Origin of the sequence: Bradyrhizobium sp. CCBAU 53415, assembly GCF_028128735.1 — a bacterium.
Classification (GTDB): Bacteria; Pseudomonadota; Alphaproteobacteria; order Rhizobiales; family Xanthobacteraceae; genus Bradyrhizobium.
In genome coordinates this window covers 338,526-394,653 of record NZ_LBJF01000023.1, presented here as the reverse complement: position 1 = coordinate 394,653, position 56,128 = coordinate 338,526, and the positions used below count along the sequence as shown (strand labels likewise).

Below are 56,128 nucleotides of genomic sequence, written 5' to 3'. Positions count from 1 at the left end.
GGATGGACCGACTTCTGATGGACTCTGCGCAAGCTGTTGAAACGAAAGAAAAAGCCCCTGAAACCGAGGGCTTGCCGGCGATCGCATCCAGCCCCGAACGGTTCATCAACCGCGAGCTGTCCTGGCTGCATTTCAACCGCCGCGTCCTGGAGGAATCGGTCAATCCCAGCCACCCCGTGCTGGAGCGGGTGCGGTTCCTGTCGATTTCGGCGAATAACCTTGACGAGTTCTTCATGGTCCGCGTCGCCGGCATCAAGGCCCAAGTGCGCGAGGGCATTGCCGAACGCAGCCCCGATGGCCTGACGCCGTCGGAGCAGCTCGCGCTGATCAACCGGACCGTCTCCCGGCTTGCCTCCGACCAGCAGGCGATCTGGCGCGACCTTCGCGGCACGCTGGCCGAAGTCGACATCGTGCTGGTCGACGGCAAGGACGTCACCAAGGCGGAACGGACCTGGATCGAGGACTACTTCCTCAACAACGTCTTCCCGCTGCTGACGCCGCTCGCGATCGATCCCGCCCACCCCTTCCCGTTCATCCCGAGCCTCGGCTTCACCATCGCGCTCCAGCTCACGCGCGCGGCCGACGGCAAGCAGATGAACGCGCTGATCCGCATGCCCGGCAAGATCGACCGCTTCATCCGCCTGCCGGCCGACGGCAAGGTGGTCCGGCTGATCTCGCTGGAGCAGGCGACCGCCCTGTTCATCAACCGCCTATTCCCCGGCTACAATCTGCACGGCCAGGGCGCGTTCCGGATCATCCGCGACTCCGAGCTCGAAATCGAGGAAGAGGCGGAAGACCTCGTCCGCCTGTTCGAAACGGCGCTCAAGCGCCGCCGCCGCGGGTCGGTGATCCGGCTCGAGATCGACGCCAAGATGCCGGAGGAGCTGCGCAGCTTCGTGCAGCACGCGCTGTCGGCGGCCGACGACGAGGTCTTCCTGGTCGACGGTGTGCAGGCGATGAACGAGCTCTCGCAGCTCACCCGCCTCGACCGCCCCGACCTCGAATTCACCCCTTACGTGCCGCGCCATCCCGAGCGCGTCCGCGAGCACGGCGGCGACATCTTTGCCGCGATCCGGCAGAAGGACCTCGTGGTCCATCACCCCTACGAATCCTTCGACGTGGTGGTGCAGTTCCTGCAGCAGGCGACGCGCGACCCCGACGTCGTCGCGGTCAAGCAGACGCTCTACCGCACCTCCAACAACTCGCCGATCGTGCGCGCGCTCGCCGAAGCCGCCGAAGCCGGCAAATCCGTCACGGCGTTGATCGAGCTGAAGGCGCGGTTCGACGAAGAAGCCAACATCCGCTGGGCGCGCGACCTCGAACGCGCCGGCGTCCAGGTCGTCTACGGCTTCCTCGAATTGAAGACGCACGCGAAGCTCTCGATGGTGGTGCGCCGCGAGGGCGGCAGCCTCACGACTTACGTCCATACCGGCACCGGCAATTATCACCCGGTCACCGCGCGCATCTACACCGACCTCTCCTACTTCACCTCCGATCCGACCATCGGCCGCGATGCCGCTCGCGTGTTCAATTTCATCACCGGCTATGCCGCGCCGAGCGATCTGGAGAAGATGGCGGTGTCGCCGCTGACGCTGCGCCAGCGCATCATCGAGCACATTCAAGGCGAGACCGCGCATGCGCGGCACGGCCGGACCGGCGCGGTCTGGATGAAGATGAACGCGCTGGTCGACCCCGACATCATCGACGCGCTCTACGAGGCCTCCCAGGCCGGCGTCCAGGTCGAGCTCGTGGTGCGCGGCATCTGTTGCCTCAGGCCCGGCATTCCCGGCCTGTCGGAGAACATCCGGGTCAAGTCGATCATCGGACGCTTCCTGGAACACGGCCGAATCTACTGCTTCGGCATGGGCCAGGGACTGCCGAGCGCGAAAGCGGCTGTGTATATCTCGTCCGCCGACATGATGCCGCGCAACCTCGATCGCCGCGTCGAAGTGCTGTGTCCGTTGCAAAATCCGACGGTGCATCAGCAGGTTCTCGAACAGATCATGGTCGCGAACCTGAAGGATAATGAGCAGAGCTGGCAGTTGTTGCCGGATGGGTCCTCAACGCGTATGAAGGCCGCGAAGGGCGAGGAGCCTTTCAACGTCCACAACTACTTCATGACAAATCCGAGTCTGTCTGGCCGTGGAAAGTCGCTCAAGGAATCCTCGCCGCGTCGTCTCACGCGCCGGAACGAACGCCATCAATCCTGATCGGGGGTTTGCGACGTGAAGCGGCCGCGCAAGCGCGGCTCGACCGTCGCGGTTATCGACATCGGCTCCAACTCGGTCCGTCTCGTCGTCTACGAGGGACTGTCGCGGAGCCTGATCCCGATCTTCAACGAGAAGACGCTGTGCGGCCTCGGGCGCGAGGTGCAGAGCACGGGTCTGCTCGCGCCCGACGCCGTCGACAAGGCGCTGACCTCGCTGAAGCGCTTCCGCGCATTGTGCCGCGTGATGCAGGTCGGGCGCGTGTTCGCGATCGCGACCGCGGCCTGCCGCGACGCTTCCAACGGCGCCGACTTCATCGCCAAGGCCGAGCGGATCTGCGCGGTGAAGATCGAGATCCTGTCGGGTCCGCGCGAGGCCCGGCTGTCGGCACTCGGCGTGATCTCCGGCATCCACCTTCCCGACGGCATCGTCGGTGACCTCGGCGGCGGCTCGCTCGAGCTGATCGACGTGCGCAAGAACGCCGTACGCAGCGGCGTGACGCTGCCGCTCGGCGGCCTCGCGCTCCAGGATCTCGCGCACAAATCGCTCAAGCGGGCCGATCGCATCGTGCGCGAGGAGCTCGACGAGGTGCCGCAGCTCACCGCAGGCCGTGGCCGCGCCTTCTATGCCGTCGGCGGCACCTGGCGCGCGCTCGCGCGCATCCACATCATCCAGAGCGGCTACCCGCTCCAGGTGATGCACGGCTATTCGATTTCGGCCGCCGAGGCGCTCGACTTCTCGCGCCGTCTCCGGCGCCTCGCTGCCGCCGACATGCTCGCCGACATCGAGATCGTCGCCGACGCGCGCCGCCCTCTCCTCACCTATGCAGCGCTGGTGCTCGAGCACATCATCCGCGTTGCAAAACCGAGGAACATCGTGTTCTCGACCTTCGGCGTGCGCGAGGGCCTCCTGCACGAGAAGCTGGCGGAGACCGAACGCAACAAGGACGGGCTGATCTGCGCGGCCGAGGAGCTGAACCAGCTGCTGTCACGCTCGGCGAAACACGCCCGCGAGCTGATCGCATGGACCGACCGCCTCGCGCGCGTCGTGAAGCTGCGCGAAAGCGACGAGGACCGCCGCTTGCGCCACACCGCATGCCTGCTGTCCGACATCGGCTGGCGCGTGCATCCCGACCATCGCGGCGAGCAGACGCTGAGCCTCGTCGTCAACGGCAATTTCGGCGCGATCACCCACACCGAGCGCGCCTTCGTCGGCCTGTCCGTGTTCTATCGCTATGCCGGCCTGAGCGAGGAAAACCAGCCGCCGGCCACCATGCAGGAGCTGCTGACGCCGGCGCAACTCGAACGCGCCCGCCTCCTGGGGGCAGCGTTCCGCGTCGCCCATCTGATCTCGGCAGCGCGACCGGGCGTCTTACCCGCCACGCATTTCCGCAGCCAGGGACGCAAATTGATGCTGGTGTTCGAACACCGGCTCGGCGACCTCGTCGCCGACCGAGTCGGCAGCCGCTTCCGTCAGCTCGCCCGCCTGATTGGCCGCGCCGGCTCGATCGTGCGGCGCTGACAGACAGCGACAGGGCCGGTTGGGTCTTCAACCAGCAGCAGCGATCCGATCGCGGCTGTCCTTTGGCGCGACGATGGCTTTCAGTCCGCCGAGTTCGGAGCCGGTGAGAACGAGCTGCCACCCATAGGCACTGAGCACGTCCTGAACGATCGCGAGGCCAAGGCCGGCACCTTCACCGCGCTCATCCAGCCTTACCCCGCGCTCGAGCACGCGGACGCGTTCTGCGGGCGCGATTCCCGCGCCGTCGTCCTCGACGGAGACCGCCGGATTCGCGGTGGCATCGGCGCCGATACGCACCCGGCTCTTGGCGTGACGGGCGGCATTTTCCAGGAGATTGCCCAGCACTTCGGCCAGATCGGTGCGATCGAGCGGCACGCTTGGTTCGCCCGTTATGCAGGTCTCGAATTTCAGCCGCTGCGCAGCGGGCGTGCGCGCCAGCGTAAGCATCAGGGACCGGACAAGCGGTCTGAGGGGCGTGGAAATACCGCCGCGCTGTCGTGCCGTCCCCCGCGCCCGGGCGCGTGCCAGCTCGCGGTCGACGTGACGGCTCATCGTTTCGCCGACGGCTTCGATTGCCTGGGCGACGTCCTGCTCGCCTCGCCGACGCAAGAGCGCGACATCGGCCGAGAGTGCGGCGAGCGGGGTCTTCAGCCCATGCGCCAAATCAGCGGCACGGCTGCGCGAACGCTCGATCTCGCGTTCCTGGGCGTCGATCAGGCTGTTCACCTCTTCCACCAGAGGCTTGACCTCGGCAGGGACATCGACGGGAAGATGCTTGCGTTGTCCGGAGCGGACGTCCGCGACGCCGCGGCGAAGTGCGTCGAGCGGACGCAGGCCCAGTCCGACCTGAATCGAGGTGGCCGCCGCGAGCACCAGCCCCAGCACGCCGAGCGCCAGCGCCAGCTCCCGGGCGAATTGCGAGGCGGCGGCCGACACGCGGGCGAGATCGGCCGCCACAGCCACCCGCACCGGCGCGCGGCGGTCGCCCACGGTGAGCAGCACCCGGCGTTCGCTGACCAGGAGCCGTGCGTTCGCGGGCCCAGGGATGACGTGATGGTGCAATTCGCGAGACGACGGCTCGTCCTGCGGCAGGTCCAGCGCCGTGTCCCACAGCGAACGTGAACGCAGCACCTGACCGCCGTCGTCCGATACCTGCCAGTACAGGCCCGAAAGTGGATCGGCAAAACGCGGATCGGCCGGTGGCCGGCCCACCACCAGCTTGCCCTGCGCATCGGCGTCGATTCCCGCGACGAGTTGCTTCAGATAGACGTCGAGGTCGTCGCCGATGGTGCGCGTGACGTGGCGCTCGAACAGCAGCGTCAACCCGGCGCCGGCAATCGTCAGCGCGATCAGGATTGCTACGAGTCCGCCGGCGACCAGTCGCAGCCGCAGCGAGCCCCAGCTCATGGCGTCGTCTCCGGTACCAGGTAGCCGAAGCCGCGCCTGGTCTCGATCAGATCGGAACCGAGCTTCCTGCGCACCCGGCCGACCAGCACTTCGAGCGCGTTCGATTCGTGCTCCTCGCCGTGGCCGTAGACGTTTTCGTCGAGCTCTTGCTGCGACACCACGCGGCCGCGATGGTGCAGGAGAAAGGCGATCAGGCGGTATTCCAGCGGCGACAGCGCGACGGGCACGCCGCGCAGCGTCACCTTCATCTGACGCTCGTCGAGCTCGACGTCGCCGGCGACAATCCGTGGGGAGGCATGGCCCGCCGAGCGACGCACGATCGAGCGCAGCCGCGCCAGCAACTCCTCCATGCGGAACGGCTTGGGCAGATAGTCGTCGGCGCCCGCGTCGATACCATCGACGCGCTCGGCCCAGCTGCCGCGCGCCGTCAGGATCAGCACCGGCATGGAACGTCCGTTCGCGCGCCAGCGCTTGAGTACCGCCAGACCGTCCATGCCGGGCAAGCCGAGATCGAGGACGACGGCGCCGTAGTCCTCGGTGTCACCGCGGAACCAGGCTTCCTCGCCGTTGCGGACGGTCTCGACCACATAGCCGGCCGCGCGCAGCGCCCGCTCCACATCGGCCGCGATCCGTCGGTCGTCCTCCACCAGCAGCAGGCGCATCACTTCTCCTTGATGCGTTCAATCTCGCCGCTGCGCGCATCCACGTACGCTTCGTAGAGGCGGCCCTTGTCGTCGACGACGCGAAACTCGTAGATCCAGCGGCCACGCTCGCGCTCTATCTCGACGCCGGCAATTTGGCCCGGCAGCTTGCCACGAAGGGACGCGAGGATGTCGGCGAGCGACTTGATCTCGCCCGCCTCGACTGCGCGGCGAACCGCTTCGGGCGCGCCTCTATCGTGGTCGCCTGCGGCCGCAGGCACCGGCGCGAGCAGGACGCCTGCCAGCAGCGGCACCGCGAGGAATTCCAGAAAACCGGGGGATCGCATTGGCAGAGAATGCCCCAATCAACCTGACAAATTGCTGACGTGGATCAACAGGCGCCGGTCAGGGCTCTTTTGCCAATGTCCGCGCATCGCCTCCCCGCATGACGCGGCGGGGGCCACACGCCGGAGCGAACCATGCGCAAGACCACCATCATCACCGCCACCGCCGCCTTGCTTGCAGTTGCCCCAACAGCTCATGCCGGCAGCCTCGGCCGCCCCTGCACCGCAGCGCCACAGACGAACTGGCTGCCGCTCGAACAACTGCGGGCCAGGATCGAAGCCCAAGGCTACAAGGTCCAGAAGGCCAAGCTCAAGAATGCCTGTGGCGAACTCTACACGATCGACAAGTCCGGCAGCCGGGTCGAATTGTTCGTCGATCCGACCAGCGGCCAGATCGTCGGTCAGCTGTAAGGGGCTGCACCATGAGCGCCATTCACGACACGACCGTAGCCGCCAGCGAGAAGCCGCCGGCCGCGGTCAAGGTCTGGGATCCTTTCGTGCGCGTGTTCCATTGGTCGCTGGCCGGGCTGTTTCTGCTCGCTTATGCGACCGGTGACGAGATGCAGAATGTCCATGTCGCCGCCGGCTACACGATTGCCGGGTTGGTTGCGCTACGGATCGTGTGGGGCTTCGTGGGACCGCGCCATGCGCGCTTCAGCGACTTCGTGCGTTCGCCACGCGCCGTGCTCGCCTACATGCGCGACGTGGCGATGCTCAGGGCACCGCGCCATCTCGGTCACAATCCCGCCGGCGGCGCCATGGTCGTGGCGCTGATCGTCACGCTGATCGGCACGTGCACGACCGGCTACATGATGACGACCGGCACCTTCTGGGGGGCGAAATGGGTGGAGGAGGTGCATGAGGCCTTCGCCAATCTCACGATCGGGCTCATCGTCGTCCATGTGCTTGGCGTCCTGGTGGCGAGCTTCGAGCATCGCGAGAGTCTGGTGAAGGCGATGATCACTGGAAGGAAGCGTCGATCGTGAGCGAGGGTGATTGGCCTGACTGCCGCCTTTCCAAAAGGCGCGAAGACAGCTTGGCCTCTACGGCTATGAAGCAATTAACCGAGATCAACCGAAACGCTCCACGAACGGCGAGCAGCCTTCCAGGATGGCTGGCCCGCTTGAGGCAAATCAACCCATCGACGCGCCGGTGGAGTAGTCGAAACCTGCAATCGATCAACGCTTCGCTCTCCTCCGGGTGGGGGTCATTCTTCATGCGAATCCGTCGCAGAACTCTCCCTCTCACCTCTTCCGGGGGCGTGCTCGCTCGTGCGCTCTTCGCCATTGCATTGAGCCTGCCGCCTTCCGTATCGATGGCGCAGGACGAGCTGAAGCTGAGCGATGCGCAGGCGCGGAATCTCGGAGTGCGGGTGACCCACCCAGTCGCGATCCGGACCGACCTGACGCTGCCATATCCCGTCCAGATCGTGATCCCCACGCCGCAAATGTGGGTCGTCAGCGCGCCGGTGGCCGGCATGGTCGCCACTCTCCTCGTCGGGCGCGGTGATCGCGCCTCGGCCGGCCAGCCGCTGGTCACGCTCGAAAGTCCAAGTTTCGTCTCCCAGCAGCGCGACTACCTGCACGCGATCGCCCAGGAGCATCTCGCCAGCCAGCAGCTGAAGCGGAACGTCGATCTGTTCGAGGGCAAGGCCGTGCCGCAGCGCGTGCTGGAGGCCAGCCAGGCCGAAGCGCGCCAGGCCGCTCTCGTGGTCGCCGAGCGGCGTCAGATGCTGCATCTGAGCGGGATGTCCGACGATGCCATCTCCCGGCTGGCCCAGGAAGCGGCGATCAGCGCAGCGCTCACGGTCAACGCGCCGCAAACCGCATCCGTCGTCGAGGTCACGGTATCGCCAGGGCAGCGGCTCGAACAATCCGCGCCCCTCGTCAAGCTGGCGCGGCTTTCGCCGCTATGGGCGGAAATCGCGGTTCCCGCAGCCAATATTCGAGCAATCCACACCGGCGCGAAGGTCGAGATCGAGGGCTATCCCACACCCGGCAAGGTCGTTCTGGTCTCCGAGACCATCGATCCTGCAACCCAGACCATTTTGGTTCGTGCGGAAATCCCCAACGACGGAGAGCTGCATCCCGGTCAGACCGCCGCTGCCCGCATCGGCTTTCTCTCCGCCGGCGAAAGCGCGTGGGAGATTCCCTACAGCGGGCTGGTGCGGCGGGGCGAACGGACCTCGGTGTTCGCCGCCATAGCCGGCGGCTTCCGGCTGGTCCCGGTCAAGCTGGTTGCGGAAGACCAGGACCATGTCGTCGTGTCCGGTCCCATCACGGACCAGGACGAGATCGCGATCGGCGGCATCTCGGCGCTTCGCGGCATTCTCTCGGGACTGGGGCAATAGATGCTCCGGCGCCTCGTCGCGTTCGCGCTTTCGCAGCGACTGTTCGTCCTGCTGAGCGTCTTGCTGCTGGTCGGCGCCGGCGCCATCCTGCTACCCGGCCTGCCGATCGACGCCTTTCCCGACGTCTCTCCGGTTCAGGTCAAGATCATCATGAAAGCGCCGGGCCTGACGCCCGAGGAGGTCGAGCAGCGCATCACGGTTCCCGTCGAGCTCGAACTGCTCGGATTGCCGAACAAGAAGATCCTTCGCTCGACCACGAAATATGCGCTGGCCGACATCACCGTCGATTTCGAGGACGGCACCGACATCTACTGGGCGCGCAACCAGGTTTCGGAGCGGCTATCGAACATCGCGCGTGATTTCCCCGACGGGGTCAGCGGAGGGCTGGCGCCGATCACGAGCCCGCTGGGCGAAATGTTCATGTTCACGATCGACAGTCCCGAGCTTTCGCTCGCCGAGCGCCGGACTTTGCTGGATTGGGTGATCCGCCCCGCCCTGCGGACGGTCCCCGGCGTTGCGGACGTCAATGCGCTCGGCGGTTACGTCCGCGCCTTCGAGATCGTGCCGCGCAACGATGCGCTTGCCGCGCGCGGCATTTCCTACGACGTGTTTCGCCGGGCCATCGAAGCCAACAGCCGGAACGACGGTGCCGGACGGGTGAACCAGGGCGAGGACAGCGCCCTGGTCCGGATCGAGGGGAGCATCCGCTCGGTGGAAGACATCAAGGCCATCGTGGTCGACACCCGCGAGGGCGTGCCGATCCTGGTCAACGACGTCGCGAGCGTCAAAGTCGGGACGCTGACCCGCTATGGCGCAGTCACGTCGGACGGCAGCGGCGAGACGGTCGAGGGGCTCGTCCTCGGCTTGCGCGGCGCCAACGCCGGTCAGCTCGTCCGCGACGTGCGCGCCCGGCTCGCCGAGCTGCAGCCGTCGCTGCCGAAGAGCGTCTCCATCAACGTGTTCTATGACCGCAGCCGCCTGGTCAACCGCGCGGTCGGCACCGTGGTGCGAGCGCTCGGCGAGGCCACCGCCCTCGTCATCGTCCTCCTGCTGCTTTTCCTCGGCAACTGGCGGGCCTCGCTGGTGATCGCTCTCAGCCTGCCGCTGGCCATCGTCATCGCATTGATCGTCATGCGCGTGGTCGGGATGTCGGCCAACCTCATGAGCCTCGGCGGACTTGCGATCGCGATCGGCATGTTGATCGACGCGCTGGTCGTCGTGGTCGAGAACATCGTCGGCAATCTCGGCAAGCACGAACCGGGCAGGACCGCTCCGCTGATCCATCTGGTGTACCGGTCGGTCTGCGAAGTCCTGGAGCCGGTGGCCTCGGGCGTCCTCATCATCATCATCGTGTTCATTCCCCTGCTGACGCTGCAGGGATTGGAGGGGAAGCTGTTCATCCCCGTCGCGCTCGCCATCATCTTCGCGCTCACCGGTTCACTGCTGCTGGCGCTCACCGTGATCCCGGTGATGACCTCCTATGTGCTCAAGTCTGGGTCGCATCGCGATCCCATGCTGGTCCGGGCGGCGCAACGGGTCTACGCGCCCGCGCTGGACTGGGCCCTGAAGAACGAGCGCAAGGTGATGGCTGCGGCGCTGATCGGCCTGGTCGCCGCGGGCTTCGCCTATACCAGGCTCGGCAAGACCTTCATGCCGACGATGGACGAAGGCGACGTCATCGTCAGCGTGGAGACGTTGCCTTCCGTCAATCTCGACGAGTCGCTCGCCATGAATGCGAGGCTCCAGAAGGCACTTCTGGCCGTGCCTGATATTGCCGGCATCGTCGCGCGGACCGGGTCGGACGAGCTCGGCCTCGATCCCATGGGCCCCAACCAGACCGACACGTTCCTCGTGCTCAAGCCCGCCGCCGAGAGGCAGACCGACAATCGCGAGGCCCTGCTGCAGAAGCTCCGCGAGGTCCTGACCGGCTTTCCGGGCATCTCGCTCAGCTTCACCCAACCCATCGACATGCGCGTGCAGGAGATGATCAGCGGCGTGCGTGGCGACGTCGCGGTCAAGATCTTCGGCCCCGACATCGCCAGGCTGAACGAAGCCGCGGCCAAGCTGTCGGCCATCCTCTCCAGCATCGACGGCGCCGAGGACGTCTACACCACGCTGAACGAAGGCGCTCAATACTACACGGTTGCGGTCAATCGCATGGAGGCCGGCCGCCTCGGCCTGACCGTGGATTCCATCGTCAACTCGCTCCGTGCCCAGATCGAGGGCCGAACCATCGGGACGGCGCTCGAGGAGGGACGGCGGACGCCGATTCTCGTCCGCGGCAGCGAGACGACGCGGGAGGCGCCGACGCTGCTGGCGAGCCTGCCGCTGACGCTCGCGTCCGGACAGCATGTCGCGCTGTCGCAGGTCGCGCGAATCCAGCGCGTGGACGGGCCGGTGAAGATCGACCGCGAAGACGGCGCGCGCATGAGCGTCGTTCGTGCCAACGTCCGCGGCCGCGACATGGTCGGCTTCGTCGAAGCGGCCCGCCAGAAGGTTGCAACCGAACTTCCGCTCCCGAACGGCTACCGGCTGACCTGGGGCGGGCAGTTCGAGAACCAGCAGCGCGCCGCCGCACGGCTGTCCATCGTGGTCCCGGTCGCGATCGGTCTCATCTTCCTGCTGCTCTTCACGACGTTCGGCGCCATGCGGCAGGCCTTGCTGGTGCTGGTCAACATTCCCTTCGCGCTGATCGGGGGCGTCTTCGCCCTGGTCCTGACGGGTGAGTACCTCTCGGTGCCCGCCTCGGTCGGATTCATCGCGCTGCTCGGCATCGCCGTGCTCAACGGCGTCGTTCTGGTGTCCTACTTCAACCAGCTCCGCGCCCATGGGCTGAGCGAGCATCGTATCGTCGTCGAAGGTGCCATGCGCAGGCTTCGGCCGGTGCTGATGACCGCGAGCATCACGGCGCTGGGCTTGATCCCGCTGCTGTTCGCATCCGGGCCAGGGTCCGAAGTGCAGCGACCGCTTGCGGTCGTCGTGATCGGAGGGCTGTTGTCCTCCACCCTCCTCACCTTGATTCTCCTGCCGATCCTGTATCGCCGCTATGGCGGAACGTCGAAGGGGGCGAAATGACCGACCAGCCTGTCTGTCTCACGCTGATTGTGCCGCGTCGTCTGCGCGAGGAGGTGTTCGACTATCTCACCGAACAGAACGACCTCGTTTCGGGATTCACGGCCTCGCAAGGATCCGGTCACGGCGCAGAGGTTCGATTGCAGACGGCCGCCGAACACGTGAAGGGCCACGCCGATCAGACCGCCGTGCAGATGATCCTGGCGGGGAAGGACGCAAGCAGCCTGCTCGACCGTTTGCGGGTTTCATTTGCCGGAACCAGGCTCGTCTATTGGACCATGCCCGTGACGGAATTCGGGACGATCGATTGAAACCACCTCAAAAGTCTGTCGACATCGACAGGAGCAAGGTTCGTGGCGCGCCTTGCGCCACCGCCGAGAAACTCGCCACGCCGGCCCAGTAATTGGTGTCGAACACGTTCTGGACCAGGGCCCGGAACGTGACAGGCCGGTTGTTGATCCGCGTATTGTAGCGCGCGCCCAGGTCGAGCCTGGTCCAGGCCGGAACAACCTGTGTGTTTGCCCGATTTAGATATTGGTGCCCGGTATAGATGGTGTTGGCGACCAGCGTCAGCCCGGGAGCGAACGGGGTGTCCCATTCGGCGGACAGATTGGCCTGCACCTCCGGCACTCCGATCGGCGTCTTGCCTAGCTCGAACAACGTGCTCGTCTTGGTCAACTCAGCGTCGATCAACGTCACGCCGCCGAGGACGCGAATGCCCGGCTGCACTTCTCCGAACACGGTGAACTCCACGCCGCGATTGCGCTGCTCGGCGTCGGCCCGGAACAGATTGCCGGCCCCCAGCTGTCCCGACGGCTTGGTGATCTCGAACAGGCTGACCGTGGTTGCGAGCGGGCCGAAGTCGACCTTGACGCCTGCTTCCTTCTGCTTACTGAAATACGGCGCAAGGACCTCGCCTTGATTGGCCGCCGTGTTCGGAGCGGTATCGCCCTTGCTGAGCCCTTCGATGTAGTTGGCGTACAACGAAACGTTGCTCCAGGGCTTGACGACCACGCCGACCATCGGCGTGTATGCCGTCTGGTCGTAGGCGGAGGTCACGGCTCCCGTGGTGGTGTTGTAGTTGTTCGACTTGACGCCCTGTTGCCTGACGCCGAGGGTCAGCTGAAGGCGCTCCTGGAAAACCGACATGGTGTCGGCCAGCGCAAGGCCGGTCAGCTCGGTGTCCGACAGCTTCGGCACGGTCGCGGGAGCCGGAACGAGCTGCTGGGGACGAGCGATCGGCGCATAGATGTTGGACAGCACCGGCGTGCCGTTCACCGAGCCGCGCGAAACCTCGTCCATGTAATAGCTGCCCTGGAAGGTCACGGCGTGACTGATCGCTGCGGTGTCGAACCGGGCGCGAAGGCCGGCGTCGGCCACGTTCCTGTCGATGTCGAATTTGAACCGCCCCGGGGTCGACGTGGTGTTGCCCGCCGCGTTCAGGATCGTCGGCGTCCCGAACAGACGATCGACCTGGGTCCTGCCGCCACCGGCGTCGGCGAACACCGTCACGGAGTCGGTCACGTCGTATTCGGCACGCGCCAGCAGCGAATTGTCGTGAACCTTGGCCCACTCCCAGGCCTGCGTGACGTTGCGCCGCCCGACCGGCGCGGTCGGGACGGCGACGCCCGTTGCGACCAGGAACGGCCTCGTGGGCGCGTCGAACTTTTCTTCCTGATCGATGAAGTCGAGCGAAGCTCTGAATTTCTCGCCACGATAGTCGAACGCTGCGGAGCCGACATGCGCCTCCCGCGTCTGATTATCCAGCGGTGTATCGCCATTGTGATAGCTGCCGTTGACGCGGATGCCGAATTCGCGGTTCTCGCCGAACCGTCGGCTCACATCGACATGGGTGCCGACCTGGGATCTCGTCGCATAGTCGGTCGTGACCCGCGTGAGGTCGACGTCCCCTGCACGCTTCGGCACGATGTTGATGGTGCCGCCGACGCTGCTGTTCGGCGCCATGCCGTAAAGCAGCGCCGTCGGGCCTTTGATGATTTCGATGCGCTCGACGTAGTCGGTGAACACGCGGTAGTTCGGCGCAACCCCATAGACGCCGTTGAAGGCAATCTCTCCGACATTGCCCTCGCCGATCGGAAAGCCGCGGATGAAGAAGGAGTCGAGGATGCCGCCGGTCTGGCCGGTGAAGCGCACCGATGAATCGTTGCTGACGACGTCGGCGACCGTGACGGCCTGTTGATCTTCGATCTTCTTCGCCGTGTAGCTCGTGATGTTGAACGGCGTATCCATGAAATCCTTGTTGCCGAGCAGGCCGACCTGTCCGCCGCGGGCCACCTGCCCGCCTAGGTAGGGCGGCGGGAGCGCTCCGGGCCTCGCAGCATTGGGGGTCGCTTCCGCCTGCATCCTGGCCCGCTCATTCGCGGGCGCGGTTTGACGGCCCGCCCTTCGGCCGGGATTGGATCGTGGACGTCCGCGCGGCTTTGGCGCATCTGCGGTGACGGTTACCGGCGGCAACGTAGCCCCCTGCTCCGTCCCCGTCGCAGCGCTTTGCGCATTGGCGTCGTGCAGGAGGCCGTCGCTGAACAAGGCGATGGAGACCACGGAGGCCACGGAGGCCACGAATGCCGTAGGGCTGGAGAACCTCGGAAGCGCTTTGACGGTGGACGCCAGAATAGCAATGGGACGGCAAATGACTCTCGACGGCATCTCGCAGCAGCTTCCGGTTCGTTAGGATGAATACCGGAGCGACGTGCCGCGGGAACCGTCATTGAGTCAATGAAAGTTCTTTTATTTTCAATGGTTTAGAATAAGACAAGATCTAAATATGGGGAGAAGCGCTACGCCACGACGCTGACCGATGCCGCTTTGCATCGGTCGATTGCAGCGGGTTCGGCGCAGGCACCGGCGGCCGTCGAAGTTACTTCGCCGAGGCCTTGGCGTGGTGCTCGGACGATTCGAGCGCGGCCTGGGTCATGCTGCGCCGGCGCCAGATCGAGCCGACCGCCAGCACGACCGCAACGCCGAGCACGGCGCAGAGATATTCGCCGCCTCCGCCGCCATGGCCGAACTGCGGCGGGATGCGCAGCGCGCCGAGCACGCTGTCCAGCGAGGTGCCGAGCGGACCGTCGAGCAGCGCGTGCAGCCGCGGCGCGACGCCGGGATCAGTTGCGATCACCTCGCCCGCGATCCAGCCGAGCAGCGCCGCGCCGGCCCAGACCAGGACCGGCAGCTTTGCGAGCAGCGCCATGATCAGCGCGGCGCCGGCGACGATCAGCGGAACGCTGATGGCGAGGCCGAGGATCAACAGCGGCGCGCTGCCATTGGCCGCGGCGGCGACCGCAATGACGTTGTCGAGACTCATGACGATGTCGGCGACCACGACGATCTGGATCGCGTGCCACAAATGCACGCCCGACTCGACGTCGTCCTCGCCCTCGTTTTCCGGCACCAGCAGCTTGGCCGCGATGACGATCAGGGCGAGACCTCCGGCCAGCTTGAGGTAGGGCAGCCCCATCAGGCTGGCGACGATGCCGGTGAAGATGATCCGCAGCATCACCGCTGCGCCGGCACCGAAGATCATGCCCCAAAGCCGGTGCCGCGGCGAGAGACCGCGGCAGGCCAGCGCGATCACGAGCGCGTTGTCGCCGGAGAGCAGGATGTTGATCCAGATGATCTTGCCGACCGCGATCCAGAAGGTCGGTTCGGCCATCTCATTGCGAAACTGGGTGAAGAATGCCCCGATCGTAGCGGGATCGAAGATCTGCCAGAGCCAGCTCACAATACGTCCTTTCGCCCCGTCGTGCTAACTTGTCGCCCGACGGATCAGCCGACGATCTCGTTGCCCGAGAAGAACTGCGCGATCTCGATCGCGGCGGTCTCCGGTGCGTCCGAGCCGTGCACGGAGTTCTCGCCGATCGACTTTGCGTAGAGCTTGCGGACGGTGCCCTCGGCCGCCTTGGCCGGATCGGTCGCGCCCATCACCTCGCGGTACTTGGCGATCGCGCCCTCGCCTTCCAGCACCTGCACCACGACCGGACCCGAAGTCATGAAGTCGACCAGCTCGCCGAAGAACGGGCGCGCCTTGTGGACGGCATAGAAGGTCTCGGCCTGCTCCTTGGTCATGCGGATGCGCTTCTGCGCGACGATGCGCAGGCCCGCCTTCTCGATCACGGCGTTGACCGCGCCGGTCAGGTTACGCTCGGTCGCGTCGGGCTTGATGATCGAGAAAGTGCGTTCGATGGCCATAATGTCTTGTCCTTGGGAAGAAAGCGGTGGTTCGGGGTTGCGGGGCTTATATCGGCGCCTTTGCCGGACGGCAAGCGACCGCCGAAGCGGCCCGCACAGGCGCTTCGCCGCAGGGACGGGCTGCCAATTTCAGCATGGATGACAACAATTTCACCCGGATGAACCCAATCTGAAACCGCCGTCAGGGTTCGGTTCAGCTTCGCCGGCGTAAGGTCGGGTCCATCGAAGCTGAAGCCCGATCATCAGGCCGACCGTTTCGGCGGCATTTCCCATCGGCGCGATAGCCCCGCGCCGGCAGTACCGAGGAGATCACCATGTTGAGGAAACTTTCGCTTGCCGCTGTCGCAGCGGTCGCGCTGGGTGCCGCGCTGGCACCGACCTCGGCCTCCGCTCATTGGCATGGCGGCGGCTGGGGCTGGCGCGGCGGCGGCTGGCACCACGGCTACGGCTGGGGTGGCCCGCGCTTCCATGCCCCCGTCTCCTACGGTTATGGCGGCTGCTATGTGCGCCGGCTGGTCCCGACCCCCTGGGGACCCCGCTGGCGGCTGATCAACCGCTGCTACTGAGCCCGTCAGCACCTTCCCAAAGGTACCTAGGCCCCCCAGGTACCTTCCAAGAGAAGCCCCGGCGCTCCCCTCGCCGGGGCTTTGCCTTGAGCGGAAAAAGCGCCGTTCATACAATTTTTGCTAGAATGCCCGGCATGACCTGCCCTAGGCGAAACTATTTGGCCGCCAATGACTTGGTACCGTGTCCTTACTTTCAGAGCACGGAACTCCCGATGGCTAGCCTCTTTGCCGATGACAGCGAACAGATCGACCGGCGCACCAGCCGCTCGATTTGCGACGCGGTAGGCGAGCGGCTGCAGCAGAGCCTCCGGCCGGAACCTCGCCTCCCAACACATCTCGAGCAGCTCCTCGACGAATTGAGGCAGCGCGAGCGCGAGCCGCACTGACCGGCGCGTGATCCGGAAAGGTGCAGCCGTTTTCCTGCGCGACGAACGCGGCAGGCGTTTGCGCGGAGATCATGCTCGAACCATGACCACGGAAAAACGGGTTGCGTTTGATCCCGCCTGCGGTGACAAGGCCGCATGCTTGCTATCACCGACCTCTCCATCCGCCTCGCCGGACGCCTTTTGATCGACCAGAGCTCCGTGCAGATCACGCCCGGATCACGCGTCGGCCTGGTCGGGCGCAACGGCACCGGCAAGTCGACGCTGTTCAAGGTGATCCGCGGCGAGCTCGCGGCCGAGCACGGTTCGGTGACCCTGCCGCCGCGCTGGCGCATCGGCAGCCTCGCGCAGGAAGCGCCGAACGGTCCCGAGAGCCTGATCTCGGTCGTGCTCAAGGCCGATCTCGAACGCGACGCGCTGCTCGCCGAGGCCGAGCACGCGACCGATCCACACCGGATCGCCGAGATCCAGACCCGGCTCGTCGACATCGACGCGCATTCGGCTCCGAGTCGCGCCGCCGCGATTCTCTCCGGCCTCGGCTTCTCCGCCGCCGATCAGCTCCGCCCCTGCGCCGAATTCTCCGGCGGCTGGCGCATGCGCGTCGCGCTCGCCGCCACGCTGTTCGCGGCCCCCGACCTGCTGCTGCTCGACGAGCCCACCAACTATCTCGACCTCGAGGGCACGCTGTGGCTGGAGGATCACCTCGCGCATTATCCGCGCACGGTGATCGTGATCAGCCATGACCGCGACCTCCTGGAAAGCTCGGTCGACCAGATCCTGCATCTGGAGCGCGGCAAGCTCACGCTCTACAAGGGCACCTATGCCTCCTTCGAGGAGCAGCGCGCCGCGCGCGAGCTGCTCGACGCCAAGGCGGTCAAGCGCCAGGAGGCCGAGCGTGCGCGCCTGCAGGCCTTCGTCGATCGCTTCAAGGCCAAGGCTTCCAAGGCGCGCCAGGCGCAATCGCGCGTGAAGATGCTGGAGCGGCTGAAGCCGATCACGGCGCTGGTCACCGAGGACGTGCGCGAGATCAGCTTTCCGGCGCCGGAGAAGATCCTGTCGCCGCCGATCATCGCCGTCGACAACGCCTCGGTCGGCTACGATCCGGCGAGCCCAGTGCTGAACCGCGTCACCCTTCGCATCGACAATGACGACCGCATCGCCCTGCTCGGTGCCAACGGCAACGGCAAGTCGACGCTCGTCAAGCTGCTCGCCGGACGCCTTGCGCCGTTCTCCGGAAAGGTGACGCGCGCGGACAAGCTGTCGATCGCCTATTTCGCGCAGCACCAGCTCGACGAGCTCAACGAGGACGCCTCCGCCTACGACCATGTCCGCAAGCTGATGGGCGATGCGCCGGAGGCGAAAGTGCGGGCGCGCGCCGGCGCGATCGGCTTCTCCGGCAAGGCGGCCGACACCAAGGCCGGCAGATTGTCGGGCGGCGAGAAGGCGCGGCTGCTGCTGGGCCTTGCGACCTTCTTCGGCCCCAACCTGATCATCCTGGACGAGCCGACCAACCATCTCGACATCGACAGCCGCGGCGCTTTGGCCGAAGCGATCAACGAGTTTCCCGGCGCGGTGATCATGGTCTCGCACGACCGCTATCTGATCGAGGCCTGCGCCGACCGGCTCTGGATCGTCGCCGACCGCACCGTCACCAATTACGACGGCGACCTCGACGAATACCGCCGCCTGGTGCTGTCCACACGCAACGCGGAAGCCCCGCGCGAGCGCAGTGCTGCGACTGAGAAGCCGCAGCGCGCAAGATCGGACAATCGCGGCTCGCTGAAGAAGCGCATCGCGGATGCCGAAGCCGAGATCGCCCGCGTCAGCGAGATCATCACCAAGATCGACACTGCCCTCGCTTTGCCCGACATTTTTACGCGCGATCCCAAGCAGGCCGCGCAATTGTCGAAAGCGCGCGCCAATGCCGCCGATGCGCTGGCGCGGGCGGAGGAGCAATGGCTGGAGGCGAGCACGCAGTTCGACGAGGCGACGGGGTAGCTGAGCTCTCGTGTCCCGGACGCGGCGTGGCATGAAATGACGCGACGCCGAGCCGGAACCCACGCGTCAGCGTGCATGCGGCTCCTCGGCCCCGGCTCAGCAGCGCATCGCTCACGCGCTGCGCAGCGTCCGGACATGCGTACCTCGATAGCGGCCGATCCGCCTACGCGTGCTTCTTCTTCGGCTTCACCGCCTTCGGCGCCGGCGGCGGCTCGGGATTGCCCTCGATCGAGGACAGGCGGCCGGAGGTGAAGGTGTAGATGCCCGCGCGCGGACCGGTGGTCCAGGTCACCACGGCGACGCGGCGGCCGATGGCGTCGTTGGACAGGTTGACGCTCGAGGGCGCGCCGATGCCACGCACCACGTCGCACTCGGTGTGGCCGAGCGCGACCGTGCCGCCCATCGGAGCGGGAGCCGTCGTCGAGGCGTTGGCATCGGCCGGTCCGGGAGGCGGCGCCATGCCGGGACAGGCGCCGTCGGCGCTGACGAGGTCCTCAGGCCCCACCGGCTTGTCAGGCGTGAGCGGGGGCGATTCGATCGAGATGTTCTTGATGAAGAGACGGCCGGGTCTCTGGAACCATTCGGCGTCTTTCGACAACAGATCGGTCCCGCCCGAACAGCCCGCGACCAGCGGTGCTACGGCAGCCAACGCAATCATGATCGAGCCGGGAAGCTTTTGATGTCGCACGATAAACTAATTCCCCGCGTGAAGGACCTGCCCTAAACGATTGTCCCAACATCCCTTTGCGGCACGAAGGTGGCCGAAGCCAGCGTCGCCCGAAAAGTGCAAATTATCATTAATTGCGAGCGACCCTAATTCCGCTTCTGCCACCGGCCCCGTTCATCGGCCTGCCAATAGGTGACATCAAACCCCCTTGCCTTGCAATCCGTCCAGGCCGTGCGGGCGAGCGCAAGCGCGTCCGGATCGTCGCCGTTGAACAGCAGCACCATGCGCTCGTAGCCCTGTGAGTCCTCCGGCAACGCGGCATTGTCGATCAGGAAGCGGACATTCGCACCGTTGGGATTGCTTCCTTCGATCGCCAGCACGATCGGCTGATCGGCGGCGTCGTTCACCCGCCATGTCGCGTGCGGCAGGAAGGAATCGTCGCGATAGGTCCACAAATGCGCGTCGAGCGCATCGGCGCGCTCCTCCGAGCTCGACTGCACCACGACGCGCCAGCCGCGCTCGAGCGATTTCTCGAGAAGCGGCGGCAACACATTCTCCACCGTCATGTTCTGCAGATGGTAGAACAGAACTTCAGTCATCTCAGGTCATTTGCGCTCGTAGTGGTCGGAGACCAGGCGATCGAGCAGGCGAACGCCGTAGCCGCTTCCCCAGCTCTGGTTGATGTCGGTCTTCGGCGCGCCCATCGCGGTGCCAGCGATGTCGAGATGCGCCCAAGGCGTGCCGTCGACGAAGCGCTGGAGGAACTGCGCTGCGGTGATCGAGCCGCCATGGCGGCCGCCGGTGTTCTTCATGTCGGCGAACTGGGAATCGATCAGCTTGTCGTATTCGGGGCCGAGCGGCATCCGCCAGACCTTCTCCCCACTCTCGACGCCGGCCACGAGCAGCCGGTCGGCGAGCTCGTCATTGTTGGAGAACATGCCGGCATGCTCGGTGCCGAGCGCCACCATGATCGCGCCGGTCAGCGTCGCCAGATCCACCATGAATTTCGGCTTCACTTTCTTGGCTACGTACCAGAGCACATCGGCCAGCACGAGGCGGCCCTCCGCGTCGGTATTAATGATCTCGATGGTCTGACCGGACATCGAGGTGACGATGTCGCCCGGCCGCTGCGCGTTGCCGTCGGGCATGTTCTCGACGAGGCCGATGGCGCCGACCACGTTGACCTTGGCTTTACGCGCAGCGAGCGCATGCATCAGGCCGACGACGCAGGCCGCGCCTCCCATGTCGCCTTTCATGTCCTCCATGCTGCCGGCCGGCTTGATCGAGATGCCGCCGGTGTCGAAACAGACGCCCTTGCCGACGAAAGCGACCGGTGCCTCGCCCTTCCTGGCCCCGTCCCAGCGCATGATCACGGTGCGGCTCGGCCGCGCCGAGCCCTGGCCGACGCCGAGCAGCGCGCCCATGCCGAGCTTCTGCATCGCCTTGACGTCGAGCACCTCGACCTTGACGCCGAGCTTGCGGAGCTGACCGGCGCGGCGTGCGAATTCCTCGGGGAAAAGCACGTTCGGCGGTTCGTTGACGAGGTCGCGCGCGATGATCACGCCGTCGATGACGTGGCCGGCCGAGGCGAACGCCTTCTTCGCAGCGCCGGCATCGCCGACCGCAAGCGAGACGTCGGCGCGCGAACCGGCCTCCTCGCCCTCCTTCTTCTTGGTCTTGTAGCGGTCGAACTTGTAGGCACGTAAGCGAAGGCCCGAGGCGATCGCCACCGCCTGCTCGCTCGTCATGGCGCCGCCGGGCAGTTCCGCCATGACGGTCATGGCGGTGGTGCCAGCAGGCAGCTTGCTCGCCGCCACACCGCCGAATTTGAGGAAATCGTTCGCCTTCAGGCCGGTCGCCTTGCCGGCGCCGATCACGATCAGCCGGGTCGCCTTCACGCCCTCCGGTGCCAGAATGTCCAGCGCGGCTCCGGTCTTGCCTTTGAAGGCGGCCGCGGCAGCCGCGCGCTTCACAAGGTCGACAGCGCTACCCAGCGCCTTGGCCGTCGCCGGGCCGAGCTTCAGGCCGTCGTCACAGAATACGACCAGGATGCCACGGGGGGCGGCAGACAACGGGACAAAGCCGACCTTGATGGCATCGGACATGGATAACTCCTCCAAAATATGGGGCTTTTCGTCGTTCGGAAGTTCCAGCCACAAACCGGAACTGAACGGCGATTCACAGGACTTTCGCCACTATGGGCCACCCGCCCTCCAGATGCCAAGCACCGCCGTGGCCGTCGGGCCACAAATGGGAAATATTAACCATATGATGAGGGTGCCACGGGGCAGCCATTTTGTTGACGGATCAAAGGGATGGTAGTGAGAGAATGAGCTGGCGGAAGAGCTGCTGGCCAACCTTGGGGATCCCCTGACCGGGATGGGTTGGACAGCCGGAGCTCCGGCCTGCGATGGGGCTTGGTGGGAATTCGTGCAGTAGCGCATGGGGTCGATCGATAGGTATATCTTCCGCACGACGCTGGCGTCGTTCGCGCTGGTCCTGATCAGCCTCACCGGCGTGATCTGGATTACGCAGGCGTTGCGCGGCATCGACCTGATGACGAGCCAGGGCCAGACCATCCTGACCTTCCTCGGCATCACCGGTCTGGTCATCCCGGCCCTGGTCCTGATCATCTCGCCGATCGCGCTGATGATCGCGATCTCGCACACGCTGAACAAGCTCGCGACCGATTCCGAGATCATCGTGATGAATGCCGCCGGCTTCTCGCCGTTTCGGCTGTTCCATCCGTTCTTCTATGCCACCTGCGTGGTGGCGCTGCTGGTCGCCTTCATCGCGGCCTATCTTGCTCCCGACGGCATGCGGCGGATCAAGCAGTGGGACGCCGAGATCACGGCGGACGTGCTCACCAACATCCTCCAGCCCGGCCGCTTCGCCCAGCTCGACAAGAACCTCACGATCCGCATCCGCGAACGCCTGCCCGGCGGCATCCTCGCCGGCATCTTCATCGATGACCGCCGCGATCCGAACGAGCGCGTCTCGATCGTGGCCGAGCATGGCGAGGTCGTGAAGAACGACACCGGCTCGTTCCTGGTGCTGGAGACCGGCAATCTCCAGCGCTTCGAGGCGGGCAAGCGCGATCCGGCGCTGGTGGCCTTCGGCCGCTACGGCTTCGACATGTCGAAGTTCTCGGGCCAGGGCCGCGACGTCACCCTCGGCATCCGCGAGCGCTATCTCTGGGAGCTGTTCTCGCCGTCCGAGGACGATCCCGTCTACAAGCAGATTCCCGGCCAGTTCCGTTCGGCCCTGCACGACAGCATCCTGGCGCCGATCTATCCCTTCGCCTTCGCGGTGCTGACCTTCGCCTTCCTGGGGGCGCCTCGCACCACCCGCCAGAGCCGCAATTTCTCGATCGGCTCCGCGATCCTCGCGGTGTTCGGCCTGCGCATGGCCGGCTTCGCCTGCTCGGTGATGGCGGTGAAATCTCCGGGCGCCGTGCTGGTCCAATATGCGATGGTCACCGGCGCCATCGGCGTCGGGCTGTGGATGATCATCGGCGGCGTCGTGGTCGAGCCGCCCCCTGGCCTGATGGAGGCCATCAACAGGTCGAACGCTCGTATCGCCCGGCTGTTCGGACGCCCGGCCACCGCATGAGCATGCTCACCAACACACTCGGGCGCTATTTCGCCGGCCGCTTCGTGGTGGCGGCGCTCGGCGTGTTCGCCAGCATCTTCCTGCTGCTGGTCCTGGTCGACTACATCGAGATGGTGCGCAAGACCTCGGGCCTCGCATCCGCCTCCGCGATCATGGTGGCCGAGACCTCGCTGTTCCGGGTGCCGCAGCTTTTGGAGAAGCTGACGCCGTTCTGCATGCTGATCGGCGCCATGACCTGCTATCTCGCCCTCTCCCGCCGGCTCGAGCTCGTGGTGGCGCGCGCCGCCGGCATCTCCGCATGGCAGTTCATCTCGCCGGCGCTCGGCAGCGCGCTCCTGATCGGGGTGATCGCCACCGTCGCCTACAATCCGATGTCGGCCAATCTGCGCGAGGCCTCCAAGCGCATGGAAGCCGAGCTGTTCGGCTCGGCGCCCGGCGGCGGCATCCAGGACGCCTCCGGCTTCTGGCTCAACCAGGTGACCAGCGACGGCCAGACGATCATCAATGCGGCGCGGAGCGAGCAGCAGGGCATCCGGCTGACGGGACTTACGCTGTTCCGGTTTGACGCGGACCAGCACTTCAAGGAACGGGTCGAGGCGCGCGAGGCGACGCTCGAGGCCGGCCGTTGGCTGTTCAAGGGCGTCCGCCGCTTCTCGCTGGATGCACCACCGATCGAACAGGCCAGCCTGGAGATTCCGACCACGCTGACCGAGGCTCAGGTCCGCAACAGCTTTTCCACACCCGAAACTGTGTCATTTTGGCAACTACCGAGCTACATCCGCTCCTCCGAGAGCTCTGGCTTCGCGACAGCCGGATACCGACTCCAGTATCAGAAGCTTCTGGCACAGCCGTTTCTGCTCGCGGCCATGGTGATGCTCGCGGCCTCCGTGTCGTTGCGCTTCTTCCGGATGGGCGGCGTGCAGAAGATGGTTTTGAGTGGCGTGGGCGCAGGCTTTCTGCTCTACGTTCTGTCGAAAGTAACTGAGGATTTGAGCAAGGCTGAGTTGATGCATCCGATCGCTGCGGCGTGGTTGCCCGTTGTGGTGGGCGGCCTCACCGGCTTTTTGGCCTTGCTCTATCAGGAGGACGGATAGTGACTGCCGTCCACCGAGGGCTCGTGTCTCGTCTGACGCGGCGCACGTCGGTGCGCGCGAACGGGCGTGGCTGGTCGATCCGCAAATTCCTGATTGCTGTCGTCGCGGCTGCCTCGCTCGGCGGATTGATCGACGCTGCCGCCGTGGCGCCGGCCGGCGCCCAGAGCTTCACCTACAATCCGCTGCCGCCGCGTCCGAAGCCGCCGAAGGTCGTCAACGACAACCAGATGCTGGTTCAGGCGACCGAGGTCGACTACGACTACAACAATTCGCGCGTCTCCGCTGTCGGTAACGTCCAGCTGTTCTATAACGGCACCAGCGTCGAGGCCGACAGGGTCATCTACGACCAGAAGACCAAGCGGCTGCATGCCGAAGGCAACATCCGCATGACGGATGCCGACGGCAAGATCACCTATGCCGAGATCCTGGATCTCTCCGACGATTACCGCGACGGTTTCGTCGATTCGCTGCGCGTGGACACGGCCGACCAGACCCGCATGGCCGCGAGCCGCGCCGACCGCTCCAGCGGCAACTACACGGTGTTCGAGAACGGCGTCTACACGGCCTGCGCGCCGTGCAGGGACGATCCGAAGAAACCGCCATTGTGGCAGGTCAAGGGTGCGCGCATCATCCACGACCAGCAGGAGAAGATGCTGTATTTCGAGACTGCACAGCTCGAATTCTTCGGCGTGCCGCTCGCCTACATGCCCTATTTCTCGACGCCCGACCCGACCGTGAAGCGGAAGAGCGGCTTCCTGATCCCGGGTTATATTTCCGGCACGGACAAGACGGGCTATGGCGTCGAGGTTCCCTATTATTGGGCGATCGCGCCCGACATGGACACAACCTTCACCCCGCGCTTCCTGTCGCGGCAAGGCGTGCTGCTGCAGGGCGAATTCCGACAGCGCCTGATCGACGGCGCCTACCAGATCCGCGCGTACGGCATCGACCAGCTCGATCCCGGAGCGTTTGCCGGGCAGCCCGGCGACCGCCAGTTCCGCGGCGCCATCGACACCAAGGGTCAGTTCGCACTGAACGACAAATGGGTCTGGGGTTGGGACGGCGTCCTGATGTCCGATTACTATTTCTTCTCGGACTACCGGCTCTACCAGTACCGCGATCCGCTCGGCTCGTTCCTGTTGCTGCCGACGGAAGCGCTGTCGCAGCTCTATCTGACCGGCGTCGGCAACCGCAGCTTCTTTGATGCGCGCACGATGTACTGGTTGAGCTATTCGGGCAACCAGAGCCAGGTGCCGATCGTCTACCCGGTGATCGACTACTCCAACGTGCTCAACTATCCGGTGTTCGGCGGCGAGTTCAGCTACAAGACCAATTTCGTGAACCTGTCGCGTGACGAGGCGGTGTTCGATCCGATCACGACGGTCGCCAACACCAGCAGCCTGTGCACCACGGCGTCGGCCGATCCTCTGGCCCGTACGCCGTCGCAGTGCCTGCTGCGCGGCTTCCCCGGCACCTATACCCGCCTCACGGCGGAAGCGCAGTGGCGCAAGTCCTTCACCGATCCGCTCGGCCAGATCTGGACGCCGTTCGCCAGCCTTCGCGCCGACGCGATCAACTCCTCGGTCTCCAACCAGCCCGGCGTGTCGAACTACCTGCCCGTCGGCGACACCCAGGCGTTCCGCCTGATGCCGACCGTAGGCCTCGAATACCGCTATCCCTTCATCAACGTTCAGCCCTGGGGCTCGACCACCGTCGAGCCGATCGCGCAGATCATCATCCGGCCGAACGAGACCTATGCCGGCAAGCTCCCGAACGAGGACGCCCAGAGCATGGTGTTCGACGCCTCGAACCTGTTCAGCGTCGACAAGTTCTCCGGCTACGACCGCGTCGAGGGCGGTGGCCGTGCCAATGTCGGCGTGCAGTCCACCACGCAGTTCGACAAGGGGGGCGCCGTCAAGGTGCTGTTCGGCCAGTCCTACCAGCTGTTCGGCCTGAACTCCTTCGCAGTCCAGGACACCATCAACACCGGCCTGGATTCCGGTCTGGACAAGCCGCGGTCCGACTACGTCGCGAGCGCCAGCTACTCGCCCAACAGCACCTACACGTTCAGCGTCCGCTCCCGCATGGACGAGCAGACCTGGAACGTGCAGCGCTTCGAGGCTGAAGGCCGCGCCAACTTCAATCGCTGGGCGGTCAGCCTGCTGTACGGCAATTACGCGGCGCAGCCGGAGCTGGGCTATCTGACGCGCCGCGAGGGCATCCTGACCACGGGCTCGCTGAAGATCGCGACCAACTGGGTGGTGTCGGGCTCGGCGCGTTGGGACCTCGAGGCCAACAAGATCAACCAGTATGTGGTCGGAGCCGGCTATGTCGACGATTGCTTCGTGCTGGCGGCGAACTATGTAACTTCGTATAGCTATGCCGCGGGCACCGCACCGCCCGTGCTGAGCCACGCGTTCATGTTCCAAATCGGCCTGCGCACGCTGGCAAACTCGTCGACGACCAGCGGTCCCACCGGCCTCCAGTGAACGGTTTGAAGTGCCGGCCGCGTATGCCTCACCACAACGCGACTGACATGCGAGCGACATCATGACGACTCCATTGCCTGTCTTCCGCCTCCTTCTCGCCATCGGTGCCGGGCTGATGCTGAACGCCCTGCCCTCGCCGGCGCGCGCGCAGAACATCGTCGTCATGGTCAACGGCGACCCGATCACCGATTTCGACATCGAGCAGCGCTCCAAGCTCGACCAGCTGACGACGCAGAAGACCCCAAGCCGGCAGGAGGTCATCAACCAGCTGATCGACGACAAGGTGAAGCTCAAGGAAGGCAAGAAGTACGGTGTCGACCCCGGCGTCTCCGACATCAACCAGTCCTATGAAGGCATGGCGCAGCGCATGCGCATCACGCCGGACCAGCTCACCAAATCGCTCGAATCCAAGGGCGTTCGACCCGAGACGCTGAAGGGCCGCATGAAGGCCGAGATGGTCTGGACCAGCCTGGTGCGCGGCCGCTACAAGGAGCGCCTCCAGGTCGGCGAGCGCGACGTCGCGCGGGCCGTGCAGGCGCAGACCGGCGAGAAGCTTCAGGTCGAGGGCACCGAATACAAGATGCAGCCGATCGTGCTGATCGTGCCGCGCGGCTCGTCCCCGGCGTTCCTGGAGACACGGAAGAAGGAAGCCGAGACCTATCGCGCGCGCATCGGCAGCTGCGAAGAGGCCAATTCGCTGTTCCGCTCGACGCCGAACGCGACCATCCGCGACAGCATCACCAAGACTAGCGCGGAACTGCCCGAGGCGCTACGCAAGGTGCTCGACGATACGCCGATCGGGCACCTGACCGCGCCGGAGATGACCAAGGCCGGCATCGAGATGGTGGTGCTGTGCTCGCGCAAGCCGACCATGATCGACACGCCGAAGAAGCGCGAGGTCCGCGAGAAGATGTATCAGGAGAAGTACGAGAAGACCCAGAAGGCCTATCTCGAAGATCTCCGCAAGGCGGCGATGATCGAATATCGCAACCGCTGATGGCCAAGCCCCTCCCAGAGCCTGCCATCAGGTCCACAGCCAAGCCCCTTGCCCTGACCCTGGGAGAGCCCGCCGGCATCGGCCCCGACATCACCATCGCAGCCTGGCTCAGGCGCCGCGAGCTGAACCTGCCCGCCTTCTATCTGCTCGGCGACGAGGCGCTGATCGCGCGGCGCGCCAAAGCGCTCGGCGCCGACATCAGGATCGCCGCGGTGAGCCCCAATGAGGCCGCTTCCGCCTTCACCGATGCCCTGCCCGTGGTCGCGACCGGCGAGCGCGCGAGCGCCGAGCCCGGCAAGCCCGACGCATCCAGCGCGCCGGCCGCGCTCGCCTCGATCCGGCAGGCTGTGATCGACGTGCGCGCGGGTCGCGCTGGCGCCGTCGTCACCAACCCGATCGCCAAGAGTGTGCTCTACCGCGCCGGCTTCCGTCATCCCGGCCACACCGAATTCCTCGCCGAGCTTGCCGCAGAGAACGGCCGCGTTCCGCAGCCGGTGATGATGCTGTGGTCGCCACAGCTCGCTGTGGTGCCGGTGACCATCCATGTCTCGATGCGCGACGCGCTGGCCCAGCTCACCAGCGCCCTGATCGTCTCGACCGTACGCATCGTCGCCGCCGAACTGAAATCCCGCTTCGGCATCGGAAAGCCGCGCATCGCGATCTCCGGCCTCAATCCGCATGCCGGCGAAGACGGATCGCTCGGCCACGAGGAGCAGACCGTCATCGCGCCGGCGCTGAAAGTGCTGCGCAACGACGGCATCGAGGCCGGGGGCCCGCTGCCCGCCGACACCATGTTCCACGAGGCCGCGCGACGGACCTATGACTGCGCGGTCTGCATGTATCACGACCAGGCGCTGATCCCGATCAAGACGGTCGCCTTCGACGACGCCGTCAACGTCACGCTCGGCCTGCCCTTCATCCGCACCTCGCCCGATCACGGCACCGCCTTCGACATCGCCGGCACGGCCAAGGCCAATCCGGCCAGCCTGATCGCGGCGCTCAAGCTTGCGCGCCGCATGGCCGCGTCGCAAAGCTGATGGGCGCGATCGACGACCTCCCGCCGCTGCGCGAGGTCATTCGACGGCATGCGCTATCGGCCAGGAAGTCGCTCGGCCAGAACTTCTTGCTCGACCTCAACCTGACCGCGCGGATCGCGCGCGCGGCCGCGCCGCTGGACGAGGCGACGATCGTCGAGATCGGCCCCGGCCCGGGCGGGCTGACGCGGGCCCTCCTCGCACTCGGCGCCAGACGGGTCGTCGCCATCGAGCATGACGAGCGCGCGATCCCCGCCTTGCAGGACATTTCGGCGCGCTATCCCGGGCGGCTCGAGATCGTGCATGGCGATGCCATGACCTTTGATCCGCGTCCGCTGCTCTCGGGCGACCGCGCAAAAATCGTCGCCAATCTGCCCTACAACATCGCGACCCAGCTTCTCATCAACTGGCTCACCATCGAGCCCTGGCCGCCCTGGTACGAGATGATGGTCCTGATGTTCCAGCGCGAGGTCGGCGAGCGCATCGTGGCGCGCGAGAACGAGGAGGCCTATGGCCGGCTCGGCGTGCTCGCCAACTGGCGCTGCGAGACCAGGATCCTGTTCGACATTGCGCCGTCCGCCTTCGTGCCGCCGCCGAAGGTCACCTCCTCCGTCGTGCGCCTCGTGCCGCGCGCAGAGCCGCTGCCGTGCGAGCGCAAGCTGCTCGAACAGGTCGCAGCCGCCGCCTTCGGCCAGCGCCGCAAGATGCTGCGGCAAAGCCTGAAGTCGCTCGGCGTCGATCCCGCACGGCTGGCGAGCGCCGCCGGCGTCGATGCAACGCGGCGCGCCGAGACCATTCCGATCTCCGGCTTTGTTGCCATGGCGCGCGAATTGGCCGATATACGCGGCGAAACGTGAGCGAAGCATGATCCGGACCCGAAGGGCCGCGTTAGCGCAAAGCGTGAAGCGGTTTTCCGATCAGATCATGCTCAAATGGCGAACCGAAGCGAACGCTTTGGCGCAAATTCCGGAGGAAAGAAAATGGCGTTGATGCGTCGGCAGTCCCTGGTCAAGTTCGATGCGCCGCTGTGCGAGACCATCGTCGACACGCCCAAGCCGCAAGGCCGTGAAGTGCTGGTGCGCATCGAGCGCTGCGGCCTCTGTCATTCCGACCTGCACATCCAGGACGGCTATGCCGATCTCGGCGGCGGCAAGAAGCTGGACACCACGCGCGGTATGACGTTGCCCTTCACGCTCGGCCACGAGATCGCCGGCGTCGTCGACGAAGTCGGCCCGGACGTAGCAGCCGGCCTCGTCGGCGCCAGGAAAGCCGTCTTCCCATGGATCGGCTGCGGCCAGTGCCGCGATTGCCAGAACGGCGACGAGAACCTCTGCGTCAAGCAGCGCTTCCTCGGCGTCTCCATCGACGGCGGCTTCGCCAGCCACGTGCTGGTGCCCGACGCGAAATACCTGCTCGACTACGATCCCCTTCCCGTCAACCAGGCCGCGACCTTGATGTGCTCCGGCGTCACCGCCTACGGCGCGCTCAAGCGCCTGGTCGACCGTCCGCGCCAGCGCAACCTCTTGCTGATCGGCCTTGGCGGCGTCGGCATGATGGGCCTGTCGTTCGCGCAGGCGATGTTCAAGCAGCCGATCACGGTCGCCGACCTCTCGCCGGCCGCCCGGGATACCGCGCTGAAGAACGGCGCCGCAGTCGCCTACGACCCGTCCGAGCCCGACGTCGTCAAGCGTATCCTGAAGGAGACCGAAGGCGGCTTCGACGAGATCGTCGATTTCGCCGGCAACGAGAAGTCGATGGCCTTCGCGGTCGCCGTCGCCGCGCGCGGCGGCAAGATCGTGGTCTCCGGCCTGATGGGCGGCCAGTTCACGCTGCCGATGGTGCAATGGGTCTACAAGCGCATGACCATCGAAGGATTCATGGTCGGCACGCTCAGTGAGGCCCACGAGCTGATGGCGCTTGCACGCGCCGGCAAGATCAAGCCGACGCCGATGCGCGAGGAGCCGATGGGCGACGTGCAGAAATGGATCGACGAGCTTCGCGCCGGCAAGGTCGTCGGCCGCATCGTGCTGAAGAACTGATCCACTCCAGCGGCGGGCGCGACGCAAGTCTCGCCCGCCGCACGGAACGCCTTCGGCCGCGCCGCGTTGGCAGCGCATGTCCATTCGCTGCACCGTCGAAAGCGCATTCTTCATCGCCTGGAGCTGTCTGGAGCGGAGCGGCGAGCTCGGCCCACCGGACGAGAGCGCGAATCTCCTGCTCGACGCCATCGAAGCCCAGCTCCGGACCGGCGAACGCCGGCAGTTGATGCTTGCCAACAAGGCGATCGACGCCTTCCGCGCGCATGCGGCCCAACGCCATCCCGCGGGCGATTGCCGAGCACGCGTCGGGTGATGTTCATCGCCGCCCCTCGGGCCCGCCGTGCAAAGCGTACGGATAAGACGCTTGGCAGCCGGACGGCCCGCCGATCCGCAGGCCGACTATGTTCACTTCTGAACAGACTCGGCGAGATCAACGCTGCCGGACCTGCACGCACGCAACCGCCACTTCCGACGCGGCAATTCTCAACCGTTCACGAAGCCCTTGTGTGCACTTTGGAACCGTCGGTTCCGTCACGGAAACGTAGGCTTCTGATCGGCGCCGATTCCCGGCCAGCCAAGAGAAGAAACTGTGACCGGTCGGCCCCAGAACGATCTGCTCCGGCAGCTCACCTCCCGAGATTTCGAACTCCTCGCACCCCATCTCCAACCGGTCGAAGTCGAGACGGGCCATATCCTGCATCACGCCGGCGACGCCGTTGCGGCCATTCATTTCCCCTGCGGTCCCACGCTCGTGTCGTTCGCCGTGCCGGTCGAGGATGATCGCGAGGTCGAGAGCCTGCTGGTGGGACGCGAGGGGGCGGTGGGCGTTGCCGCCGGCCGCAATCCTTCGCTCGCCTATTCCCGCATCGTCGTGAAGCTGAGCGGCACGCTCGTCCGACTGCCGCTGCGCGCGCTCGAGCAGGCGCAGCAGAGGTCGGCAGCGCTGCAAGAGACCTTTTCGCGCTATGCCGACTGCCAATTCGCGCAATTGCTGCAAACCGCGGCGTGCAACGCCGCGCATTCGATCGAGCAGCGCGCCGCCAAGTGGATCATCTCCACGCAGGATCGGATCGGCGGGGCCGAGATCCCCCTCACCCACGAGCAGCTCGCCGGCATGCTGGGCGTCTCCCGCAGCTATGCCAGCCGTGTCATCCAGATGTTCAAGGCGAGGCGCATCCTCGCCACCCGCCGCGGCGCCATCCTGATCCTCGACGCACCGGCACTCGACGCCAGGGCCTGCTGCTGCAACGATTGGGTCAAGAAGCACTTCGACGAAGTGCTGGGCGCGGCCACCGCCGGCGACTAGCATTTGATCGCATCTGATCGCTCGCAAGAGGACCTCAGGCTTGGCGCAGCGATCGGCGCTTCAGGTGTAGATAGATCGGACTGAAATCTCCGAGCCGCTGCAATTCGCGCCATTTCAGCACAATCAACTCGCCGTCCCGTAGATCCATTGCTCCGCTCCGCCTGAGCTCGGCGAGCGTCCGGTTCACCGTTGCGATTGCCATGCCCAGCGTCTCGCCGAGCTGCGCCAGGCTGATCGGCACGCGGCAGCGATTGCCACGGACGAGTCCTGCCGCGCGGGCGCGGTAGAACAGCTCGCAGAACAAATGCGCCATGCGCACCTGCATCGGCCGGGCGCTGTTGTTGGTGATGGCCTCGCGAAAGATCGCGGCATCGCGCAGCGTCTCGCGCCAGACGGCCTGGCTAAAGGTCGGCCGCCGCCGAAACGCGATGAGCAATTCGCGATGCGGGATGAAGGCGACCGAGGCCGGCCCCAGCGCACTCAATCCATGGTCCATCTGCTCGATGAACAGCCCCTGCGCATCCGGCAGGTCGCCGGTGAGGTGGAATGCAAGATATTGTCGCCCCCCGCTGCCGAGCAGGTGGTAGCGCGCGACCATGCCGGACACGACCAGCGCCGAATGCTCGGGTTGGTCACCCTGACGGATGAAGTCCTCGTTCGGCAGGAAATCGCGCACAGTGAAGGTGAGCGTGCGGATCTCGGCGATATCCTCCGCGGCGAGCGCGGTGTGCCCGCAAAGGTTCCGGATCAGCACGTCGTGGGCTTGTTCCATGGGGCCGTCAAAAATCGCGCCGGGTCTATCAAATGATACGCCTGGCTTGGGTTCAGCGGACTAGAACGCCAGTCGGAAGCACAGGTTGCTAACCGGTTTGCGATCGGCCCGGGTCGCATCCCACCGATCACTCGCAAGCACCGAGCCCGTCCGTCTCATGAGCCCTACGACCATTCTGGAGCGCATCCGCACCCTGTTCGCATCTGAAACGAGCGCGCACCTCGACTTCATCAGCGATGCCTTCGAGAATGGCACGTTGAAGGAGCCGGTCCGACCGATGTCGGATCGGGAACTCGCCCGCGCCATCCGCGAGTTCCGCTCTGAGCCAGTCTCCAACTGGACCCTCGCCAAGCTCTCGCGGCGCTTCGCCGAAGTATCAAGGCCGCCGAACGACTGAAGCAGCACGCACGCATGCCGCATCCAAAGTTCATCGCGCGTCTGCAGGACGCAGCGGCACGTCGCGGATGCCTGCGGACTGTCGATCGTCCACATCAATCGCACCATCCAGGAGCTGAGGCATCGTGGATTGATCGCCTGGGGGGCAGCGAGATCGAGCTGCTGCAACCCGAAGAGTTGTGCCGCCTTAGCGGATTTCGCGCCGGACTATCTTCGCGACGTTCCGCCGCCCGTGGCAAAACCGCAAGATCGGTCGAGCACGTGAAGCCCGCCCGCGCTCTAGCTGGTGCTGCCACGGAGAACGGAACGATGACGGCGGCGCTTCACAACTACCATGCCCGGATGCAGCGGGTGCTCGATCACATCGACCGGCATCTGGACGACGATCTGGACCTGGATGCGCTGAGCAGCGTCGCAGCCTATTCGAAGTTTCACTTCCACCGGCAGTTCACGGCGACCTTCGGGCTGTCGGTGCATCGCTATATCCAGCTCGCCCGCATGAAGCGCGCTTCATACCGGTTGGCCTACGGCGACGCCGAGAGCGTCACCGACATCGCGATGGATGCCGGCTACGACGCACCTGACGCCTTCGCCCGCGCCTTTCGGCAACGGTTCGGCCAATCGCCGTCGTCGTTCAGGAAGTCTCCCGATTGGGAGCCGTGGCTTGCGGCCTTCGGGCCTCTCGACAACGCGAGGAGCAAGTTCATGCAGAAGACCTTTACGACCGACGACGTGACGATCCGCGACGTGCCGACGACGGCAGTCGCGATCATGGAGCATCGGGGCGAGCCGGCGACGCTGCCCACCACCATCCAGCGCTTCATCGCCTGGCGCAAAGCCGCCGGCCTGCATCCCAGGACAAGCCCGACCTTCAATGTCTGGCGTTCCGAGCGGCGGCCTGCCTCGCCTGCCGACTATAGCGTGGACCTCTGTGTCGGAACCGACCAGCCGGTCGAGCCGAACGGCGAAGCGATCAGGTGCGGCGAAATTCCCGGCGGACGCTGCGCCGTGTTGCGCGTCGTCGGCAACACCGGCAATCTGGAGCCCGCCGCGCTCTACCTTTATCGCGACTGGCTTCCGGCCAGCGGCGAGGAAGCACGCGACTTCCCGATCTATTGCCAGCGACTGAGCTTCGTCCCGGAAGTCCCCGATCACGAGGCGACCGCGGATCTATTCCTGCCGCTGAGATAACGGTCTCGGGTGGCGGACTTGCGCTTCCGATTAAAGGGAAGGCGACGTTGCCGTTGGACTGAACTTCCGTCACCACACCTACAATCATTCCGGGATGCGGGCGCAAGCACGCGGGCCCGGAAATCCATCGGGCCGCATGCTTCGACGTGCGATGGATTCCGGGCTCGCCCTTTCAGGGCGCCCCGGAATGACGAGTGGAGACCGGGCCCACCGCTCGCGAGGCGTCGGGCAAAACACCCTGGTCAAGCCCTCGTTGCACAAATATTTCACTTTCCCGAATTTCGGATTTATGGCATACACGCGACATCCCGGCCCTTGCCAAAGGGGCGCTTCGCGATCGTCACGAGATGCGGGCCGGGTGGCGGTGGACGCGGCAGCGCCGGCGCGGATCAGCGGGAAGACAGGGCGGGCAACCGTGAGTCCTCACGCGACGCGGCACGACACGGCGCCGTAACAGCGGTCTCGTTGAGCTCGGGGGTGAGCACGCGCCAGCCCTCGACGCTCCGGCGGGACCGTCCGCGGACGGAGAAGTCGTGTGGTCCTGGCGCCCGGGGTCTGTGCGTCAAGGCTTGCGGTGATGTGGCGGCCAACCGGCGCGCGCATCAGCTATCCGCAAGGCGACGGGGGCAATAGTGCATCGCTCCCCGGGGAGAGCACGAAGGACACCGTTAAAACCAGCCGCGCAGGGAAGGCCGGGCGTTCGGCCAACCCGTGATCCACCCCGTGTGCACTTCTGTCGCGCACGGATCTGCGGGTGCCGCCGGCGCCCGGCCTTCCCTGCGCCCTTTGGCCTTCAAGGGGCGTGAACGAAACCGCAAAGCTCGGGCGAAACGCGCCGCGGGAACGCGGCGTCATGACCCTCGCTCGCAGGCGCAGACTGTCGCGGCGCTTTTCGCCCGCGCGGCGGGCTGTTAGACTGGCACCATTATTTTGAGGATTTTTGATGCGCGCGAGGATTTTCAATCGCGTCCCGGGGCTGGCAGCGCTGATCGCCGCCGTGCTCGCCGTCACGACGCTTCAAGCATCGGCCGAGAAGCGCATCGCGCTCGTGGTCGGCAACTCCGCCTACAAGAACATCACCCCGCTCGACAATCCGTCCAGGGACGCCAGCCTGATGGCGGAGACGCTCGGCGCGCTCGGCTTCACGCTGGTCGGCGGACGCGCCCAGCTCGATCTCGACAAGGGCGCGATGGATATCGCGGTGCAGAGCTTTGGCCGGCAGGTCCAGGGCGCCGACGTCGCGCTGTTCTATTATGCCGGCCACGGCGTGCAGGTCGCAGGCTCCAACTATCTCGTGCCCGTCGGCGCCAATCCGACCCGGGAGGCCGACGTCGATTTCCAGATGACCGACGTCAACCTCGTGCTGCGCCAGATGCAGGGTTCAGGCACGCGCCTCAACCTCGTGATCCTCGATGCCTGCCGTAACAACCCCTTTGGCTCTCGCGGCCTTCGTTCCTCCGACGGCGGCCTCGCGCAGATGCGTGCGCCGGAGGGCACGCTGATCTCCTATGCGACCCAGCCCGGCAACGTCGCCCAGGACGGCAGCGACGGCCATAGCCCCTATACCAAGGCGCTCGCCACGACGATCCGGGTCGCGGGCCTCGACGTGTTTCAGACCTTCAACCAGGTCGGTCTTGCCGTGAAACGCGCCACATCAGGCGCGCAGCAGCCCTGGGTATCGTCCTCGCCGATCGACGGCACCTTCTATTTCGTGCCGCCGAGGCAAAGCCCGCCGCCGCAGGTCGCGGCGATGCCGCCCGATCCGTTGCCCGATCGGCTGCGCGCCGACCCCGACCGCGTGCCGCTGCGCGATGCCGCCCTGCTCAGCGAACTGAGCGAGCGGCTCTACGAGCTCAATTTCGATCCTGACACGCCCGACGGCCTGACGCGCGCGATCACGAAACTCCAGCAGCGGATCTCGATGGCGCCGACAGGTGAAGCGACCGAAGGCCTGCTGCTGAGGATGCGCAAGATGGAGGATCTGAAGCCGTGGGGCTCGATCGTCTACGGGCCCGACAGCAGCAAATGGGGCATGTCGTGGAATCACGCCTCGCGGCGCGCCTCGGTGGCGGACGCACGCGGCAATTGCGGCGACGCCAAATGTCCGATCGAGCTCTCGTTCTACGGCCGAAGCTGCGGCGCCTTCGCCATCTCCGACAAGTCGTGGTCGCTGGTCCAGCGCGACAGCGTGCAGCGCGCGAAAGACGCGGCGCTTGACGAATGCGGCAAGGCTGGCAAAGCTTGCCGCATTATCGGATCCGTCTGCGCCGACGGCTCCGGCCGCTGATACCTTTTTCATTCGGATTTTTTGCTCATGCCCAATGCCATCACCCGTACGACTACCCTTGCCTTTCTCCTCAACCTCGCCATCGCCTCGTCGTGCGCCTTCGCGCAGTCCGGCAGCGCCGGCGGCTCGATCGGCAATGACGAGAAGTCGCTGTCGGGCTCGCGTTCGGACCGCTCGACCGAACCGGCTCCGTCCGCACGCCGGAGCAAGCCGGCCGACGAGTCGCGCTCGTCGTCCCGGCGAAGCGGAGGTGGACGTGGCGGCTTTGACGGCGCCTGGATCGTCACCAGCGTCGGCTGCGGCGGCTCTACGAGCGGCGCGGTCGTGGTCAGCTCGGGCAGAGTCATCGGCGAAGGCGTGACCGGAACCGTTAGCCAGAGCGGCTCGGTCAGCACACGCGGACAAGGCCAGGGCGTAACCTTCACCGGCGCGGGCCGCCTCTCCGGCCGCAGCGGGTCCGGGACGTGGCGTCGCTCCGACGGCTGCGGCGGAACCTGGACCTCAGCCAAGCAGTAAGGCGGAAAAAGGCCTGACATCGCCGCGGAACGAACGCGCCGCAGGCCCAATTCAAGCCACATCCTCTCCGGATTTGCGGCTCATTGCCACCCAACTCTTTGACGAGAAGGGGCTGGTTGAGAGTTGCGTCATGCGTAACCGGGAGACCAGGATGGGCAACCGCGCCGCAAAGTTGATTTCTACCGTCGTCGCCAGCATCGTTGCAGGCGCGCCATTGGCCGCGCTGTCGCAGAACGCGCCAACCGCATCGAGCACGGCCAACGCGGCCACCGAATGCCTTGCCGCGCCGAAGAGCGCCGCGCCGCAGGGGCAGCACTGGTACTATCGCCTCGACCGCACAACGAAGCGGAAATGCTGGTATCTGCGCGCCGCGGGCGACAAGGACAGCGCGAGGACCGCGCAAACCGCGCAGGCCGCCGGCGATACACCGGCGGCGGATGCGCCGGCGCCGCCGCAGCACGCGGTGCAGGACGCGCGCGCTGAATATCTGACGCCGCGGAGCGACGCCGCCCCCAAGACGCCGAACGCCCCTGCGCAAGCCGCCGCGACGCCGGTACAACAATCCGCCGACCAGGCCGCTGACGGCAACGCGCGGCAACCCGCCGACACCGCGCCCTGGCCCGATGTCTCCGCAGCGGCCGCTCCGCCAGCGCCGCCGCCGGCACCAACCGCTGTCGCGGCCGCCGCGCAGCCGGGCGCAAAGCCATCAAGATCCCCGTCCCCCGCTGCGGCAGACGGCACGGCCGACAAGACGACCGGCTCGCTCCAGATGCTGCTGCTCGTGATCGGCGGCGCGCTGGCGCTCGCCGGACTCCTCGCCAGCCTTGTCTACCGCTTCGCCGGCGCGCGCGTCCGCCTCCAGTCCGCCGACCGTCACGGACATTGGGACGATCGGGAGATGCAGAACCATGACGGAAGCCGTGCGCCCTGGCTCGATTCAACGCCGGCCGACGCCAGGCCGTTGCACCCCGTCGACTTCGATGCGGTACGTCCGCAGCCGACAACACAAGTGACCAAACTTGCCGCGATCGGCCGCGAGATCGACCTGATCGACGCGCGCAGGCAACGTGCCGCCGCGGCCGCAGATTCTGCCGAGATCAAGCGTGCCAAGGTCGAGACCAGGATGGTCGACAAGAAAATCGAGACCGTGCCCTCGGCGCCCGAGCTCGCCGCCAACGAGATCGGCGAGGACCGCCATGACGCACCGTCAGCTCGTGAAGCCGATGCCGTCGACGTCGACGTCATCACGACGATGCTGGAACAGCTGGCGAAGGAAGGGCCGCGCCTGTCGCGGCCTAGCCTTGAAGCTGACCTTGCAAACTTCGAACGAAGCCTACGAGGCCGATCCGCCGCTCGCGCTTGAGGCGTTCGGCCTTCAGGATCGACTGCACCTCGGCGAAGGCCTCGTCGACGTCGTGGTTGATCACGATGTAGTCGTACTCGGCCCAGTGGCTCATCTCGTGGCTGGCGCGGCTCATCCGCTTGCGGATCACCTCGTCGGAATCCTGCGCGCGTGAGTGCAGGCGCTTCTCGAGATCTCCGGCCGAGGGCGGCAGGATGAAGACGCTGACGACGTCGGCGCGGGCCTTCTCGCGCAGCTGCTGCGTACCCTGCCAGTCGATGTCGAACAGCACGTCCTGTCCGGACGAAAGCGCCGCTTCGACCGGCGCGCGCGGCGTGCCGTAGCTGTTGTCGAACACGGTTGCCCATTCCAGCAGCTCGTCGCCCCTCACCATGGCCTCGAACCTCGCCTTGTCGACGAACAGATAGTCGCGGCCGTCGACCTCGCCTGGACGCTTGGCGCGCGTGGTGGCGGAGACCGACATCCTGAGGCCCGGCATCCGCTCGATCAGGAGACGCGACAGCGTCGTCTTGCCCGCGCCCGAGGGCGAGGACAGCACGAACATCAATCCGCGCCGCTCGACACCGTCAGTTCCGTGACCGCCCGTCGTCATCGATCACTCCAGATTCTGGACCTGCTCGCGGAACTGCTCGACCACGTTCTTCATGGCGAGCCCCGTGTTGGTGAGCTCGATGTCGTTCGACTTCGAGCAGCAGGTGTTGACCTCGCGGTGAAACTCCTGCGCCAGAAAATCGAGCTTGCGCCCGATCGGGCCGCCCTTGCCGATCAGCTCGCGCGCCTGCGCGATGTGGGAGGCGATGCGGTCGAGTTCCTCGCGGATGTCGGCCTTGGTCGCGATCAGGATCGCTTCCTGCATCAGGCGATCGGAATCGAAACGGTCGGAGGTGTCGAGCAGAGTTGCGATCTGCTCGGTGAGCTTCGCCTTGATCGCCTCGGGCTTGCGGCCGGGCGCCGCTTCCGCCTTTCTCGCAAGCTGCTCGATCTCGTCGACCCGCTGGGTCAGGATCTGCCCGAGCGAGGTCCCCTCGCGCCTGCGCATCTCGACGAGGTCGGCGAGCGCCTTGTCGAAGGCTTCGGCCGCAGCGGCCCGCGCGGCCTTGTCCTCCTCCTCGTCGCCCTCGGGCTCGGCGACCTCGACCACGCCCTTGATGGCGAGCAGGCCGTCGACGCTCGGCGCCACCGCATCGACCTTGCCGGAGATCATTGCGGCGGCCTTCAGCACGGCGTTGAGCACGTCCTCGTTGACGCGGACCGTGGCGGCGGCGTTGGTGCGCTTGACGTTGAGATTGGCATAGACGGTGCCACGCGACAGCAGTTCGCCGGCGCGCTTCTTGGCATGGGTCTCGAGTTCGTCGAACCCCTGCGGCAGCCGCACCCTGAGGTCAAAGCCCTTGGCGTTGACCGACTTCAATTCCCATTCGAACGTGTACGGCCCGCTCGCGCCGTGGCTTCGGGCAAAGCCGGTCATGGACGACAGCGCCATCGGTTGAGATTCTCCAGGAACACGGGATTCGCGAGGCCATCAAGCCACGCGAATCTTAAGACTATTTTGCCGGAAAGTGGAATCCGCAATGTCCGCAGGCAAGGTCCGCGAGCCTAGCGCTGGACCACCGGCGGCGAGGACTGCACCGCGCCCTGCCGGGCCGGCGCGGGATTGGCGGGGCGCGCCGCCGGCGGCCTTTTCTGCTGACTGGGGCGCGCCGGTGTGGTCGCGGTCGGCGGATCGGCGGCAGCCGGCGCGCTGGCCGCCGGCGGCTGCGCATCCTCGACCGGCTCCACCGCGTCGTTCTGAATCTGCTTCTCCATCGCGCGGAGTTTCGCGACGTTCTTCTGGTGCGCGTCGTAGGTCTCGGTGAAGGCGTGCCCGCCGGTGCCGTCCGCGACGAAATAGAGGTCGCGGGTGCGGGCCGGGTTGGCGGCAGCTTCGAGCGAGGCGCGGCCCGGGTTGGAGATCGGCCCCGGCGGCAGGCCCTCGATCACATAGGTGTTGTAGGGCGAGGGCTGCGTGATCTCGCTGCGCTTGATGGGCCGGCCCAGCGTGCCCTTGCCACCGACGAGACCGTAGATGATCGTCGGATCAGACTGCAGCTTGATCCGCTGCTTCAGGCGATTGACGAACACCGCCGCGACGCGGCTGCGCTCGTCGGGCTTGCCGGTCTCCTTCTCGATGATGGAGGCCAGCGTCACGAGCTGCTCCGGCGTCTTCACCGGAATGTCCTGGCTGCGGCGCTCCCAGATCTCGGCCAGCACGCGCTTGTGCGCCTGCTGCATGCGCTGGATCACCTGCTCGCGCGTCGTGCCGCGCGGGAATTTGTAGGTCTCCGGCAGCAACGTGCCCTCGCGCGGCAGTTCGCGCACGCCGCCGGTGAAGATGTCGTTGTCGGACAGCCGCGCCACGATCTGCTCGGAAGTCAGGCCCTCGGGAATCGTGACCGCATGCTGCACCACCTTGCCCTCGACGATGGTGGCGATGACGTCGCGCAAGGAGGCGTGCTTCTGGAACGAATACTCACCCGGCTTGAGATCCGAGCTCGCCTTCAACGCGGCGACGCTGGCGATGAACACCCAGGGATTGACGTCGGTCACGCCTTCCCGGTTCAGGGTCTCGGCAATGTCGCGCTTGCCCGCGCGCTGCGGGATGTTGACGATCTTGTCGTCCTTGAGCGGTCCCGGCGCCTCGAGCGCCTGCCGGCCGTAATAATAGACGCCGCCGGCGCCAATCATGCTGATCAGCAGCAGGGTGATGATGGCGTTGCCGACGATCACCAGAGGACTGCGCGCGCGGTCCGATCGCTTGGGCGGCGGCGGAAGCTGCTCGGGCTCGAGCGCTGCCCGCGGACTCCGGGGTGAAATGGGCGGCCTTTCACTCATCGAAACAACCTGAATCCTGCCGGTTCAATCACGGCCCGACAATCGTTTGCCCTGCCAAAACGCGCGCGCCCACGTCCATGACTATCGCCGAATACGGCAAAACGGTGGATTCGCCTCAAACGCAAACTAATCGGCCAGGCGCCGGAAGATTACCGACGCATTGGTACCGCCAAAACCAAAGGAGTTCGACAATGCGACGTTGACCTCGCGCTTCTTCGCCTTGTGCGGCACGAGATCGATCGCAGTCTCGACCGACGGGTTGTCGAGATTGATCGTCGGCGGCACGACATTATCGCGAATCGCGAGAATCGCGAAGATCGCTTCGATCGCACCGGCCGCGCCGAGGAGATGGCCCGTCGACGACTTGGTCGAGGACATCGCAACCTTGGAGGCGGCATTGCCGAGCAGACGCTCGACCGCGCCGAGCTCGATCTCGTCGCCGAGCGGCGTCGAGGTGCCGTGCGCGTTGATGTAGTCGAGATCGGACGGCGTAAGGCCGGCGCGCTTCAGCGCCGCCAACATGCTGCGGAAACCGCCGTCGCCGTCGGGCGACGGCGAGGTGATGTGATAGGCATCGCCCGAAAGACCGTAGCCGATCACCTCGGCATAGATCCTGGCGCCGCGGCGCCTGGCATGATCGAGTTCTTCCAGGACCAGGACGCCGGCGCCCTCGCCCATCACGAAACCATCGCGGTCCTTGTCGTAGGGACGCGAGGCCTTCTCGGGTGTGTCGTTGAAACCGGTCGAGAGCGCGCGCGCGGCGTTGAAGCCGGCGATGCCGATGCGGCTGATCGGCGACTCGGCGCCGCCCGCGACCATCACGTCGGCGTCGCCGAGCGCGATCAGGCGGGCGGCATCCCCCACCGCGTGCGCGCCGGTCGAGCAGGCCGTGACCACCGCATGGTTCGGCCCCTTCAGCCCGTGCGCGATCGAGACGTAGCCGGAGGCGAGATTGATCAGGCGGCCCGGAATGAAGAACGGCGACACCCGGCGCGGTCCGCGCTCCTTCAAGAGGATCGCGGTGTCGGCGATGCCGTTGAGGCCGCCGATACCGGACCCGATCATGGTGCCGGTCGCGCACTTGTCTTCTTCCGTCTCGGGATGCCAGTTGGCGTCGTCGAGCGCCTGGCCGGCCGCGGCCATGCCGAAGATGATGAAGTCGTCGACCTTGCGCTGGTCCTTCGGCTCCATCCACTTGTCGGGATTGAAGCTGTCGTTCGACCCGTCGCCGCGCACGACCGTGCAGGCGATCTTGGTCTGAAGATCGGAGACATCGAAGCTCTCGATCCTGCGCGCACCGCTTTCGCCGTCAAGGATGCGTTTCCAGGTCGGCTCGACGCCACAGGCGAGTGGCGAGACCATGCCGAGACCCGTGACGACAACCCGCCTCATATCAGAAAACTCCGCATCGAAAGATTCACGGCCAATAACAAGAAACCGGCTGACCGCTGCGAAGCGGCCCGTCCGGTTTCAATGTTGTCCCCGCGAAAATGAAGAGCTTAGCTCTTCGCGTTCTTCTCGAGAAACTTCGTGGCGTCACCGACGGTGAGAATCGTTTCCGCGGCGTCGTCCGGAATCTCGCAACCGAATTCCTCTTCGAACGCCATCACCAGCTCGACGGTGTCCAGACTGTCGGCGCCGAGGTCGTCGATGAAGCTCGCGTTGTCGACAACCTTTTCGGGCTCAACACCAAGGTGTTCGACCACGATCTTCTTAACCCGCTCGCCAATGTCACTCATTGCTTAACCTCGTGTTGTTCCCTGTAGACCCGACCCCCCGGGACGATACGAGCCGTCGTGGTCGTTTGACTGCCTTCGCTTACGAACTTTGATTTGGCCCATCCTAACCGATGCAGGCCCCGGCGAACGACGGCCAAAGGCTCCGCATCGCCAATATACAGGGTTTCAAAAACCTGCAATGGCGTTCTTTGCCCATCCGTTGAAGGTCCGGTTATCATACTTCAATTGCCTTGACTACAAGCCTCATTTCGCTCCGGAAACGGCCGTTTGCCGCATCCCGCGCCGGCTTGACGGGCGGTGCAGCACGAGGCGTCAGATCATGGCCATACCGCCGTTGACGTGGATGGTCTGCCCGGTGACATAGGATGCTTCGGTCGAGCTCAGGTAGACGGCGGCCGCTGCGATGTCCTCGGGCGTCCCCAGTCGGGCGGCCGGAACCTTGCTCAGAATCGTCTCGCGCTGCTTGTCGTTGAGCGCATCCGTCATCGGCGTCTTGATGAAGCCCGGCGCGATGCAGTTCGCGGTGACGCCACGCTTGGCGTATTCGGCGCCCAACGTCTTGATCATGCCGATCAGGCCCGCCTTCGACGCAGTATAATTGCCCTGCCCCGGATTGCCGGTGACACCGACCACCGAGGTGATGGCGATGATGCGGCCGAAGCGCTTGCGCATCATCAGCTTGGTCGCGGCGCGCGCCAGGCGGAAGGTCGCGGTCAGATTGACGTTGATGACCTCGTCCCAGTCCTCGTCACGAAGTTGCACGAAGAGATTGTCGCGGGTGATGCCCGCGTTGGCGACGAGAATGTCGACCTGGCCCATCGCCGCTTCCGCAGCGGGCACCAGCGCCTCGACCTCGTCGGCCTTGGAGAGATTGCAGGGCAGCACATGCGCGCGCTCCCCGAGCTTGCCCGCAAGCTCGTCCAGCACGTCCTTCCGCGTCCCCGATATCGCGACGGTGGCGCCCTGCGCGTGCAGCGCCTGCGCGATCGCGCCGCCGATGCCTCCGGTCGCGCCGGTGACGAGCGCCTTTCGGCCAGTCAGATCGAACATTGATGACTCCTTCAGGCCTGCTTCGCAGCGGCCAATGCATCCCTGGCGGCGGCAATATCGTTCGGACCGCCGACCGCAACGCCGACGGCACCGTCGGCAATGCGCTTGACGAGACCCGTCAGCACCTTGCCGGCGCCGATCTCGAAGAAGCGGGTGACGCCCTGCCCGGCCATATAGGCGACCGACTCGCGCCAGCGCACCGTGCCGGTGACCTGCTCGACCAGGCGGCGGCGGATATCATCGGGATCGGTGATGGCGCTCGCCAGCACGTTCGACACCAGCGGCGCGGCCGGCGCCTTGATCGTGACCCTGGCCAGCGCGTCTGCCATGGCGTCCGCGGCCGGCTGCATCAGCTTGCAATGGAACGGCGCGGACACCGGCAGCAGCATCGCGCGCTTGGCGCCCTTGGCCTTGGCGATCTCGACGGCGCGATCGACCGCGGCCTTGTCGCCCGAGACCACCACCTGCCCGCCGCCGTTGTCGTTGGCGGCCTGGCAGACCTGGCCCTGCGCCGCCTCGCCAGCAACCTCCATGGCAGCTTCGTAGTCGAGACCGAGCAGCGCGGCCATCGCACCGGCGCCGACCGGGACGGCCTTTTGCATTGCGAGACCGCGCGTGCGAAGCAGACGGGCGGTATCCGAAACCGTCAGGCTGCCGGCCGCGGCCAGCGCCGAATATTCACCAAGCGAATGACCGGCGACGAAGGCCGCATCTCGTCCCACGGAAAAACCAGCCTCAGCCTCGAGCACGCGCAGGGTGGCGACAGATACCGCCATCAGCGCCGGCTGGGCGTTCTCGGTGAGCTGGAGGGTTTCGGCCGGGCCTTCCCAGATGACGGCCGTCAGCTTCTCGGAAAGCGCGGCATCGACCTCGTCGAACACGGCGCGCGCTACCGGAAAGGCGTCGGCCAGGGCCTTGCCCATGCCGACCGCCTGGGAACCCTGCCCAGGAAATGTGAATGCAGCCGTCATCGGCACTCCCCGCTTGTCGGGCATGATCCCTTGCGAGAACCGGCAGCCGATGACGCGCGGCCTCGGGCCATGGTTCTCGATCATGCTCCAAAGGGGGCCGTAGACACCGTCCGGGGCGGCACTGTCAAGCCGAGATGGGAGCGTCGACCAGCATTCAGCGGGCAATGCGCCCCCTCAAAACCCGCCGGCGGTCTGGTTGGCATCGACTTCCGCCCCGGCCTGCGCGCGGCGCGCACTGTTGACAAGTTGCCCCGGCCGATCCTCGCGGTTCGGCTTGGCTGTCGCCAGCCGCAGCACCGCCGCGTAGTTCGGCTGCACCTCCAGGCGGCCGGCGTACCGGCTCGCGTTCAGCAGGCGATGCACCTTCGGCAGATTGTAGCAGGGCACGTAGAACAAGAGATGATGCTCGAGGTGATAGTTCACGTAGTACGGCGCAATGAACAGGCGCTCGAGAAAATTGGCTTGCGTGGTGCGGGTGTTGCGCAGGGGATCGCTGCTATCGGGGACGACGGCATGCTCTGCAATGTTGCGAATGCGGGTGATGACCATCATCCAGGTCAACAGAGGCACCAGCCATAGCAACGGATAGGCCCACCACACGCCGGCCGCAGCGAGCGCCGCAAACATGATCGCGTTCACGACACATTGCGGGCCAAGCTTCTCCCGGAAATGCGCCGCACGCTGCCGCCACGGCCAGTCCCTTGGCCCAAGCGCGTTGAGCAATTGCGCCTTGCGCTGCTGGTAGCCGGTCTGTCCGGTGATGTCGCGAATGAACTTGCGGCGATAGCTCAGCCTGGTGATTGGAAACGGGGCCGACAGCACGAGATCGGGATCGTCCTCCTGCTGCGTACGCGCATGATGCTGCAGGTGATAGCGCCGGTAGCTGCGCGTCTCCGCAAACAGCGGATAGGCGCAGAACCACTGGCTCAGCGCCAGATTGGTCTTCTCGTCGGCGGACAGGCAGCCATGCGCACCGTCATGCATCAGAATCGCAAGGCCGAGTTGGCGCGAGCCGATGATGGCGACAGCGAGAACGTAGGTGACCGGATTGGGCCACCACGCGACCAGAGCGACGGCGGCAATGATCAGCGTCCAGGCATGCGCGATCAGCGCGACGCCTTTCCAGGTCACGCGCTGGCGCACGTCGGCAAGCTGGTCGTCGGTCAGGAAATCGCGGGCACGCAGGCGAAGCGCGGTCATGGCCTAACCCTCTCCATTCGAATTGCTGGACGCGCCGGCCTCCTCGACGAGACGCAGGCGTCCCGTGTCGCCGGTGGATTTCGCCTGCTCGCCCAGCACGCGCAGCATCTCGGCGCAGAGCTCCTCGGGCGAACGGCCCATGGCGTAGCCTTCGAGAATGACGCCGATGGCGACGGCCCAGAAGCGCCGCGAGCTTTCGTCGGGCGCGCGCAGGGAACGCCAACCGTGTCGCTCGACCTGGCTCGCATAGGCACGCGCGCCTTCGCCGTGCAGGCGCTCGATGGTACGCTCGACCAGCGGTGCGAGATCCTGGCGACGGCGCGTCAATGTCAGCGCTTCCGCGAAGAAGGCGACCGAATCGCTCGCCGTGACCGTCTCGGCCAGCGCGTGCGTGTATTCCCGGGGCGTGCGCACCTTCAGCGCCGCCTGCTCGGTGGCGCGCGCGAGGTACAAGAGATCGCGGCAGGCGCATTCGACGAACAGCGCCTCCTTGGTGCGGAAGTAATAGGTGATCTGGCTCGGGAATGCGTCCGCGGCGGCCGCGATGTCGGTGATCGCCGTGCCGGACAGCCCCCGCTCCCGAAATAGCGGGCTCGCAGCATCCAGGAGCAGCGACCGCATCTTGCGGCCGGCCGAGCGCGTCGCGCGCGCGGCGTGCTTGGGGTCGCCTGCCGCCTCAAGCGGCGCATCGGCCGACGTTTCCGCCATGGCTTCCTCTTCGTTAATTTATTTGTATGACATACAAACAAATAGATCAAGCAGAATGTGGTATAGGAGGACGGGGCGGCCTCGCCGCGACGGGAGGCCCCGGCTCAAAAAAGCCCCTCCAACCTTGCAAAGCCGGTCAAAATCCGTATAAGGCGCGCATCCGCAGACCCCGGCCGGGAGCTGAACGGACGGTCTCAGCAAATCATTCGTGATTTTGGTGTGGCAGGGCCAGTCGGCCCGTCGTCCCGTGTTTCCGCCTTCTGAGCTTGATCCCAGAGTCCTTTCCGAAGGCCTCTTAAGGGCTTGACGCCGGGCGATGCGCCAACACGAGGAAAGGACCACCATGGCTCTTTATGAGCATGTCTTTCTCGCGCGCCAGGACGCGAGCCCGCAGCAGGTCGAAGAGCTGACTGCGCAGATGACCGGTATCGTCGAAGGCCTCGGCGGCAAGGTCACCAAGACCGAGAACTGGGGCGTGCGCTCCCTCACCTACCGCATGAACAAGAACCGCAAGGCGCACTTCGTGCTGCTCAACATCGACGCGCCGTCCGCGGCGATCGCCGAGATCGAGCGCCAGGAGCGCATCAGCGAAGACGTGATCCGCTATCTCAGCGTCCGCGTCGAGGAGCTCGAGGAAGGCCCGTCCGCGATGATGCGCAAGGCCGACCGCGATCGCGAGCGTGACGATCGTGGCGGCGGCTTCCGCGGCGAGCGCGAAGGCGGCTTCCGCGGCGACCGCGAGGGCGGTTTCCGCGGCGAGCGCGGCCCGCGCCGTCCGCGTGAAGAAGCTGAAACCACGGATGGGGAGTAAGAATCATGGCTGAAGCTGGTGCACGTCGCCCGTTCTTCCGTCGTCGCAAGAGCTGCCCGTTCACGGGCGCCAATGCTCCCAAGATCGACTACAAGGACTCCAAGCTCCTGATGCGTTACGTCTCCGAGCGCGGCAAGATCGTGCCGAGCCGCATCACGGCGGTGTCCGCGAAGAAGCAGCGTGAGCTCGCCCGCGCCATCAAGCGCGCGCGCTTCCTGGGCCTGCTGCCCTACGTCATTCGCTGAGACAACCAATTGGACCGGCGGCCGTTGCGCCGCCGGTCGTAACTGATTTGAACTCATAAGGCTTCCGGGTCGTCCGGTCGCCGATGGTTGGGGCAAACGACGCCTCTAACCGCTCGAAGGGAGCGGGACAGCTGATGATGGCCTTTGCACTGATTGCCCTGATCGCCGGCGCCGCGTCGGCCCTGATGTTCGCCTCGATCATCTCGGGCGCGCTGATCTCGCTCGTCCTGTTCTATCTCGCACCGCTGCCGCTGATGGTCGCCGCGATCGGCTGGGGACCGCTTTGCGCAAGCCTTGGCGGCATTGCGGCCGCGATCGGCCTCGGCGCCCTGTTCGGCCTGCCCTACTGCATCGCTTTCGCCGTCACCGTCGCGTTGCCGGCCTGGTGGCTCGGCCATCTCGTCCTGCTCGGCCGGCAGGTGGGAGGTGTCGCGCCCAACGCCACCGCTGCCGAACCGCCGGCCGAGCCCGAGATCGAGTGGTACCCGGTCGGCCGCATCCTGCTCTGGATCGCAGGCTTCGCCACGCTGACCACGGTCGCCGCCCTGCTCACGCTCGGCACCGACGCCGAGACCATCACCGGCACGCTGCGGCGCGGCCTGATGCGCCTCCTCCGCGCCACCGACCCGCAGACCTCGGGCGAAGCCAGTCAGTTCGTCGACGCGCTGGTGCGCATCGCGCCAGCCGCCGCCACCATCATCGCGATGATGACGCTGACCCTCAATCTCTGGCTCAGCGCCAAGGTGACCGCGACGTCCGGTCGGCTGCGCCGTCCCTGGCCGGACCTGATGACGGCTGCGCTGCCGCCGATGACGCTGGTGGCGCTCTGCATCGCCCTCGCCTTCAGCTTCACCGGCGGGCTGCTCGCCATCGTCGCGCAGATCGCCACGGCCGCGCTCATGATGGCCTATGCGCTGACCGGTTTCGCCGTGCTGCATACGCTGACGCTCGCCCTTAGGAGCCGCACGTTCTGGCTCGGCTCGACCTATGTCGTCATCGTCGTGTTCGGATGGCCCGTGATCGCGATGGTGATCCTCGGCCTTGCCGATGCCGTGTTCGGCTTCCGCGAGCGCTTCCTGCGCAGCCGGCAGCCGCCGCCACTGCCAACCCCTTGAGTTAAACCCCGAAACCTACAGAGCACTTCAAAAGGAGAATGAATATGGAAGTCATTTTGCTGGAACGCGTCAACAAGCTCGGCCAGATGGGCGAAGTCGTGAAGGTTCGCGACGGCTACGCCCGCAATTTCCTGCTCAAGCGCGGCAAGGCGCTGCGCGCCACCGCCGACAACCGGGCCAGGTATGACGGCATGAAGGCCGAGCTCGAAGCCCGCAATCTCAAGGCCAAGGGCGAAGCGTCCAAGGTCGCCGAGAAGATCGAGGGCAAGAACATCATCGTGATCCGCCAGGCCTCCGAAGCCGGCCAGCTGTTCGGCTCGGTCACGGTACGCGACATCGTCGCCGCCTTCGAGACCGACGGCGTCCATCTCGACCGCCCGCAGGTGCAGCTCGACGCGCCGATCAAGACCATTGGCAAGCACACGGTCACCGTTGCCGTTCACCCCGAGGTCGAGGTCGAGATCACCGTCACGGTCGCGCGCAGCCAGGACGAGGCGGAGCGCATCAACCGCGGCGAGGACATCTCGACCCGCAACGAAGACCGCGATGCGGCAGCCGAGGCGATCGCCGCCGCCGGCGAGTTCTTCGATCCGGAAGCCGAGCACGACGAGGTCGAGCCGGCCCCGGCTGCGGAAGAGAAGTAAGCCGACAACACAACTCGTCATTCCGGGGCGGTCCGCAGGACCGAACCCGGAATCTCGAGATTCCGGGTCTGGCGCTCGCGCGCCATCCCGGAATGACGAAGGCCATCAAAAGTCCGGTTGCCTCAGGCGGCCGGGCTTTTCGTTTTCGCGGCGACGTCCTCGCTCAACATCGCGATCGAGGCCAGCGCCGTTGCCGTATGCTTCTCGACACCGTCGCTGACGCAGAACACGTCGGCCGCGACCACGGAGACCTGACGGCCCGGCTTGATCACCCGGGCACGGCAGATCAGCTTCTCGCCGACCGCGGGCGACAGCAGATTGAGCTTGTATTCAGCCGTCAGCGCCGGCTGGCCGCGCGAGGCGGCGGCGGCGATCGTCGTGGCGTTATCGACCAGGAAGGCGGTCACGCCGCCATGGAAGAAGCCGTGCTGCTGCAGCAGCTCCGGACGGCGCTCCACCGCGATGGTGCAGGTGCCGCGCGACAATTCGGACAGCTCGGCGCCCACGAGGTTCATAAAACCCTGCCGGCCGACATTGGCGTGGATGCGCTCGGCAATTGGCGCGAATTCCGGATCAGCTTCGGCCCGCATGCAGTCTCTCCCTATTGCTTGTTGACGTAATCGGGTGGCCTCAGCGCACGAATGGCGCAGGCGATCAGCGTATCGGCCTCAACGCGCGGATCGGCGCGGTCGCGCCCCGACAGGAAGGCGCGGCAGAAGATCTGCGCCGGACCGATCAGCTGGCTGACGAACATCGCCGGCGTCATCGGCAGAAGCTCGCCGCCTGCAACCAGCGGCGCGCGCCAGCGCTCGATGCCTTCGGCAAGCCGCGCATTCTGCGCGCGCTGGGCGGCGCGCACGTCCTCGCCCCATTCGCTGCGCGAGATCTCGAAGAGATAGCGCGCCTCGCGCCGGCTGGTCGCGACCCAGTCGAGATGCGCCCGGATCAGGCGATCGATGCCCTGCTCCGCGTCGGGGACGGGATCAAGCGCGGCCAGCACCGCGGCGTGATAGTGCCGCAAGACCTCCAGAAACAGCGCACCGGCGAGCTCCTTCTTCGAGCCGAAGACGTGAAAGAAGCTGCCATTGGAGGCGCGCGCCCGGGTGCGGATCGCGGCTACCGTCGCGGCTTCGAAGCCGACGCGGTCGAACACCATCAACCCGGCTGCCAACAGATCGTCTCGCACGCTCGCCGCCATCGACGCCTCCTAGAGTATCACTCTAGAGCAATACTCTAGATTTGGTCAATACGATAGGGAGGCCGCGGTGAGGCGGCCTCCCCATGTCGATGCGGAGAACGTAACGGATTTAACGCGAGATCGGCGGTGCCGGCGGACCGCCCGCTGGCGCCGCGGGCGGAGCGGCAGCGGTCGCGGGCGGTGCCGGCTCCTGCCGCGGCTTGGCCGCCGGTTCGGGGCTGGCCGCAGGCGCGGCCGGCCTGGAAACAGCCTCTTCCGCCGGCTTTGGCAACGCCGGCTCGGCGGGCTTTGCGGCCGCCGGTGCAGCCGGCGTTACCTGCGGGACCGGATCGGGTCGTAACGCCGGAGCTTCGCTGCCACGCGGCTCGACCTTCGCGCTATCAGGCTTGGTCTCAACCGGCTTCTCGGATGCCTTGTCGCTGTCGGGCTCTGCCTTGGCGCTGTCGGGCTTGACCGTCTCTGGCTTTGGCTCAGTCTTCTTGTCTTCGGTAGCGGGCGCTGCGGAATCGACCTTCGGCGCTTCCTCGGTCCCGGGTTTAGCGCGCCGCTTGCCTTTGCGCCCCTCGGGCGCTGCCTGTCCTTCCGGCCTCGCGCCCTCCTCGGCGGGCCGCGCAGCGCGCTTCTGGCGCGCGCCCTCGGCGGCGGCCGGCGTGGCCTCGCCCTCCGGCCTGCCGGCCTCTTGCGAGCGGTGGCGGCGGCCCTGATGCTCGGGCGACTGGCCCGGAGCGGTGCTCGCTTCCTTCTCCTTGGCGCCGTCCTTCTTGCCGTCCTTGGCCTGGTAGCGGGTGTCGGTGGCACCGTTGGAGACGAGGTAGGAGGCGAGGACGCCCGCCATGTCCGAGCTCGTGGTGTAGTGCTGACGCAGGAATCCCGGCAGCGAACCCGGCGCCACGGACTTCAACAGTCCGCGCGGGCTCTTGTGGCAGGCATTGCAGGTCTGCGCGAAAAGCTGGGACGGGGTCTTGCCGGCCTCGAGGTTCGTCGCCTGCGCAAGAACGGTATCGGCCGTGCCGAAGCCGATCAGAAGCAATACCGTCGCGAGGCTGAGCGCTCGGCTCGACATTCCCATCATCTCCATTGAATTCCGCGAATGCGCCGGCTTCCGGCGCGGCGGCGGTCACCTTTTAACCGATTGAGCCGCGAATGGAAGCAGGCTCCACGCTCAAGGATGTGATTAAGCGATTTTCGAATATCGGCATTGAATGTAACGCCATAGCGCGACTGGAACCGCCTCGCTAGATTTTCGATGCAAACGCATAGGAACCGCTGCGGCGCCTGGGCGTCAGATGTGAAGGCCGGGTTAGTCGCATCCTTCGGGTTCGCTCGAGAGGAAATGTCGATGGACCGTTTGTTGCGTAGATTCCTGACTCAATTCATCCGCCGCGGGTCGATGACGGTGACCGGCGCGAGCGGATCGAGGTTTACCGTCGGCGATGGCTCTGGCGAGCCGGTTGCGGTGCGCTTCGTCACCGCGGACGCGGAGCGAAAGATCCTCATCAATCCCGAACTCGGGCTTGGCGAGGCCTATATGGACGGCGAGTTCGTGGTCGAGCGCGGCACCATAGCCGATGCCCTCGCGATCCTGCTCGATCAACCCGACCTGTTGCCGCAGTGGGCAAAGCCGTGGTGGCACCTGCGCTACCTGACGCGGCACCTGAAGCAGTTCAATCCCCGCACCCGCTCCCGCCACAACGTCGCCCATCACTACGATCTCGACGGCCGGCTCTATTCGCTCTTCCTCGATGCCGACAAGCAATATAGCTGCGCCTATTTCGAAACGCCCGAGATGCCGCTCGACGACGCGCAGCTTGCCAAGAAACGGCACATTGCGGCGAAGCTCCTCATCAAGGACGGCCAGCGCGTGCTCGACATCGGCTCCGGCTGGGGCGGCCTCGGGCTCTATCTCGCCGAGATCGCGGGCGCCGATGTCACCGGAGTCACGCTGTCGACCGAGCAGTTGCAGGTCGCCAACGCGCGCGCCGCCGAAAAAGGCCTGACGGGCTCGGCCAGATTCCTGCTCCAGGATTATCGCGACATCGACGGTACGTTCGACCGCATCGTCTCGGTCGGCATGTTCGAACATGTCGGGGCCAGATTCTACGACGCCTACTTCCAACGCTGCGCCGAATTGCTGAGCGAGGACGGCGTCATGCTGCTGCACGCGATCGGCCGCTCGCAGGGCCCGGACTCGACCAATCCCTGGATCGCCAAATACATCTTCCCCGGCGGCTACATCCCCGCCGTCTCGGAGGTGCTGCCGGCAATCGAGCGCGCGGGCCTCCTGGTCTGCGACATCGAGATTCTGCGCCTGCACTACGCCGAGACGCTGAAGGCCTGGCGAGAGCGCTTCATGGCGCGGCGCGAGGAGGCCGTGCAGCTCTACGACGAGCGCTTCGCCCTGATGTGGGAATTCTATCTGGCGGCCTGCGAGATGACGTTCCGCAAGCAAGCCATGATGAACTTCCAAATCCAGCTTACCCGTTGCCAGGGCGTGGTGCCGATGACCCGCGACTACATCCCGCGGGAGGAAGCCCGGCTGCGGGCTCGTGAAGGCGCGACCAAGCCCTGGCTCAAGCTGGCTGGTGAATAGGTCCAGGTCCCTGGTCAACGGTCCTAACGCAGGGTCGACATCCGGGAGGTCCGGAAAGAAGCCGTTAACGCCAGTTGCGCCCGCAATTGCAGCAGGATCTCGGGCGCGACCGGCTGGCGACGCACGTCAGCCCGTTCAGCGTGCTGCATGGCCGCGATCAACCCGGACAGCCAAAGCCGGCTGCCTGCCTCGCTTCGCCAGTTCTGGTGCTGCCGTTCTGGCCGCATCGCTCGCCTCGTCCCTGTCGGCGGGGAAATGGGACAATCTCCGGCCCGCCTTCCTGTTCCGGCATAACCCCCGAAAGAATCCGGGGAGATGTGATCTGCTTCACATAACCCCGGTCGGGCCTGTCCTAGACCGTCGCCATGAGCAAAAAGCCTCAAACCTCATTCGACGTGCAGGACGACCTCCGCACCGACTATGCCCTGATCGTCACCGGCGTCGGGGCCGCCCTGGTTGCGTTGGTCTACCTCCTGCTGGTCTGAATCCGAGCCGAAGGCGGCCAGCGTGCGTCATTTCGCGCGCTCTCAATACGTCTGCGCGCAAGTCAACGGGGTTCATCGGTTTCGGGATTTTTCCATGGTGCGACCGCGGCCGCTTCTGGGACGACCGAGTTCCGCGAAAATCCGTCAAGCGCGGCGCGTGCTGCGACCGCCAATCATCCACCATTTTAACTGAGCGGTTGATAGCGGTCAGCTTTTGCTTCCGCTTTGGACCGAGGCGGCGCTTTATCCCGGCCCCGCATCCGCCCAGGAAAATTGCTAAGCACGTCCGACCATGGCCCCGACTGATTCGAACGTTCTCAAACTCGCGCCCGACGCCGGAACTCCCGCCTATCGGAGCGCGCCGCATAATATCGAGGCAGAACAGAGCCTTCTGGGCGCGATCCTGGTCAACAACGACGCCTTCTACCGCGTCTCCGATTTCCTGGAGGCGAAGCATTTCTTCGAGCCGTTGCACCAGACCATCTTCGAGACCGCCGGCAGCCTGATCCGGATGGGCAAGATCGCGACGCCCGTCACGCTGAAGACCTTCCTGCCCGCCGATACAGATGTCGGCGGCATGACCATCGGACAATATCTGGCGCGGCTCGCCGCCGAGGCCACCACCATCATCAACGCCCAGGACTATGGCCGCACCATCTACGACCTGTCATTGCGGCGCGACCTGATCGGCATCGGCGAGGACATGGTCAACGTCGCCTATGACGCACCGGTCGACTTCCAGCCGCGGGCGCAGATCGAGGACGCCGAACGCAAGCTTTACGAACTCGCCGAATCCGGCCGCTATGACGGCGGCTTCCAGAAGTTCTCGCAGGCGCTGACGGTCGCGGTCGATCTCGCCGCAAAAGCGTTCCAGCGCGACGGAAAGCTGTCGGGCATCTCGACGGGCCTGCGCGACCTCGACACCAAGATGGGCGGCCTGCAGCACTCCGACCTCATCATCGTCGCGGGACGCCCCGGCATGGGCAAGACGTCGCTGGCGACCAACATCGCCTACAACGTCGCGCAGGCCTATGTCGGTGAGCTCCAGGCCGACGGCACCATGAAGGCCGCCAATGGCGGCGTGATCGGCTTCTTCTCCTGCGAAATGTCGGCCGACCAGCTCGCCACGCGTATCGTGGCCGAGCGCACCGGCATCCCCTCCTCCCACATCCGGCGCGGTGGCATCTCGGAGGCCGACTTCGAGAAGATCCGGCAGGTCTCGATCGAGCTGCAGTCGCTGCCCTTCTATGTCGATGCCACCGGCGGCCTGTCGATCGCGCAGCTGATGGCGCGCGCGCGCCGGCTCAAGCGCCAGAAGGGCCTCGACCTGCTCGTGATCGACTACATCCAGCTCCTGTCTGGCTCGGGCAAGCGCGCGAGCGACAGCCGCGTGCAGGAAATCACGGAGATCACGACCAGCCTGAAGGCGCTGGCCAAGGAGCTCAACGTCCCCGTCATCGCGCTGTCGCAGCTCTCGCGCCAGGTGGAATCGCGCGACGACAAGCGCCCGCAGCTCTCGGACTTGCGCGAATCCGGTTCGATCGAGCAGGACGCCGACGTGGTGCTGTTCGTGTTCCGCGAGGAATATTACCTCGCCATGAAAGAGCCGCGTCCCGGCACCGAGGAGCACGCCAAATGGCAGGCCGACATGGAGCGCACGGTCGGGCGCGCCGAAGTCATCATCGGCAAGCAGCGCCACGGTCCGACCGGCACGGTCGAGCTGCACTTCGACGCCTCGGTCACGCGCTTCGGCGACCTCGCGCATGACGGCCAGCTGCCGGAACGCAGCGACTACTAGGTCCTCACCGAGTTCCGCGGGTTGAACCGCGCTTGTCTCTTGCGTAAAACGGCGCCATGACAATGGCGTCCGACCCGAAAACGATCCCGCAATCCGGCCTACTCTCCGCGGAGGCCAATCAGGCTGCCGCGCTCGCGGCCTATGGCGGCGTGCTGACCGTCGACCTCGACGCGATCATCGCCAATTGGCGCAAGCTCGAGAAGACGGCGGTGCCGGCCGAATGCTCGGCGGTGATCAAGGCCGAC

55 protein-coding genes (1 of these 55 running past the window's edge) are annotated in these 56,128 nt (G+C 65.9%); 32 read left to right on the top strand and 23 right to left on the bottom strand.

Going from position 1 to position 56,128, the window contains the following annotated elements; all coding sequences use genetic code 11:
• Positions 1-17 precede the first annotated feature (17 nt).
• Complete coding sequence (locus XH87_RS17720; RefSeq protein WP_271588345.1) at positions 18-2,210, top strand: RNA degradosome polyphosphate kinase; 2,193 nt, start codon at positions 18-20, stop codon at positions 2,208-2,210.
• Between the two features lie 15 nt (positions 2,211-2,225).
• Positions 2,226-3,728 carry an exopolyphosphatase gene (ppx, locus tag XH87_RS17715; protein ID WP_035715407.1) on the top strand — a complete coding sequence of 501 codons (1,503 nt, stop codon included), beginning with the start codon at positions 2,226-2,228 and terminating at the stop codon, positions 3,726-3,728.
• Between the two features lie 27 nt (positions 3,729-3,755).
• On the opposite strand, the gene XH87_RS17710 is transcribed toward ppx, so the two are convergent.
• From XH87_RS17710 to XH87_RS17700, 3 genes are read right to left on the bottom strand one after another with little or no spacing between them, the layout of a single operon-like run.
• A complete protein-coding gene (locus tag XH87_RS17710) occupies positions 3,756-5,135 on the bottom strand; it encodes a sensor histidine kinase (protein ID WP_271588262.1) in 1,380 nt (459 codons plus the stop codon).
• Positions 5,132-5,797 carry a response regulator transcription factor gene (locus XH87_RS17705; RefSeq protein ID WP_158668266.1) on the bottom strand — a complete coding sequence of 222 codons (666 nt, stop codon included), beginning with the start codon at positions 5,795-5,797 and terminating at the stop codon, positions 5,132-5,134. Before XH87_RS17705 ends, XH87_RS17710 begins: the two co-directional genes overlap by 4 nt.
• Positions 5,797-6,084, bottom strand: a complete 288-nt coding sequence (locus XH87_RS17700) for a PepSY domain-containing protein (RefSeq protein ID WP_271588344.1) — start codon at positions 6,082-6,084, stop codon at positions 5,797-5,799. Before XH87_RS17700 ends, XH87_RS17705 begins: the two co-directional genes overlap by 1 nt.
• A 171-nt stretch (positions 6,085-6,255) precedes the next feature.
• Between XH87_RS17700 and XH87_RS17695 the strand changes: the two genes are divergently transcribed.
• From XH87_RS17695 to XH87_RS17675, 5 genes are all read left to right on the top strand, one after another.
• Complete coding sequence (locus XH87_RS17695) at positions 6,256-6,531, top strand: PepSY domain-containing protein (protein ID WP_271588261.1); 276 nt, start codon at positions 6,256-6,258, stop codon at positions 6,529-6,531.
• Positions 6,532-6,542: 11 nt separating this feature from the next.
• Positions 6,543-7,106 carry a cytochrome b/b6 domain-containing protein gene (locus tag XH87_RS17690; RefSeq protein ID WP_271588260.1) on the top strand — a complete coding sequence of 188 codons (564 nt, stop codon included), beginning with the start codon at positions 6,543-6,545 and terminating at the stop codon, positions 7,104-7,106.
• Positions 7,107-7,336: 230 nt separating this feature from the next.
• Positions 7,337-8,470, top strand: coding sequence for an efflux RND transporter periplasmic adaptor subunit (locus XH87_RS17685; protein WP_271588259.1), 1,134 nt, complete (start codon positions 7,337-7,339; stop codon positions 8,468-8,470).
• Positions 8,471-11,545: an efflux RND transporter permease subunit gene (locus tag XH87_RS17680; protein WP_271588258.1), complete on the top strand. Its 3,075-nt coding sequence runs from the start codon at positions 8,471-8,473 to the stop codon at positions 11,543-11,545.
• A complete protein-coding gene (locus tag XH87_RS17675; RefSeq protein WP_158668270.1) occupies positions 11,542-11,853 on the top strand; it encodes a DUF3240 family protein in 312 nt (103 codons plus the stop codon). Before XH87_RS17680 ends, XH87_RS17675 begins: the two co-directional genes overlap by 4 nt.
• A gap of 7 nt (positions 11,854-11,860) precedes the next feature.
• Here the strand turns inward: XH87_RS17675 and XH87_RS17670 are convergent, their stop codons facing one another.
• From XH87_RS17670 to ndk, 3 genes are all read right to left on the bottom strand, one after another.
• Positions 11,861-13,906, bottom strand: a complete 2,046-nt coding sequence (locus XH87_RS17670; RefSeq protein ID WP_442868281.1) for a TonB-dependent receptor — start codon at positions 13,904-13,906, stop codon at positions 11,861-11,863.
• Between the two features lie 514 nt (positions 13,907-14,420).
• Positions 14,421-15,281: a TerC family protein gene (locus XH87_RS17665; RefSeq protein WP_271588256.1), complete on the bottom strand. Its 861-nt coding sequence runs from the start codon at positions 15,279-15,281 to the stop codon at positions 14,421-14,423.
• A 44-nt stretch (positions 15,282-15,325) separates the two neighbouring features.
• A complete protein-coding gene (gene ndk / locus XH87_RS17660; protein ID WP_035715388.1) occupies positions 15,326-15,748 on the bottom strand; it encodes a nucleoside-diphosphate kinase in 423 nt (140 codons plus the stop codon).
• A 314-nt stretch (positions 15,749-16,062) separates the two neighbouring features.
• Between ndk and XH87_RS17655 the strand changes: the two genes are divergently transcribed.
• The 3 genes from XH87_RS17655 (at position 16,063) to XH87_RS17645 (ending at position 18,695) form a co-directional block, all read left to right on the top strand.
• Positions 16,063-16,314 carry a hypothetical protein gene (locus tag XH87_RS17655; RefSeq protein WP_035715387.1) on the top strand — a complete coding sequence of 84 codons (252 nt, stop codon included), beginning with the start codon at positions 16,063-16,065 and terminating at the stop codon, positions 16,312-16,314.
• A gap of 212 nt (positions 16,315-16,526) precedes the next feature.
• Positions 16,527-16,700 (top strand): hypothetical protein, encoded by a 174-nt coding sequence (locus XH87_RS17650; RefSeq protein WP_271588255.1) that lies wholly within the window; start codon positions 16,527-16,529, stop codon positions 16,698-16,700.
• Between the two features lie 135 nt (positions 16,701-16,835).
• Positions 16,836-18,695 carry an ABC-F family ATP-binding cassette domain-containing protein gene (locus XH87_RS17645; RefSeq protein WP_271588254.1) on the top strand — a complete coding sequence of 620 codons (1,860 nt, stop codon included), beginning with the start codon at positions 16,836-16,838 and terminating at the stop codon, positions 18,693-18,695.
• 163 nt (positions 18,696-18,858) lie between these two features.
• Here the strand turns inward: XH87_RS17645 and XH87_RS17640 are convergent, their stop codons facing one another.
• The 3 genes from XH87_RS17640 to XH87_RS17630 form a co-directional block, all read right to left on the bottom strand.
• On the bottom strand, positions 18,859-19,344 hold the full coding sequence (locus XH87_RS17640) for a hypothetical protein (RefSeq protein WP_081492576.1): 486 nt from the start codon (positions 19,342-19,344) through the stop codon (positions 18,859-18,861).
• Between the two features lie 164 nt (positions 19,345-19,508).
• Positions 19,509-19,961, bottom strand: a complete 453-nt coding sequence (locus XH87_RS17635; protein ID WP_271588253.1) for a DNA polymerase III subunit chi — start codon at positions 19,959-19,961, stop codon at positions 19,509-19,511.
• Positions 19,962-19,967: 6 nt separating this feature from the next.
• Positions 19,968-21,467 (bottom strand): leucyl aminopeptidase, encoded by a 1,500-nt coding sequence (locus XH87_RS17630; protein WP_271588252.1) that lies wholly within the window; start codon positions 21,465-21,467, stop codon positions 19,968-19,970.
• A gap of 337 nt (positions 21,468-21,804) precedes the next feature.
• Here XH87_RS17630 and lptF point away from each other — a divergent pair, with 337 nt between their 5' ends.
• The 9 genes from lptF to XH87_RS17585 all read left to right on the top strand — a co-directional run bounded on the left by lptF (position 21,805) and on the right by XH87_RS17585 (position 31,933).
• The gene (gene lptF, locus XH87_RS17625) at positions 21,805-22,974 is read left to right on the top strand and encodes an LPS export ABC transporter permease LptF (RefSeq protein ID WP_271588251.1); all 1,170 of its coding nucleotides are present in this window, start codon (positions 21,805-21,807) and stop codon (positions 22,972-22,974) included.
• On the top strand, positions 22,971-24,068 hold the full coding sequence (gene lptG / locus XH87_RS17620) for an LPS export ABC transporter permease LptG (protein ID WP_271588250.1): 1,098 nt from the start codon (positions 22,971-22,973) through the stop codon (positions 24,066-24,068). The genes lptF and lptG overlap by 4 nt, the downstream gene beginning before the upstream one ends.
• Entirely contained in the window at positions 24,068-26,557 is a 2,490-nt protein-coding gene (locus XH87_RS17615) for an LPS-assembly protein LptD (RefSeq protein ID WP_271588249.1), read from the top strand. The genes lptG and XH87_RS17615 overlap by 1 nt, the downstream gene beginning before the upstream one ends.
• A 61-nt stretch (positions 26,558-26,618) precedes the next feature.
• Positions 26,619-27,554, top strand: a complete 936-nt coding sequence (locus XH87_RS17610; protein ID WP_271588248.1) for a SurA N-terminal domain-containing protein — start codon at positions 26,619-26,621, stop codon at positions 27,552-27,554.
• Complete coding sequence (gene pdxA / locus XH87_RS17605; protein ID WP_271588247.1) at positions 27,554-28,591, top strand: 4-hydroxythreonine-4-phosphate dehydrogenase PdxA; 1,038 nt, start codon at positions 27,554-27,556, stop codon at positions 28,589-28,591. The genes XH87_RS17610 and pdxA overlap by 1 nt, the downstream gene beginning before the upstream one ends.
• On the top strand, positions 28,591-29,445 hold the full coding sequence (gene rsmA, locus XH87_RS17600) for a 16S rRNA (adenine(1518)-N(6)/adenine(1519)-N(6))-dimethyltransferase RsmA (protein WP_035715360.1): 855 nt from the start codon (positions 28,591-28,593) through the stop codon (positions 29,443-29,445). The genes pdxA and rsmA overlap by 1 nt, the downstream gene beginning before the upstream one ends.
• 123 nt (positions 29,446-29,568) lie before the next feature.
• The gene (locus tag XH87_RS17595; RefSeq protein WP_271588246.1) at positions 29,569-30,627 is read left to right on the top strand and encodes an alcohol dehydrogenase; all 1,059 of its coding nucleotides are present in this window, start codon (positions 29,569-29,571) and stop codon (positions 30,625-30,627) included.
• A gap of 76 nt (positions 30,628-30,703) precedes the next feature.
• The gene (locus XH87_RS17590; RefSeq protein WP_271588245.1) at positions 30,704-30,940 is read left to right on the top strand and encodes a hypothetical protein; all 237 of its coding nucleotides are present in this window, start codon (positions 30,704-30,706) and stop codon (positions 30,938-30,940) included.
• 276 nt (positions 30,941-31,216) lie between these two features.
• Positions 31,217-31,933 carry a Crp/Fnr family transcriptional regulator gene (locus XH87_RS17585; protein ID WP_271588244.1) on the top strand — a complete coding sequence of 239 codons (717 nt, stop codon included), beginning with the start codon at positions 31,217-31,219 and terminating at the stop codon, positions 31,931-31,933.
• Positions 31,934-31,967: 34 nt separating this feature from the next.
• Here the strand turns inward: XH87_RS17585 and XH87_RS17580 are convergent, their stop codons facing one another.
• Entirely contained in the window at positions 31,968-32,705 is a 738-nt protein-coding gene (locus tag XH87_RS17580) for a Crp/Fnr family transcriptional regulator (protein WP_271588243.1), read from the bottom strand.
• Positions 32,706-32,862: 157 nt separating this feature from the next.
• Here XH87_RS17580 and XH87_RS17575 point away from each other — a divergent pair, with 157 nt between their 5' ends.
• The 6 genes from XH87_RS17575 (at position 32,863) to XH87_RS17550 (ending at position 38,458) form a co-directional block, all read left to right on the top strand.
• A complete protein-coding gene (locus tag XH87_RS17575; RefSeq protein WP_035715351.1) occupies positions 32,863-33,102 on the top strand; it encodes a hypothetical protein in 240 nt (79 codons plus the stop codon).
• A 21-nt stretch (positions 33,103-33,123) separates the two neighbouring features.
• Positions 33,124-33,366 (top strand): helix-turn-helix domain-containing protein, encoded by a 243-nt coding sequence (locus tag XH87_RS17570; protein WP_271588343.1) that lies wholly within the window; start codon positions 33,124-33,126, stop codon positions 33,364-33,366.
• A gap of 44 nt (positions 33,367-33,410) precedes the next feature.
• Positions 33,411-34,292, top strand: coding sequence for an AraC family transcriptional regulator (locus XH87_RS17565; RefSeq protein ID WP_271588242.1), 882 nt, complete (start codon positions 33,411-33,413; stop codon positions 34,290-34,292).
• 943 nt (positions 34,293-35,235) lie between these two features.
• Positions 35,236-36,579: a caspase family protein gene (locus XH87_RS17560; protein WP_271588241.1), complete on the top strand. Its 1,344-nt coding sequence runs from the start codon at positions 35,236-35,238 to the stop codon at positions 36,577-36,579.
• A 27-nt stretch (positions 36,580-36,606) separates the two neighbouring features.
• Positions 36,607-37,095: a hypothetical protein gene (locus XH87_RS17555; protein WP_271588240.1), complete on the top strand. Its 489-nt coding sequence runs from the start codon at positions 36,607-36,609 to the stop codon at positions 37,093-37,095.
• Positions 37,096-37,246: 151 nt separating this feature from the next.
• Complete coding sequence (locus XH87_RS17550) at positions 37,247-38,458, top strand: hypothetical protein (protein WP_271588239.1); 1,212 nt, start codon at positions 37,247-37,249, stop codon at positions 38,456-38,458.
• Here XH87_RS17550 and gmk read toward each other — a convergent pair.
• The 9 genes from gmk to XH87_RS17505 all read right to left on the bottom strand — a co-directional run bounded on the left by gmk (position 38,391) and on the right by XH87_RS17505 (position 46,997).
• Positions 38,391-39,050 (bottom strand): guanylate kinase, encoded by a 660-nt coding sequence (gene gmk / locus XH87_RS17545; RefSeq protein ID WP_271588238.1) that lies wholly within the window; start codon positions 39,048-39,050, stop codon positions 38,391-38,393. The two genes, XH87_RS17550 and gmk, sit on opposite strands and share 68 nt — an antisense overlap.
• A gap of 3 nt (positions 39,051-39,053) precedes the next feature.
• Positions 39,054-39,941 (bottom strand): YicC/YloC family endoribonuclease, encoded by an 888-nt coding sequence (locus XH87_RS17540; RefSeq protein WP_271588237.1) that lies wholly within the window; start codon positions 39,939-39,941, stop codon positions 39,054-39,056.
• Between the two features lie 113 nt (positions 39,942-40,054).
• Positions 40,055-41,329, bottom strand: coding sequence for an endolytic transglycosylase MltG (gene mltG, locus XH87_RS17535; RefSeq protein ID WP_271588236.1), 1,275 nt, complete (start codon positions 41,327-41,329; stop codon positions 40,055-40,057).
• Positions 41,330-41,455: 126 nt separating this feature from the next.
• Positions 41,456-42,721 (bottom strand): beta-ketoacyl-ACP synthase II, encoded by a 1,266-nt coding sequence (gene fabF / locus XH87_RS17530; protein WP_271588235.1) that lies wholly within the window; start codon positions 42,719-42,721, stop codon positions 41,456-41,458.
• Positions 42,722-42,828: 107 nt separating this feature from the next.
• Positions 42,829-43,068, bottom strand: a complete 240-nt coding sequence (locus tag XH87_RS17525) for an acyl carrier protein (RefSeq protein ID WP_008551805.1) — start codon at positions 43,066-43,068, stop codon at positions 42,829-42,831.
• A 312-nt stretch (positions 43,069-43,380) separates the two neighbouring features.
• Entirely contained in the window at positions 43,381-44,118 is a 738-nt protein-coding gene (fabG, locus tag XH87_RS17520) for a 3-oxoacyl-[acyl-carrier-protein] reductase (RefSeq protein WP_271588234.1), read from the bottom strand.
• An 11-nt stretch (positions 44,119-44,129) separates the two neighbouring features.
• On the bottom strand, positions 44,130-45,089 hold the full coding sequence (gene fabD / locus XH87_RS17515; protein WP_271588233.1) for an ACP S-malonyltransferase: 960 nt from the start codon (positions 45,087-45,089) through the stop codon (positions 44,130-44,132).
• A 174-nt stretch (positions 45,090-45,263) separates the two neighbouring features.
• Positions 45,264-46,289: a fatty acid desaturase family protein gene (locus tag XH87_RS17510; RefSeq protein WP_271588232.1), complete on the bottom strand. Its 1,026-nt coding sequence runs from the start codon at positions 46,287-46,289 to the stop codon at positions 45,264-45,266.
• Positions 46,290-46,292: 3 nt separating this feature from the next.
• The gene (locus XH87_RS17505; RefSeq protein WP_271588231.1) at positions 46,293-46,997 is read right to left on the bottom strand and encodes a TetR/AcrR family transcriptional regulator C-terminal domain-containing protein; all 705 of its coding nucleotides are present in this window, start codon (positions 46,995-46,997) and stop codon (positions 46,293-46,295) included.
• A 343-nt stretch (positions 46,998-47,340) separates the two neighbouring features.
• Between XH87_RS17505 and rpsF the strand changes: the two genes are divergently transcribed.
• From rpsF to rplI, 4 genes are all read left to right on the top strand, one after another.
• A complete protein-coding gene (gene rpsF / locus XH87_RS17500) occupies positions 47,341-47,808 on the top strand; it encodes a 30S ribosomal protein S6 (protein WP_271588230.1) in 468 nt (155 codons plus the stop codon).
• A gap of 5 nt (positions 47,809-47,813) precedes the next feature.
• On the top strand, positions 47,814-48,053 hold the full coding sequence (rpsR, locus tag XH87_RS17495) for a 30S ribosomal protein S18 (RefSeq protein ID WP_007592020.1): 240 nt from the start codon (positions 47,814-47,816) through the stop codon (positions 48,051-48,053).
• Between the two features lie 134 nt (positions 48,054-48,187).
• Positions 48,188-49,168: a DUF2232 domain-containing protein gene (locus tag XH87_RS17490; protein WP_271588229.1), complete on the top strand. Its 981-nt coding sequence runs from the start codon at positions 48,188-48,190 to the stop codon at positions 49,166-49,168.
• Positions 49,169-49,212: 44 nt separating this feature from the next.
• Positions 49,213-49,812, top strand: coding sequence for a 50S ribosomal protein L9 (gene rplI, locus XH87_RS17485; RefSeq protein WP_035705895.1), 600 nt, complete (start codon positions 49,213-49,215; stop codon positions 49,810-49,812).
• 122 nt (positions 49,813-49,934) lie between these two features.
• Here the strand turns inward: rplI and XH87_RS17480 are convergent, their stop codons facing one another.
• From XH87_RS17480 to XH87_RS17470, 3 genes are all read right to left on the bottom strand, one after another.
• Complete coding sequence (locus XH87_RS17480; RefSeq protein WP_271588228.1) at positions 49,935-50,402, bottom strand: PaaI family thioesterase; 468 nt, start codon at positions 50,400-50,402, stop codon at positions 49,935-49,937.
• 11 nt (positions 50,403-50,413) lie between these two features.
• Positions 50,414-51,010: a TetR/AcrR family transcriptional regulator gene (locus XH87_RS17475; protein WP_271588227.1), complete on the bottom strand. Its 597-nt coding sequence runs from the start codon at positions 51,008-51,010 to the stop codon at positions 50,414-50,416.
• Between the two features lie 109 nt (positions 51,011-51,119).
• Positions 51,120-52,073, bottom strand: a complete 954-nt coding sequence (locus XH87_RS17470) for a hypothetical protein (protein WP_271588226.1) — start codon at positions 52,071-52,073, stop codon at positions 51,120-51,122.
• 276 nt (positions 52,074-52,349) lie between these two features.
• Between XH87_RS17470 and XH87_RS17465 the strand changes: the two genes are divergently transcribed.
• On the top strand, positions 52,350-53,600 hold the full coding sequence (locus XH87_RS17465; RefSeq protein ID WP_271588225.1) for an SAM-dependent methyltransferase: 1,251 nt from the start codon (positions 52,350-52,352) through the stop codon (positions 53,598-53,600).
• A 23-nt stretch (positions 53,601-53,623) separates the two neighbouring features.
• On the opposite strand, the gene XH87_RS17460 is transcribed toward XH87_RS17465, so the two are convergent.
• Positions 53,624-53,827: a transcriptional regulator gene (locus XH87_RS17460; RefSeq protein ID WP_271588224.1), complete on the bottom strand. Its 204-nt coding sequence runs from the start codon at positions 53,825-53,827 to the stop codon at positions 53,624-53,626.
• Positions 53,828-54,377: 550 nt separating this feature from the next.
• Here XH87_RS17460 and XH87_RS17455 point away from each other — a divergent pair.
• Together XH87_RS17455 and alr are read left to right on the top strand one after the other, a co-directional pair.
• Complete coding sequence (locus XH87_RS17455) at positions 54,378-55,883, top strand: replicative DNA helicase (protein WP_271588223.1); 1,506 nt, start codon at positions 54,378-54,380, stop codon at positions 55,881-55,883.
• A gap of 62 nt (positions 55,884-55,945) precedes the next feature.
• Positions 55,946-56,128, top strand: the beginning of a protein-coding gene (alr, locus tag XH87_RS17450; RefSeq protein WP_199763163.1) for an alanine racemase. Its footprint extends 1,083 nt past the window's final position; only the first 183 of its 1,266 coding nucleotides appear in the window; it begins with the start codon at positions 55,946-55,948; its stop codon lies beyond the right edge, outside the window.

Coding starts and splice junctions, on each gene's coding strand:
- XH87_RS17505 (WP_271588231.1), bottom strand. CDS start 46,997: ATGGCGGAAACGTCGGCCGATGCGCCGCTTGAGGCGGCAGGCGACCCC.
- fabG (WP_271588234.1), bottom strand. CDS start 44,118: ATGTTCGATCTGACTGGCCGAAAGGCGCTCGTCACCGGCGCGACCGGA.
- mltG (WP_271588236.1), bottom strand. CDS start 41,329: ATGAGTGAAAGGCCGCCCATTTCACCCCGGAGTCCGCGGGCAGCGCTC.
- XH87_RS17575 (WP_035715351.1), top strand. CDS start 32,863: ATGAGCCCTACGACCATTCTGGAGCGCATCCGCACCCTGTTCGCATCT.
- gmk (WP_271588238.1), bottom strand. CDS start 39,050: ATGACGACGGGCGGTCACGGAACTGACGGTGTCGAGCGGCGCGGATTG.
- XH87_RS17580 (WP_271588243.1), bottom strand. CDS start 32,705: ATGGAACAAGCCCACGACGTGCTGATCCGGAACCTTTGCGGGCACACC.
- rpsF (WP_271588230.1), top strand. CDS start 47,341: ATGGCTCTTTATGAGCATGTCTTTCTCGCGCGCCAGGACGCGAGCCCG.
- XH87_RS17720 (WP_271588345.1), top strand. CDS start 18: ATGGACTCTGCGCAAGCTGTTGAAACGAAAGAAAAAGCCCCTGAAACC.
- XH87_RS17670 (WP_442868281.1), bottom strand. CDS start 13,906: ATGCAGGCGGAAGCGACCCCCAATGCTGCGAGGCCCGGAGCGCTCCCG.
- XH87_RS17650 (WP_271588255.1), top strand. CDS start 16,527: ATGGCTAGCCTCTTTGCCGATGACAGCGAACAGATCGACCGGCGCACC.
- fabD (WP_271588233.1), bottom strand. CDS start 45,089: ATGACGGCTGCATTCACATTTCCTGGGCAGGGTTCCCAGGCGGTCGGC.
- XH87_RS17705 (WP_158668266.1), bottom strand. CDS start 5,797: ATGCGCCTGCTGCTGGTGGAGGACGACCGACGGATCGCGGCCGATGTG.
- XH87_RS17565 (WP_271588242.1), top strand. CDS start 33,411: ATGACGGCGGCGCTTCACAACTACCATGCCCGGATGCAGCGGGTGCTC.
- XH87_RS17525 (WP_008551805.1), bottom strand. CDS start 43,068: ATGAGTGACATTGGCGAGCGGGTTAAGAAGATCGTGGTCGAACACCTT.
- XH87_RS17630 (WP_271588252.1), bottom strand. CDS start 21,467: ATGTCCGATGCCATCAAGGTCGGCTTTGTCCCGTTGTCTGCCGCCCCC.
- XH87_RS17655 (WP_035715387.1), top strand. CDS start 16,063: ATGTTGAGGAAACTTTCGCTTGCCGCTGTCGCAGCGGTCGCGCTGGGT.
- rpsR (WP_007592020.1), top strand. CDS start 47,814: ATGGCTGAAGCTGGTGCACGTCGCCCGTTCTTCCGTCGTCGCAAGAGC.
- XH87_RS17540 (WP_271588237.1), bottom strand. CDS start 39,941: ATGGCGCTGTCGTCCATGACCGGCTTTGCCCGAAGCCACGGCGCGAGC.
- XH87_RS17460 (WP_271588224.1), bottom strand. CDS start 53,827: ATGCGGCCAGAACGGCAGCACCAGAACTGGCGAAGCGAGGCAGGCAGC.
- XH87_RS17680 (WP_271588258.1), top strand. CDS start 8,471: ATGCTCCGGCGCCTCGTCGCGTTCGCGCTTTCGCAGCGACTGTTCGTC.
- XH87_RS17675 (WP_158668270.1), top strand. CDS start 11,542: ATGACCGACCAGCCTGTCTGTCTCACGCTGATTGTGCCGCGTCGTCTG.
- lptF (WP_271588251.1), top strand. CDS start 21,805: ATGGGGTCGATCGATAGGTATATCTTCCGCACGACGCTGGCGTCGTTC.
- XH87_RS17685 (WP_271588259.1), top strand. CDS start 7,337: ATGCGAATCCGTCGCAGAACTCTCCCTCTCACCTCTTCCGGGGGCGTG.
- XH87_RS17510 (WP_271588232.1), bottom strand. CDS start 46,289: ATGACCGCGCTTCGCCTGCGTGCCCGCGATTTCCTGACCGACGACCAG.
- XH87_RS17590 (WP_271588245.1), top strand. CDS start 30,704: ATGTCCATTCGCTGCACCGTCGAAAGCGCATTCTTCATCGCCTGGAGC.
- ndk (WP_035715388.1), bottom strand. CDS start 15,748: ATGGCCATCGAACGCACTTTCTCGATCATCAAGCCCGACGCGACCGAG.
- XH87_RS17475 (WP_271588227.1), bottom strand. CDS start 51,010: ATGGCGGCGAGCGTGCGAGACGATCTGTTGGCAGCCGGGTTGATGGTG.
- rplI (WP_035705895.1), top strand. CDS start 49,213: ATGGAAGTCATTTTGCTGGAACGCGTCAACAAGCTCGGCCAGATGGGC.
- XH87_RS17645 (WP_271588254.1), top strand. CDS start 16,836: ATGCTTGCTATCACCGACCTCTCCATCCGCCTCGCCGGACGCCTTTTG.
- XH87_RS17470 (WP_271588226.1), bottom strand. CDS start 52,073: ATGTCGAGCCGAGCGCTCAGCCTCGCGACGGTATTGCTTCTGATCGGC.
- XH87_RS17465 (WP_271588225.1), top strand. CDS start 52,350: ATGGACCGTTTGTTGCGTAGATTCCTGACTCAATTCATCCGCCGCGGG.
- rsmA (WP_035715360.1), top strand. CDS start 28,591: ATGGGCGCGATCGACGACCTCCCGCCGCTGCGCGAGGTCATTCGACGG.
- XH87_RS17550 (WP_271588239.1), top strand. CDS start 37,247: ATGGGCAACCGCGCCGCAAAGTTGATTTCTACCGTCGTCGCCAGCATC.
- XH87_RS17610 (WP_271588248.1), top strand. CDS start 26,619: ATGACGACTCCATTGCCTGTCTTCCGCCTCCTTCTCGCCATCGGTGCC.
- XH87_RS17595 (WP_271588246.1), top strand. CDS start 29,569: ATGGCGTTGATGCGTCGGCAGTCCCTGGTCAAGTTCGATGCGCCGCTG.
- XH87_RS17635 (WP_271588253.1), bottom strand. CDS start 19,961: ATGACTGAAGTTCTGTTCTACCATCTGCAGAACATGACGGTGGAGAAT.
- XH87_RS17455 (WP_271588223.1), top strand. CDS start 54,378: ATGGCCCCGACTGATTCGAACGTTCTCAAACTCGCGCCCGACGCCGGA.
- XH87_RS17710 (WP_271588262.1), bottom strand. CDS start 5,135: ATGAGCTGGGGCTCGCTGCGGCTGCGACTGGTCGCCGGCGGACTCGTA.
- XH87_RS17695 (WP_271588261.1), top strand. CDS start 6,256: ATGCGCAAGACCACCATCATCACCGCCACCGCCGCCTTGCTTGCAGTT.
- pdxA (WP_271588247.1), top strand. CDS start 27,554: ATGGCCAAGCCCCTCCCAGAGCCTGCCATCAGGTCCACAGCCAAGCCC.
- fabF (WP_271588235.1), bottom strand. CDS start 42,721: ATGAGGCGGGTTGTCGTCACGGGTCTCGGCATGGTCTCGCCACTCGCC.
- XH87_RS17690 (WP_271588260.1), top strand. CDS start 6,543: ATGAGCGCCATTCACGACACGACCGTAGCCGCCAGCGAGAAGCCGCCG.
- lptG (WP_271588250.1), top strand. CDS start 22,971: ATGAGCATGCTCACCAACACACTCGGGCGCTATTTCGCCGGCCGCTTC.
- XH87_RS17555 (WP_271588240.1), top strand. CDS start 36,607: ATGCCCAATGCCATCACCCGTACGACTACCCTTGCCTTTCTCCTCAAC.
- XH87_RS17480 (WP_271588228.1), bottom strand. CDS start 50,402: ATGCGGGCCGAAGCTGATCCGGAATTCGCGCCAATTGCCGAGCGCATC.
- XH87_RS17490 (WP_271588229.1), top strand. CDS start 48,188: ATGATGGCCTTTGCACTGATTGCCCTGATCGCCGGCGCCGCGTCGGCC.
- XH87_RS17560 (WP_271588241.1), top strand. CDS start 35,236: ATGCGCGCGAGGATTTTCAATCGCGTCCCGGGGCTGGCAGCGCTGATC.